Origin of the sequence: Pedobacter aquatilis (genome assembly GCF_030409415.1) — a bacterium.
In the GTDB taxonomy this organism is placed as follows: Bacteria; Bacteroidota; Bacteroidia; order Sphingobacteriales; family Sphingobacteriaceae; genus Pedobacter; species Pedobacter aquatilis.
The window spans coordinates 1-57,671 of record NZ_JAUFPW010000033.1 but is presented as its reverse complement, the minus strand read 5'-3'; the positions used below and the strand labels follow the sequence as shown (position 1 = coordinate 57,671).

43 protein-coding genes (1 of these 43 running past the window's edge) are annotated in these 57,671 nt (G+C 36.7%); 23 read left to right on the top strand and 20 right to left on the bottom strand.

Annotated features, from left to right (window positions below; all coding sequences use genetic code 11):
* The 3 genes from QWY86_RS15220 to QWY86_RS15210 form a co-directional block, all read right to left on the bottom strand.
* Positions 1–3,243: the 5' portion of a DUF6443 domain-containing protein gene (locus QWY86_RS15220; protein WP_290243216.1), read on the bottom strand. It extends 36 nt beyond the left edge of the window; only the first 3,243 of its 3,279 coding nucleotides appear in the window; the start codon lies at positions 3,241–3,243; its stop codon lies off the left edge, out of view.
* Positions 3,244–3,274: 31 nt separating this feature from the next.
* Entirely contained in the window at positions 3,275–8,845 is a 5,571-nt protein-coding gene (locus QWY86_RS15215) for a DUF5977 domain-containing protein (RefSeq protein ID WP_290243215.1), read from the bottom strand.
* 1,023 nt (positions 8,846–9,868) lie between these two features.
* Complete coding sequence (locus QWY86_RS15210; RefSeq protein WP_290243213.1) at positions 9,869–10,141, bottom strand: hypothetical protein; 273 nt, start codon at positions 10,139–10,141, stop codon at positions 9,869–9,871.
* 682 nt (positions 10,142–10,823) lie between these two features.
* Between QWY86_RS15210 and QWY86_RS15205 the strand changes: the two genes are divergently transcribed.
* From QWY86_RS15205 to QWY86_RS15195, 3 genes are all read left to right on the top strand, one after another.
* Positions 10,824–11,207 carry a hypothetical protein gene (locus tag QWY86_RS15205; protein ID WP_290243211.1) on the top strand — a complete coding sequence of 128 codons (384 nt, stop codon included), beginning with the start codon at positions 10,824–10,826 and terminating at the stop codon, positions 11,205–11,207.
* A gap of 1,145 nt (positions 11,208–12,352) precedes the next feature.
* On the top strand, positions 12,353–12,889 hold the full coding sequence (locus tag QWY86_RS15200; protein WP_290243209.1) for a hypothetical protein: 537 nt from the start codon (positions 12,353–12,355) through the stop codon (positions 12,887–12,889).
* 416 nt (positions 12,890–13,305) lie between these two features.
* Entirely contained in the window at positions 13,306–13,692 is a 387-nt protein-coding gene (locus tag QWY86_RS15195; RefSeq protein WP_290243207.1) for a hypothetical protein, read from the top strand.
* Between the two features lie 53 nt (positions 13,693–13,745).
* On the opposite strand, the gene QWY86_RS15190 is transcribed toward QWY86_RS15195, so the two are convergent.
* Entirely contained in the window at positions 13,746–16,316 is a 2,571-nt protein-coding gene (locus tag QWY86_RS15190) for a zinc-dependent metalloprotease (protein WP_290243206.1), read from the bottom strand.
* 224 nt (positions 16,317–16,540) lie between these two features.
* The gene (gene holA, locus QWY86_RS15185; RefSeq protein WP_290243205.1) at positions 16,541–17,563 is read right to left on the bottom strand and encodes a DNA polymerase III subunit delta; all 1,023 of its coding nucleotides are present in this window, start codon (positions 17,561–17,563) and stop codon (positions 16,541–16,543) included.
* Between the two features lie 132 nt (positions 17,564–17,695).
* Between holA and QWY86_RS15180 the strand changes: the two genes are divergently transcribed.
* Positions 17,696–18,154 (top strand): type I restriction enzyme HsdR N-terminal domain-containing protein, encoded by a 459-nt coding sequence (locus QWY86_RS15180; protein ID WP_290243204.1) that lies wholly within the window; start codon positions 17,696–17,698, stop codon positions 18,152–18,154.
* 998 nt (positions 18,155–19,152) lie between these two features.
* Here QWY86_RS15180 and QWY86_RS15175 read toward each other — a convergent pair.
* The 4 genes from QWY86_RS15175 to QWY86_RS15160 all read right to left on the bottom strand — a co-directional run bounded on the left by QWY86_RS15175 (position 19,153) and on the right by QWY86_RS15160 (position 26,804).
* Positions 19,153–20,352, bottom strand: coding sequence for a Gfo/Idh/MocA family protein (locus QWY86_RS15175; protein WP_290243202.1), 1,200 nt, complete (start codon positions 20,350–20,352; stop codon positions 19,153–19,155).
* Positions 20,353–20,863: 511 nt separating this feature from the next.
* Positions 20,864–22,231, bottom strand: a complete 1,368-nt coding sequence (locus QWY86_RS15170) for a 3-keto-disaccharide hydrolase (protein ID WP_290243201.1) — start codon at positions 22,229–22,231, stop codon at positions 20,864–20,866.
* Between the two features lie 82 nt (positions 22,232–22,313).
* The gene (locus tag QWY86_RS15165) at positions 22,314–23,669 is read right to left on the bottom strand and encodes a Gfo/Idh/MocA family protein (protein ID WP_290243200.1); all 1,356 of its coding nucleotides are present in this window, start codon (positions 23,667–23,669) and stop codon (positions 22,314–22,316) included.
* A gap of 414 nt (positions 23,670–24,083) precedes the next feature.
* The gene (locus QWY86_RS15160) at positions 24,084–26,804 is read right to left on the bottom strand and encodes a valine--tRNA ligase (protein ID WP_290243199.1); all 2,721 of its coding nucleotides are present in this window, start codon (positions 26,802–26,804) and stop codon (positions 24,084–24,086) included.
* A 364-nt stretch (positions 26,805–27,168) separates the two neighbouring features.
* Between QWY86_RS15160 and QWY86_RS15155 the strand changes: the two genes are divergently transcribed.
* Genes QWY86_RS15155 through QWY86_RS15140 form a run of 4 tightly spaced genes read left to right on the top strand, consistent with a single transcriptional unit; the run spans position 27,169 to position 30,067 of the window.
* Positions 27,169–28,503 (top strand): dihydroorotase, encoded by a 1,335-nt coding sequence (locus QWY86_RS15155; RefSeq protein WP_290243196.1) that lies wholly within the window; start codon positions 27,169–27,171, stop codon positions 28,501–28,503.
* Between the two features lie 33 nt (positions 28,504–28,536).
* On the top strand, positions 28,537–28,734 hold the full coding sequence (locus tag QWY86_RS15150) for a DUF2683 family protein (RefSeq protein ID WP_290243194.1): 198 nt from the start codon (positions 28,537–28,539) through the stop codon (positions 28,732–28,734).
* On the top strand, positions 28,725–28,997 hold the full coding sequence (locus QWY86_RS15145; protein WP_290243191.1) for a Txe/YoeB family addiction module toxin: 273 nt from the start codon (positions 28,725–28,727) through the stop codon (positions 28,995–28,997). The genes QWY86_RS15150 and QWY86_RS15145 overlap by 10 nt, the downstream gene beginning before the upstream one ends.
* Positions 28,997–30,067: a DUF3810 domain-containing protein gene (locus tag QWY86_RS15140; protein WP_290243190.1), complete on the top strand. Its 1,071-nt coding sequence runs from the start codon at positions 28,997–28,999 to the stop codon at positions 30,065–30,067. The genes QWY86_RS15145 and QWY86_RS15140 overlap by 1 nt, the downstream gene beginning before the upstream one ends.
* A gap of 49 nt (positions 30,068–30,116) precedes the next feature.
* Here QWY86_RS15140 and QWY86_RS15135 read toward each other — a convergent pair whose 3' ends face one another.
* Complete coding sequence (locus QWY86_RS15135) at positions 30,117–30,698, bottom strand: MiaE family protein (protein WP_290243188.1); 582 nt, start codon at positions 30,696–30,698, stop codon at positions 30,117–30,119.
* A 68-nt stretch (positions 30,699–30,766) separates the two neighbouring features.
* On the opposite strand from QWY86_RS15135, the gene QWY86_RS15130 reads away from it, so the two are divergent.
* A complete protein-coding gene (locus QWY86_RS15130; RefSeq protein WP_290243186.1) occupies positions 30,767–32,017 on the top strand; it encodes a glycosyltransferase in 1,251 nt (416 codons plus the stop codon).
* Between the two features lie 3 nt (positions 32,018–32,020).
* Here QWY86_RS15130 and QWY86_RS15125 read toward each other — a convergent pair whose 3' ends face one another.
* The 4 genes from QWY86_RS15125 to QWY86_RS15110 all read right to left on the bottom strand — a co-directional run bounded on the left by QWY86_RS15125 (position 32,021) and on the right by QWY86_RS15110 (position 35,326).
* Positions 32,021–33,382 (bottom strand): acyl-CoA dehydrogenase family protein, encoded by a 1,362-nt coding sequence (locus QWY86_RS15125; RefSeq protein ID WP_290243185.1) that lies wholly within the window; start codon positions 33,380–33,382, stop codon positions 32,021–32,023.
* A 97-nt stretch (positions 33,383–33,479) separates the two neighbouring features.
* A complete protein-coding gene (gene bshB1 / locus QWY86_RS15120; RefSeq protein ID WP_290243184.1) occupies positions 33,480–34,196 on the bottom strand; it encodes a bacillithiol biosynthesis deacetylase BshB1 in 717 nt (238 codons plus the stop codon).
* 2 nt (positions 34,197–34,198) lie between these two features.
* Positions 34,199–34,705: a glutathione peroxidase gene (locus tag QWY86_RS15115; protein WP_290243182.1), complete on the bottom strand. Its 507-nt coding sequence runs from the start codon at positions 34,703–34,705 to the stop codon at positions 34,199–34,201.
* A gap of 6 nt (positions 34,706–34,711) precedes the next feature.
* Positions 34,712–35,326 carry a DUF4294 domain-containing protein gene (locus QWY86_RS15110; RefSeq protein ID WP_290243180.1) on the bottom strand — a complete coding sequence of 205 codons (615 nt, stop codon included), beginning with the start codon at positions 35,324–35,326 and terminating at the stop codon, positions 34,712–34,714.
* A gap of 110 nt (positions 35,327–35,436) precedes the next feature.
* On the opposite strand from QWY86_RS15110, the gene QWY86_RS15105 reads away from it, so the two are divergent.
* From QWY86_RS15105 to QWY86_RS15090, 4 genes are all read left to right on the top strand, one after another.
* Positions 35,437–37,644 carry a RelA/SpoT family protein gene (locus tag QWY86_RS15105; RefSeq protein WP_290243179.1) on the top strand — a complete coding sequence of 736 codons (2,208 nt, stop codon included), beginning with the start codon at positions 35,437–35,439 and terminating at the stop codon, positions 37,642–37,644.
* Positions 37,645–37,767: 123 nt separating this feature from the next.
* Complete coding sequence (locus QWY86_RS15100) at positions 37,768–38,265, top strand: Fur family transcriptional regulator (RefSeq protein WP_290243178.1); 498 nt, start codon at positions 37,768–37,770, stop codon at positions 38,263–38,265.
* A 39-nt stretch (positions 38,266–38,304) separates the two neighbouring features.
* The gene (locus QWY86_RS15095; RefSeq protein WP_290243176.1) at positions 38,305–39,579 is read left to right on the top strand and encodes an adenylosuccinate synthase; all 1,275 of its coding nucleotides are present in this window, start codon (positions 38,305–38,307) and stop codon (positions 39,577–39,579) included.
* Positions 39,580–39,869: 290 nt separating this feature from the next.
* Positions 39,870–41,126, top strand: coding sequence for an anthranilate synthase component I family protein (locus tag QWY86_RS15090; RefSeq protein ID WP_290243175.1), 1,257 nt, complete (start codon positions 39,870–39,872; stop codon positions 41,124–41,126).
* A 177-nt stretch (positions 41,127–41,303) separates the two neighbouring features.
* On the opposite strand, the gene QWY86_RS15085 is transcribed toward QWY86_RS15090, so the two are convergent.
* The 4 genes from QWY86_RS15085 to QWY86_RS15070 all read right to left on the bottom strand — a co-directional run bounded on the left by QWY86_RS15085 (position 41,304) and on the right by QWY86_RS15070 (position 44,221).
* A complete protein-coding gene (locus QWY86_RS15085; RefSeq protein WP_290243174.1) occupies positions 41,304–42,110 on the bottom strand; it encodes a M48 family metallopeptidase in 807 nt (268 codons plus the stop codon).
* A gap of 83 nt (positions 42,111–42,193) precedes the next feature.
* Positions 42,194–42,841, bottom strand: coding sequence for a glycerol-3-phosphate 1-O-acyltransferase PlsY (gene plsY / locus QWY86_RS15080; protein ID WP_290243173.1), 648 nt, complete (start codon positions 42,839–42,841; stop codon positions 42,194–42,196).
* A 51-nt stretch (positions 42,842–42,892) separates the two neighbouring features.
* Positions 42,893–43,735, bottom strand: a complete 843-nt coding sequence (nadC, locus tag QWY86_RS15075) for a carboxylating nicotinate-nucleotide diphosphorylase (RefSeq protein ID WP_290243172.1) — start codon at positions 43,733–43,735, stop codon at positions 42,893–42,895.
* 87 nt (positions 43,736–43,822) lie between these two features.
* Positions 43,823–44,221: a DUF4783 domain-containing protein gene (locus QWY86_RS15070; RefSeq protein ID WP_290243171.1), complete on the bottom strand. Its 399-nt coding sequence runs from the start codon at positions 44,219–44,221 to the stop codon at positions 43,823–43,825.
* Positions 44,222–44,454: 233 nt separating this feature from the next.
* Here QWY86_RS15070 and gpmI point away from each other — a divergent pair, with 233 nt between their 5' ends.
* Complete coding sequence (gene gpmI, locus QWY86_RS15065) at positions 44,455–45,975, top strand: 2,3-bisphosphoglycerate-independent phosphoglycerate mutase (RefSeq protein WP_290243170.1); 1,521 nt, start codon at positions 44,455–44,457, stop codon at positions 45,973–45,975.
* Positions 45,975–46,502, top strand: coding sequence for a hypothetical protein (locus QWY86_RS15060; protein WP_290243169.1), 528 nt, complete (start codon positions 45,975–45,977; stop codon positions 46,500–46,502). Before gpmI ends, QWY86_RS15060 begins: the two co-directional genes overlap by 1 nt.
* Before the next feature lie 55 nt (positions 46,503–46,557).
* Here the strand turns inward: QWY86_RS15060 and QWY86_RS15055 are convergent, their stop codons facing one another.
* Complete coding sequence (locus QWY86_RS15055; RefSeq protein WP_290243168.1) at positions 46,558–47,181, bottom strand: tetratricopeptide repeat protein; 624 nt, start codon at positions 47,179–47,181, stop codon at positions 46,558–46,560.
* Positions 47,182–47,512: 331 nt separating this feature from the next.
* Between QWY86_RS15055 and lon the strand changes: the two genes are divergently transcribed.
* Positions 47,513–49,984 (top strand): endopeptidase La, encoded by a 2,472-nt coding sequence (lon, locus tag QWY86_RS15050; RefSeq protein WP_290243167.1) that lies wholly within the window; start codon positions 47,513–47,515, stop codon positions 49,982–49,984.
* A 92-nt stretch (positions 49,985–50,076) separates the two neighbouring features.
* On the top strand, positions 50,077–51,030 hold the full coding sequence (locus tag QWY86_RS15045) for a lipid A deacylase LpxR family protein (protein ID WP_290243166.1): 954 nt from the start codon (positions 50,077–50,079) through the stop codon (positions 51,028–51,030).
* On the opposite strand, the gene arfB is transcribed toward QWY86_RS15045, so the two are convergent.
* Positions 51,027–51,437 (bottom strand): alternative ribosome rescue aminoacyl-tRNA hydrolase ArfB, encoded by a 411-nt coding sequence (arfB, locus tag QWY86_RS15040; RefSeq protein WP_290243165.1) that lies wholly within the window; start codon positions 51,435–51,437, stop codon positions 51,027–51,029. The genes QWY86_RS15045 and arfB overlap by 4 nt on opposite strands.
* A 152-nt stretch (positions 51,438–51,589) precedes the next feature.
* On the opposite strand from arfB, the gene QWY86_RS15035 reads away from it, so the two are divergent.
* The 6 genes from QWY86_RS15035 to QWY86_RS15010 all read left to right on the top strand — a co-directional run bounded on the left by QWY86_RS15035 (position 51,590) and on the right by QWY86_RS15010 (position 57,527).
* Positions 51,590–52,375 carry a hypothetical protein gene (locus QWY86_RS15035; protein WP_290243164.1) on the top strand — a complete coding sequence of 262 codons (786 nt, stop codon included), beginning with the start codon at positions 51,590–51,592 and terminating at the stop codon, positions 52,373–52,375.
* 87 nt (positions 52,376–52,462) lie between these two features.
* Complete coding sequence (cmk, locus tag QWY86_RS15030) at positions 52,463–53,149, top strand: (d)CMP kinase (RefSeq protein WP_290243163.1); 687 nt, start codon at positions 52,463–52,465, stop codon at positions 53,147–53,149.
* Positions 53,150–53,210: 61 nt separating this feature from the next.
* Complete coding sequence (locus QWY86_RS15025) at positions 53,211–54,041, top strand: 3-keto-disaccharide hydrolase (protein WP_290243162.1); 831 nt, start codon at positions 53,211–53,213, stop codon at positions 54,039–54,041.
* Positions 54,042–54,095: 54 nt separating this feature from the next.
* Complete coding sequence (locus QWY86_RS15020) at positions 54,096–55,577, top strand: TPM domain-containing protein (RefSeq protein WP_290243161.1); 1,482 nt, start codon at positions 54,096–54,098, stop codon at positions 55,575–55,577.
* A 144-nt stretch (positions 55,578–55,721) separates the two neighbouring features.
* Positions 55,722–56,708: an SH3 domain-containing protein gene (locus QWY86_RS15015; protein WP_290243160.1), complete on the top strand. Its 987-nt coding sequence runs from the start codon at positions 55,722–55,724 to the stop codon at positions 56,706–56,708.
* 75 nt (positions 56,709–56,783) lie between these two features.
* Complete coding sequence (locus QWY86_RS15010) at positions 56,784–57,527, top strand: hypothetical protein (RefSeq protein ID WP_290243159.1); 744 nt, start codon at positions 56,784–56,786, stop codon at positions 57,525–57,527.
* Positions 57,528–57,671: the final 144 nt, after the last annotated feature.

Sequence of the window (57,671 nt, the reverse complement as noted above, 5' to 3'; positions counted from 1 at the left end):
GAATTTCGGATATTCATCTCGTTCAACTCCTAAAAAATCCTGAAGTACGGGTCTAAAGTTTTTACGATAAGAATCCATTCCTGCAATTCCCCTTCCAATTTCCCATCCAACGCCCCATCCAGCGCCATAAATACCTGTGGTTAGACCAATTACACCACTTCCTTCTTCAAGTACAAGTCCGGTGTGACTCATCGGACGACCGTTGTATTGAAGTTTTCCTTCCGAGAAATCTACGTAGGCACTTCTCATACCATACGCTCCTAAGACATACCCCCCAATCTTGAACTTTGTCGCTAACCCCTTAGATATACTCTTTGATTGCGATATAGCGTTCGAAGTATTGTACTGATTTCCGTAGTACTTCTGAGAAAAATTTCTCATTTTATCAAGGGCGTACCAAGACTTCTTATTAAATAGAGCCCCCTCTATCCCTGCTCCTACCAATCCTACCATTGACATCCCTAATGCTCCTTGATCCTTTCCAGCTGGTGCAGTGAATGTAAATTCAATACTTAAAACATCATTAGCCTTAAAGTTTTTCCATTGCTCTGGTGTAATTTTAGTTGCGTTCAATGTATCTAATCCAAAGGGGTCGGAGTATTTCATTGGGTTATTCAAGACGTAATGATATGGAGTTGTTTCAAAATGATATTCATGCAATCTATCTATTACATTCCACCTTGCAATCACCGGGTCATAAAACCTTGCCCCGTAATCCAGCTGACCATCCTCTCCCGCCGAAGCCAGTTCATCCTGCATCTCCTTGCCATTGTAGAGGTACTTATTGTTCAGGCTTACCGGTGAACCCGAGGACTTCCGCTTCCCGAAAGCATAGTAGTCATCCGACTGCAACCTCCTCTTCACCCCGCCATAAATATCGAAAGTATAACGCACATTTCCAAGGTGATCGCTTAAGTTATATTGATAAGTAAACACCCCGCCATTATTCTGGGCCACGCCTTCATCGGTATGGATAAGCACAACATCAGTTCCGTTCCCCTCAATCCCCTCCACATAGGTATGCTGCTGGCCACCATTGACACCCTTTGCCCTTTTGACGCCATTCCCATCATAAACATAGCCGATATAATTCACCCCGTCATTGGCCGCTATCGGCAGGTTGTTCACATTATAAGTCAGGTTCATCCCATTGCGACCGTCGACAACCGTGTTACCGTTTTTATCATATTGGTATTGCCCGGTCAGTCCGCTCACCGAAAGCAGCCTGTTGCCGTCATAGCTGTATTGCTTCAGACCCAGGTTATCCCGGTTCAGCGAAGTGATGTTCCCCATCTCATCATACTCCAGCTCCTCGCCCATGCTGATGCCCGTGCTTACCGCACTCTTCAGCCGGTCCAGCCTGTCATAACGGTAGGTAAATACATTCGGCCGGGTCAGCCCCAGCCCCCAGTGCTGGGCAGAGATATTGCCGTTGTACTGCGCAAAAGTGCCGTCCTCATATTTTAGGTCCATGCTGAATTCATCCGACAGTGAACTTTTCAGCCAGCCCCTTTCATTATACCCAAAGGCCGTTTGCTGGGCAAATGTGCCGTTTACCCCGTGCAGACTTTTGGCTTTTAGCTGACCAAGCTCATTATAATCATGTTTGCTCAGCGCCACCTCATCCTGGGCATTTATCTTTGAGAAGCTCTGCATTTTCCTTCCCTGGTGGTCATAGCTGTAGCGGCTGCCAACATTAGTCGTCTGGCCATAGGCCGTATAACTCCGCTGGCTGGAAGTAAGTTCACCTGCAAAGTTATATGCATGGTTGGTCACGTCCAGACCAAGGCCGTTAATTGCTGACCGCGTCTGGATAACCCTGCCGAAATCATCATAATAGTTCGCAGAAAGGATCTTATCCGATGAGTATTCAAGAGATACTTTTGAGCCTGTCAGTAAGCCTTTGGTATGCAATGTGCCCGGCTGGGTCTGTGAAGGCCCGCCAAAGCTGTTGCCATTGAACCCATAGTCATCATAATAGTTTATCACCCGGTAGTTCCTGGTCAAAGGGAAACCGAAGATGACCGCCTGAGGCATTGCCAAATCGGTATAGCCTGTCTCACTGTTGTTGTTATCGCGTGTCTCCCACATTACCGTTTCCGCTTCAAGCACAGCAGCACCAAGAAGGAAGCCCCTGTCTATATTGGCAACACTGGTATCCGCAAAAGTGCCCGGCCACTCCGAGTCCCCGGATAATATCAGTCTTCCCATAGCATCATATTTATTAAAGCTGAACTGTTGCGGCGTGTGGGCACGCTGGTTGCCGTCCTGGGTTATGACCAACTGGTCAAGGTTATTGTAAAGCAGCCAGTCCCAGCTCTTGCCCGGCACCTTTTTCTGTTGAAGGCGGTTGCGGCTATCATAGTGGTAGGCATAGATATAGGAAACAAACACATGCTGAGTTTCATCAAAACTGTCCAGCGGGTATTTACCATGTGCATTCACCGCCGGCGGAAGCACATAACGAAGGTTGCCCAGATCATCATAGACATAATAAGTCGAATGGCTGATACTCTCATCTTTCCATACTCTTTTCAATACTACCCTGCCCTGAAGGTCTTTGAACTCTTCTTGGGTCCCGGTTCTGCCACCTGTCCAGTTTTCATCCTTCTGCACCGTTTTATAAAGCCTGCCAGCAGGGTAAAAGGTGGAACCGGCTCCATTGACAGTTGGTGTCCAGCATTTAACATCGTTTTCCCCGTTTGTCCCATACTCAATCTTGGAGGTGTGCCCAAGGTTACTGTCCGGAATCGGTTGCCATGCCTGCCCCGGAGCGCCGTGCTCTGCCACGCGGTTCAGCGGCGAGGGTTCAATGACCGATAAGCTAAAGGGATAATCCGTTTTCTTTACATGCCCGTCCCAGCCCGAAGGGCTATAAAAAGCCGACTGGTTCGAAAATGCAGCACCCTTGAACCCTGCGTCCCCGGACTGCTGCTCTGCATAGGGACTGTACTTTTTAACCTCACGGCCAAAGGCATCGTATTCATATAACTGAATCATATCTTTTCTGCCAGGACTACCCTGCCAGTTCACATCCTGGAGCGGACGGCCAAGACCGTCAAGGTAACGCACCACACGGTTCACCGAATCTACAGGCAGGCCATTGAGGCTTTGACCCGTTTTATGACCCGCAGCACGTACCGTACTTTCCATAACGAAATTCTTTGAACTGGTCGGTTGCTGACCAAGGGTCAGAAACGGTAATAATAAAACAAACGATATATGTAATAAGCGATTCTTCATCTTTATATGCATTTAAACACCCTACTTCTGATTAGTTAACTGAAAAATAAACCGGCAACCATGGGCTTTCCACACCCGAACTGCTAATGGTCCTGCCCATGGCCAGATACTGGCCCGACTGCATGGTTGTTGTCTGGAACAGGTTCCTTCTCCTTGGGGCAAACGAGGTGGAGCTGCCATCGGGATTGGTCACTATCAGCTCATAATTTACAGTGTCCCCCCCAGTATATTGGAAGTAGATGTTGATATTTTCTCCTACGCTGTAGGTATGCTGGACAACATCCAGCGTAAACTCGACCGCACATGTACCGTGCGCATTGGCATAAAGCTGTCCGTTCGCATCGATATCATTTATCGCCAGTTGGTCAGCTGCTGCCTGGGAAGAAGTAGAACTGTAAGTCCCTGCCGCTACAGTATAAGTCACCGGGGTTGAGGGACCACCGCTACCACAGTCGTTCTTGGCAATCGCACGGCTCTGCGCGCTGTTGTAAAATGTACAGGTTGCATGCATGTTGGCATAAGACTGCCCGCCGGAAAGCAAAGCATTGCCAGCCTGAAGGTCCGCATGTTCCTGGCTGATGGTTGAGGTATAACTGCCCGCAGCGATAGTATACGTAATACTTCCTGAAAGCGCTCCCGAAGGACAATTGTTACGTGTAAAATCCGCACTTTGAGCTGCATTTGAATAGGTACAGGTCCCGTTTGCCTGCGCGTAATCCTGGCCACCGGCATAGACCGCCGCGAGGGCTTTGGCGTTCGCATCGGCAATACTAATGTTGGAAGTATAAGTACCTGCGTTTATCACATAGCTTACCGTACTCCCAACACCCCCCGGACCGCAGTCACGCGTAAAGTTTGCCCGCTGCTCATTATTGTAATAGGTACAGGTACCGTTAGCCCTCGCGTTCGCCGGTCCCTGAACATGAAGCGCATCACCTGCCTGGTTGTCTGCATCCGCCTGGCTGATGGTTGAGCTGTAAGTGCCCGCTGCAATAGAATAAGGCACAAAACTTCCCACACCGCCTTCATCACAGTCGGTCTTCTGGTATTCCCCTCCTATGGCCACATTGTAAAAAGTACAGCCTGCGTTTGCATTCGCATAAGCCGGGCCTCCCGCAAAAAGGGCATTGGCAGCCTGGGTGTTCGCATCCTCCTGGCTTACCGTTGAGGTATAACTACCGGCCGGGATACTGTAATTGACCGAGCCCGGCGTACCCCCGGGTGCACAGTTCGTCCTTGAAAAGTTTCCACTCTGCGCTACGCTGTAATAGATATAACTACAGCCAGCATTCAGGTTCGCATAACCCGGTCCTTCGGCATTCAATGCGGCAAGGGCCTTGCTGTCCGCGTCCGTCTGGCTGATAGCAGAAGTGAAACTGCCAGCCACAACCGTATAGGTTACCGTACCGCCTGTCCCGTTCACCCCGCAGTTGCTTCTGGTGAAGTTGCCACTCTGGGCATTACTTTGGTAAAGGTAGCTACACCCTGCATTGACATTTGCATAACCCTGGCCACCCGCATTAAGCGCCGAAAGTGCCTGATTGTCTGCATCTGCCTGGCTGACTGATGAGGTATAGCTTCCAGCTGGGATGCTATAGGTTACACTCCCACCTGTCCCGTTTGCCCCGCAGTTATTACGGGTGAAGGTTCCACTTTGAAGATTACTATAATACATATAGCTGCACCCTGCATTTGCATTCGCATAGCCCTGTCCGCCAGAATTAAGCGCTGATAATGCCTGATTGTCCGCATCTACCTGGCTCATGCCAGAAGTATAGCTTCCCGCGGCAATCGTATAAGTAACTGTACCACCTGTTCCGTTCACGCCGCAGTCGTTCTTTGTAAAACTTCCACCCTGAGCAGCGCTGTAATAAATATAACTGCAGCTTGCATTGGCATTCGCATAGCCTTGCCCACCGGAATTAAGCGCCGCCAATGCCTGATTATCCGCATCGGCCTGGCTCACATTGGAGGTGTAGCTTCCCGCTGCAATCGTGTAAGCAACTGTAGCACCTGTTCCGTTAACGCCGCAGTCGTTCTTTGTAAAACTGCCACTCTGAGCAGCACTGTAATAAATATAACTGCATCCTGCATTTGCATTCGCGTAAGCCTGTCCACCCGAATTAAGCGCCGATAAAGCCTGGTTGTCCGCATCTGCCTGGCTCACGCCGGAAGTATAGCTTCCCGCTGCAATCGTGTAAGTAACCGTAGCACCTGTCCCGTTCACCCCGCAGTCGTTCTTTGTAAAAATGCCACTCTGAGCAGCACTGTAATAAATATAGCTGCAACCCGCGTTGACATTCGCGTAAGCCTGTCCACCGGAATTAAGCGCCGACAATGCTTGGTTGTCCGCATCTGCCTGGCTCAAGCCGGAAGTGTAGCTTCCCGCTGCAATCGTGTAAGTCACCGTAGCGCCTGTCCCGTTCACGCCGCAGTCGTTCTTTGTAAAACTGCCACTCTGCGCAGCACTGTGATAAACATAGCTGCAACCCGCATTGGCATTCGCATAAGCCTGTCCACCGGAATTAAGCGCCGACAAAGCCTGGTTGTCCGCATCTGACTGGCTCACGATGGAAGTGTAGCTTCCCGCTGCAATCGTGTAAGTAACCGTAGCACCTGTCCCGTTCATCCCGCAGTCGTTCTTTGTAAAACTGCCACTCTGCGCAGCACTGTAATACGTTACCGGCTGAGGTCCACTTTCCGTACCGCAGTCGACTTGTTGGCCTGCAAAATTGTAACAGTAGCTCTTAACAATATCGCCATTCCTATCCTTAATGTATTTCAAGCGCTGAAAGCTGTCATACTCATAATATGTTGTCATACCCCTCGCATCCGTCTGGCTCGTCATACCAATCATAGGGGTATAAGTATGACTCGTAATGAAGGCATCGGGAAGAGCTGATTTGAGTAAACCAGCAAGGTTATCTACTACAGATTTCTCAGGCGCAGACTCCCTGATTGCCGCAATCTGTACTGCCCCACCTAAAATGCTTTCAATGCTGCTATATTCTGCATTTGAAACCTCAATAATCGGGTATGCTCCTTTGTAAGCATAAACATAAACGATTTTGGAACCCCCAGTTTTCGACAAACTTTGAATCTGACCAAAGTTATTATAATGCTGAAATGAGGTTCGGGATTCATACCCTTTGGATGGAGAATAGCTTTCCAAAGATGCTGGTTCTGTAACACCTGATCCAAAATCCTGGAACAAAGTTCTGTTACCAGCAATCCATGTATTTGTATTTATATTAAATATTTTGCGTTCTACAGGTGATCCAATCCTGTTGGAGGAAACTAACGATACTAATGTGGGGTTAGAAGTGAAGTCAAAAGGATAAAACAGTTCAGTCCGGTAACTTTTTCCGTCAGAATTTGTGACTGATTCACTCTGCTCTAGGTGTTTTTCATTATAAGTTATCACTTTTTGGGAGGTGATGCCATCTTGGGTTTCTGTAGTTGAGCTCAGTTCAAAATTGCCCGTCGGAATTTCATAATTAACAAATTCATACACAGGAAAAAAATCTTGTTTAGCGGCTTTATCCTGGTAATAAAGAGAGCTACCCATATCCTGTGGAAAATCAAGGTATTTGAATAGCTTTAAACCTAAAAGAGCTGGTCCCGGTTTGAGTGCATATTGGTAATTTGTACCTTTCACCAATTCATATGATCCAGGTGAATCTGGATTATATTTATAGACTGACATTGAACTGAGTCTTGGAGAATTGTTCAATGCTAATGATGGTAAATAATAGTTTCTTGCATAGGTGCTTTGCTGAATATTATTATAGTAACCCGTAAATGGTGGAATCCCTGTCATGTTAAAGCTTTTAGGATGAGAAAGGCTTGGATTCCCGTAATAACTACCCTCGTAAGAAAAAACAGTTTTACCCTGTTGCTGATCGCCATTGGTATATTCGGTAACGAGGTTGTAAAATATTGGCTGGTTTAACAAAAAATGCAAATCCGGAGTGATTTCAGAAGAAAAAGTTCTCGAGCGATAAGACTTGTATATATCGTTACCAAAGCCCCCGGTCTCAAGCTTGTAGAGGGGGAAAGTACGGGATTCCGTTGACATATAAAGGTAATTGGTCATCGGGTAAACTGCGAGCTGACCAAATGATGGATACTCATAGACTTTAGAATCAGTAACTGATCCTGAAATGCTGTTCCTGATTTCATGAATACGTAGACCTGGTCCATCAATAACACTATTGTTTGGTCCTTGAATCCTGTTGCCTTCGTAGAAAAATTCAGTTGAACCTCCAGTCGGATAGGTTATCTTCTTCAGGGTTCCCATTTTCGCATACACTGGATTTGGATTCCGGTTTGCTCCGTTACCCACATTCAAAGTTCCCCCATTATAGTCTGTGTTATAATCAGGCATCAGGTTGGTCTGAAGGCTACCATTTCTGAATCCCCACATATCCCTACTTTGAACATAAAAATTCTCAGATGGGTTGTATTCGAACGCATAACGCTGAACTTCTGTACCATTGGCATCTGTGATTTTGATGGCGTCAAGTTTATAATTGTATCCTTTGTTTGGGTAAGAAGGGTTTGAATTTATAGAGTGAACGTAATTGGAATTATCTAGGAAGGAATATATAAATTCAAAACTCTTGAGTAATTGATTAGAATGATTATAAAGCCTGATAAACCGGATCTGGTCATTAGCGTTTAAAAATTCGAAAACAAGTTTTCCATTTTTAAAGTCAATTTGCGAAACCCTTGTCAGTTTTAGATCCGTTACAAGATTATCGGTTTGAGTAATCGTATTTGGTACCGAACCGGCAGGTACACTATTATCAAATAATGTCTTAGATTCAATTTGCTGGGACACCTCTTTACCGAATCTTAGATAAGACAAATTTATCTCATCGCCATAAGCAGAACTCATCTTGGTCAAATACGCCGCGGTTGTTATCTGGCTACCAAAGGATGCTCCGTTTTTACTAAAAGCCTCCGTTTCGACAAAGTCATAGAAATAATTATCACCGTTATCATCGGTAATCTGGTTAGGAAAACTATTCGTTCGTTGAACCTTAACAGTAGAAAATGGAAAAAAATGTACATCAAGACCATCCGATGAGTACACAAATTTTCCTGACTTACTACCACTTTGAAAAGTATAAACGTCAAATTCTGTATCATAACTTCCCACCGTATTGCTATTATCATAATAAGTAGCGGCCAGGAAATCAAAGTTACTTTGGTTATTCAAATTTTGTGCTAAAGGTATTGTTTCCGGGAAGGGCTTGCTACCTTCAGGTTTGCCATAAACTGTTCTCGCGATTACCCCGCCACAGTTAAGTGACCATCCTATTCCTACAGGTCCTGTTAGGTCAGAAATTTTTCTTCCCTGCGAATTATAGCTGATAGAAATCGGCAACGAAAGAGAACCGCTTTGAATGGTATAAATGGGTATGGAAATATTAGGCTGTCCATTGGCCATACCCAGATTATATTGAGGAAGATTGATCAAAGCCTGAGTTTCAGGGGAAGGTGGAATCACTTTGGGCAAAGCAGTCTGAGCATATGAGCTTTGAATTGAAATGGCCGCCCAAGCCACTAAACATATCCAGTAATTCTTTACTTTCATGATTGCATATTTAAAGAGGTTAACCTTATCAGAAATGGGATAAGAAGTCTTAAATATGATGCTAGTTGATATAATGAAAAAATCTTTTTGACCAACGATACTTCTCGAGCCATAATCGATCGTTTTCGCATGACGAAAATATTGGAGCACATTAAAAACGCGCAGTTATTGGCAGTTAGGAAAGGAAGAATGCTGTTGTAAAAAGGCATAAATCGTTCTGCCCATGTGGAACATTAGCCAATACATGGCAATCAGAATCACGCCTACCGCGAGCCCCAAAAAGATGACAATTAAAGGCTCAAGCAAGCCACTTAAACGCATTGGGCTTATACCGGCTCTATATCCTTACTTACACCTAAAAACCCCGTATAGGAAGTCTTGAGCTCCCTGGCGCCAAAAAAATGGGCTTTTCATAACAGCCAGGCAAGTTTACTCCCAATCAACAAAACACAAAAAGCCTAAAAAATCATGATTAGAATTTACGACGTTTGACAATCCCCTTAGAGATTGGGAAGAGATTAAAGCAAAACGAAATCTTTAAGTTTTTATCATCAAACCTAAGTAAAGGAGCCTTGAATGCATGGAAATATGCTGTCCTTTGGAATGTCAAAAATAAATTGTATAATAAGGCACTTCAGCCCCAAAAAAGTGGACAGCATCATTATTTAATGTGATATCTATGCACTATAAGGAAATCATCAACACTCTGCAGGAACTTACAAAACTTGGAGCACCGGCCGGAGCCGTTATCATCCTGCTGCGACTAATGAAATACATCAACGCCTACATCCACCGGAAAAGACCGGTCGAGAGCAGTAAGAGATTTGACAAAAACGGCAACCTGGTTGAAGTTACAGAGAAGTTTCGTGAGTGAGTTGTGCCAAGACAAGGGTCATCGTCATATAATCACTTGTGCGCAATCAGGCACCAATGCTTGCAACGGAGTTCAATGACTAACTCATCAGCAAAACAGAAAATCTCAAGTTCCAAATTGATGGAGCAAAAGCCCAGGTTAAATGAAATCTATCCATAGATACTCAGCAGAATTAGCCAACTCACAAATCCAACCCCGGCCACTACTCCACCGCTGACCAAAAGCGCTATTGCAAGGTGCCGTTTTCCTATCGCGAGTATGATGAATCCCGAAACCACATTCAGCCCAACTTGCAGGGCCATGCATATTCCGCCACCAATGGCTATGCTGAAGCCCCTGTCGGAAGCAGCCGAGCCGGTAATAATCAGCGTACAATAAATAGCAAGGAGCAGCAGGTTGATGAAAATCGCTTTTACTAGCATGAATGATCAGAGATTTATCACTTAACAACATCAATAAACAAAATAGGTTTTTAATCATCAGCAAAAAATCCACTTTAAACTTAATGCTATAATACTGAAAAACAAAGATTTATATCAAAAGACACAGAAATTAATGACTCCCCATCTGGTTATCATCCTACCTCTGGCAATTGTACTAACTGTTGCGGGTTTCTTTTTGAAGAAACGCAGTGGATAGTCTGATTAAGTGCTGAAGCTGATCATTTTCTTTCACAGCATCCTCTGCTTGGGAAAAAGGATCCTAAACTTGTCCAGTACAACAACCGAAAAAAAGATCAGATATGGTGCTGTAAATTTAATGTGGATTGATATCAATGGGATTGTTCAAAATACGTAAATAGGCATTCCGCACTGTCTAAGTCGAAAGGATTGCAAGTTCGCCATCTAACAGGAATTCAGGATATTTATCGAAACCAATCTCCAGCAGACTTTGGACATTAAATCGGCAGCGTATCAGTTATTTTAGAAATCTGCAGGTTGGATAACTGGAAGACATCCTTTATTTTGGACATTAACGGCTATCAATGCACTTGCTAAGAATCCGGGCACTACCGGCAACCCGCCCCTTGAACCGAAGTGATAACCTCACCCTTGGAGATTGTCATTCGGCACTTTTGGAAATGGACATATTTGTCCAAAAACAATGGGTACAGTGCAGAAAGAAAAAATCAAAAAGAGGGTTGAATCCAGCTCAAAACCCATCGGGCTTGGAAACATCTTCGAAATTTTCTCACAACTGGAAAACATCGCCCATCTCCTCTCCGATTTCCTTCCACAAATGGAAAGGCTTATCGAGCTCATGGAGCTAAATAATCAAGTCTCAAGCTTACAACTACCAGATGACGGCGGCAATTTACAGGATAAACTGACTGAACTGTTATCGATAGCCAAGGAAACCCAGGAAACTTCAGTTTTTGTGAAAAGGATTTTCACTCAGGAAAAACCAAAAAAAACGAAGCAAAAAGCAGACAAATCTGAAGCTATAAACGAGTATCTGGTCAAGTACAATAAGTCGATGAGATTATAATGCACCAGCCCGTCCTTATCATTTTTTCAACAGGCTATTAAGAAAAAAAAACTGAATTACAGAATGTTAACCGGAATAATAACAAACTAATATTGGGTGGTTTAAGACTAATCTTTATTTGAAATCCCGATAGATATCGAGGTGATTTTCTCAACTAGATCCCTTTAATTGACTGATAATCAATATACTATAATGGTTTGTCAACGGTTTTGTCAACAGTGATTTTGACAATAGTTTGAAGCAAAAGGGTTGACAAATTCTAGCTAAAAGTAGCTTTTTTATTAATAGGTTAGTCCCTTACGAGCCAATATTTTTTTCCAAAAAAAATAGCTTTTTTTATTTAAAATTTACCTCAAAATCGTTGACAAAACCGTTGACAAACCTTGCTGGAATCGCACTTTTTTCGTACATTTGAGCTAATTAACAGTGCCCTGAGGAATGTTTTGAATTCACTTGTAAAGGCTGGTAAAAAACGACTTGACTAGCCAATATTTGTGTATTATTAATATTTATAGGGGGTTTTCGGCAGCTCTGTTGACAATGCCGTTGACGAAATCGACATAAGGCAAACCCGCCAAAAAAACATGGTTCAGTTAAGATTTTACTAACCAATATTGTATTTTTTTCATGTTTAAAAGTGATTTAATGGTTTTTTTTAGCTCAGCAGTTAATAAATTGCTTTCAGATATACCTGATTATTAACATCTTTACAGGGCAACTATTTTAAAACTTAGAGATTTAAAACCTTATCTATAAAATTACTGCCTATTCTAAAACCATTTCGTAATAGAATATAAAGGAACAGAGTTTTATTTGCCAATCCCAGCAAAAATAACACATTCCAATAACCTTTTATATTTTTTTATTATCGTTAATTTTATCATAACAATGGCAAAACCCATTGAATGTATTAAAATACCTGTTAAGAACTGGAATCAATTTGTATTCGATTATGCTATGTAGAATTCTCACAAAATTCAATTCGACTCCCTAAAAAGCTATACCAAAGCCCTTAGATAAGGGAAACATAGCATCTGCTGGCTTAAGTGCTCAATATTTTTTTAAATCCAAAACAAATTTGCCTGTTTTAGTATTCATGGTATAATACTTCTTAAATAAATAATACATTTCATCATCTAATATCAATGAATCAGTATCCTGCGACTTCTGGAAAAGCGCTAATCATTACAATTTTGGGTGCACTAATCCTAATTAGTTTGTTATGGGTTCATAAAGAGGTTGAAACTAATAAGCTTATTAGAGAAAACAATTACAAAAATAAGCTACTCAAGAACCAAATTTCTAAGCAGATAGATTCAACATTGAGGCAACAACTTATTGTGATGTCCAAACCTTTGGTATGGGCGGTTCGCTCGAAAATGATTGATAGAGATATGAACAATATTGATGAATACTTGAAGCAATTAGTACATGAACAAAATTTTGAAGAAATTTCCGTTGTTGACCTGAGCGGCCGCATCATTGCTTCAACTGATGATCGAGAAAAAGGTTTTCCCTACTCAACATTTTACAATAATGCATTCCTCAACGTAAAGGGTCCACATATAAATTCACAAAGAGGAGGTCATATCATATTAACCGCACCAATATTTGGAGTAAAGAATAAGCTGGGTACTTTGTCGTTTAGATATTCTATACCAAAAATCAGTATCCTCAATTAAAAAATTAGCTGGCTGGAACTCTACTTAGCATCACAAGACTAAAAGCGCTAAATGAAAAGCTTACAGAAACGCAGAAAATTCGATTGAAACCCTTGTATTAACAACTACAAAAATTCTATAATATAGCCAATCTAAACTTAAATTGTTTATTATTTTGTATTTTCAGATATCATCCTGATTAACTGGCTGAACCGTTTATTTTTAATATTTAATTGAGCGAATACAGCATAAAACTGTATGTTTCTGGGCTTTTGAAGTACTAAAAAAGAGTGAAAACAAAATTCACGTTTTTCTGTTAATATTTGGAAATGTGTACCTACCTATGCATTAATTTCCCAATCTATATTAACGTAATCTCTATAAAATTCATCAGCAAAAACTGGTATTTGATTGGGATTAAAATTGTAATTTTATATATGAATAAGTCCCTTAAAGTTTTTCTTGTGTGCATGCTTGCGGCATCCACACAATCTTTTTCGCAATCTATACATCCAGATTCTATAAAAAAAATGGCCGCTGCCGATGCTGAAAAATTCAAAATTAGTGACGAAAATCTAAGGAAATTCAGGAGTGAAAGAAGTAAACACACATCAGATATTTTTAAGCCTACAACAAACACAACGAGTAGTGTTTCGCTGCTTAACGATTCTATTTATGTAAAAGCCTACAGACAGGCTGCTCATCAAAACACAAAAGACAATAACAAAGTTGTTAAAAAACGCTCTACAATTGGAACGGTTGGTTATGTAGCCGGCGGACTCGCAATCGTAGCCTTGGCATTTGTCGGGTTAAACGAAATGTAATTGCATAAAAAAGGAGTTTCAAAATTGAAACTCCTTTTTTATTTTATTAAATGTTACTTTTTGCTGTCTAAAGCATTTTCTATTCTATCAGATAAATCTTGCAAATGATATTTACTTAAACCTGTAGCAGCAGTTGCACCAGTTTTAATTGTTGCATCAAGCTCTCTTAATTGTCCTTTTACAACTGAAGCTACATCACTTTGTGAAGCAGATATACCGCCTTGTGTTGTACCACCTCTACCAACTAAAATTGCATTGGTTGCAGTTGTAGCAGGCGTTGCAGGTTTAATTATCGAAATTAATTTATCTACGTATAACTTCTGCAAGTTTCTTCTGTACACATCAATTGCCTGATTAGATTTTAATTCTGTAAAGATTGAAGCATTTAAATCTGTAAATAAATCGGTGATTTTATATGCAGATGCGCCATCTAAAGCTTCAGCAGAAATCAATTTAGTTAATGTACTTGTACCTAATAATCTGTTAATTGTTGTGTTTTGTAATCTGCCAACAACCTCTAAACCATCTTGAGAGATGTTATCCAAAATACCCTTATTTAACAACCAGGTTGGTGTTTTAAATAATTGGGTATCTAGAAATGTCATTGCCTCTTTTTGCGTTGCAGCAGGTGTACGCTCATAAACAGAACCTTCTTGCTCTACTGTTTTTGGATTTTCGTAAATACCGCCAATATTTTTAGCAACATGCCCCATGTAACGACCAAACTGAGTAGTTAACTGACCGTACATATTCGAAAGATTATCATAACCATCTGCTGGCTCTTTTGTCCACTCAGGTAAGTTTGTCAAAATTACTTTAAGGTTTTTAATGCCATAAGTACTTGCTTTCATAGCGTTATCAGATAAATCTTCATTTTGCGAATGCGGATCATCTGGATTTGTTTCCGTACCGAACCACAATCTGCGATTTTTAGCCGATTCGATAACCATTTTATTCAAAATTGGCACTTCTTGTTGTGCATTTCTAGTTTCTGGGAAGTATTTGTATCCCCATTCGATTGCCCATTTATCGTAATCGCCAATGCGAGGATATAATCCTTTCGCTGAAATTTTATCTTCCGGTTGTGCTACGTAATTGAAACGGGCATAATCCATAATTGAAGGTGTATGTCCGTTAGCTTCTACCCATTTTTTATCTCTCAATAACTCAGTAGGAACAGTTGAACTTGAACCATAATTGTGGCGCAAACCTAAAGTGTGACCAACTTCGTGAGAAGAAACAAAACGAATTAAATCGCCCATTAACTCATCGCTGAAAGTCATTTTACGAGCTCTTGTATCTACCGCAGCCGTTTGAATCATATACCAATCGTGAACCAGTTTTTGAACATTATGGAACCAGTTGATATGGCTTTCCATTATTTCTCCACTACGTGGATCAGAAATACTTGGTCCGCTGGCATTTGCAATTTCTGATGGTTTGTAAACAATTGCAGAATTACGGGCATCATCAATACTCCATGTAGAATCTTGTTTAAATGTTGGGGCTTCCTTGCCCATAACTGCATTTTTGAAACCAGCTTTCTCAAAAGCCTTTGCCCAATCATTTACTCCCGCAATTAAATATGGCACCCATTTTTTAGGAGTTGCAGGATCGATATAAAAAATAATTGGTTTAATTGGCTCAACAAGTTCACCGCGTTTATATTTGGCTAAATCCTGTGGTTTTGGTTCTAACCTCCATCTTTTAATCAATTCAATTTCCTTAACACCCTGTGGATTTAAATCGAAATCAGTATAACCAACCGCAAAATAACCAACACGAGGATCGAAGTAACGAGCTTTCATTGGTACTTTAGGCAAAATCACTAAAGAAGTATTTAATTCGATAGTTGATGAACCAGCGGAAGCACCACCACCCATTGCAGGAGCCGCAGCACCGCCAAATGGATTTGGAGCTGCAGTTAAGCTATAGGTTTTAACTGTCCTGATTTCAACATTGGTTGGAAAACTTCTTAAGCTTTGAATGTAGCTTCTATCTGCTTGTTGCGTACCTAATCTAAATCTAGTTTTTGATATCGGAGAACTAAAATAGAAAATATCGTTATCACTATTTAAATAATCAGTAATATCAATTACGCTTCCGTTTTTCGCGGGAGTGTAAGCTGCAATATTAAATGAGGCTGCAATTGCCTGAATATTTGAATTCTTCAAAGATTGATACATCGAGGTTGTACTATCCGGACCATAAGTTCTGTAACTTACCTTACGCATGAAAATGCGATTATTCGGCCCCTTCTCAAAACGAATTACAGCACTTCCAATCTGGTCGCCAGCATATCCTTGTACTGCTCTAACTTCTGCACCAGATTTTGATATTCTGCTTACCACTAAGATATCTCTACCTAAAGTTGTATCAGCAATTTCAAAATAGAATTTATCTTCAATTTTGTGGGTAGTAATCATGCCTTTTCTGGTAGATGCCTTAGATGTGATTACTTGATCGTATGGTTTTGGTTGTGCCCTAACACCAGAACCTAAAGCTGCTCCAGGGGCTCTTCTTGTTGTATCACCAGGTGCAGCACCGGCACCTTGCCTTACTTGTGCCGAAGCGAAAGTAACAGCAGAAACAGCAAATAAAATGCTGAGTAAATTTTTCTTCATAACAAATTAGTTGATTTGATCGTAAATATAGCTTAGAACCAAGATTCAACACGATTTCGCCAATAACTTTTAAGTTACAATGGAATTATTTGTGATTACAGAAGTGTTTAATTGTTGGAATTGCTAAACTGGCCAATTGCATGGCCAAAAATTAACCAACGCTGAAAATCTAAACAATTAAATCCTGAACTATTCATCGCATACTCGACAAATAACCTTGAGTGCTAATGAACAATTTTAAATACCAATTCTTTTAAAAGTTCTCCATCGCTTACATTTCCAGAGCTATCTAAACCTTTACTCTTTAAATCGTATTCTCTTAATAAACTGATTACCTGAAAGACTTTTCCGGTGTTATAATTTCTTGCTGCGATTTCGTAATCTTTGATAAAATATGGCGAAACGCCTAAAGCTGAAGCTGCATCAGCTTTATTAGGTACGTAATGATATTTTAAAAGTTTGGTAAAATAGCCGCCCAAATTGGCCAAAACCATAACTGTAGGATTTGCTTTCGGATTGCTGGCAAAGTAGTTTATAATTTTATTGCACTTTAATACATCACGAATAGCTAAGGCTTTTTGCAATTCAAAAACGTTGTATTCTTTACTTATGCCGATATTTTTTTGAACTAAATCTGTATTGATGGTAACATCTTTTGGCACATTTAGCATTAACTTTTCTATCTCGTTAGCGATTTTAGAAAGATCAGTTCCTAAATATTCAGCCATTAAGGCTGATGCTTGCTGGTCGATTTTATAACCTTTTTCTTTGATAAAATCTTCAATCCATGGAACAAGTTTATAATCGCGAACTGGATCTGATTGAAAAATTAAGCCGCTTTTATTGATGGCTTTGTAAATTTTCTTGCGTTTATCGAAATTGGCATACTTAAATGCTAAAACTAAGATTGTACTTGGTAAAGGTTTTTCGAAATAATTTAGTACGAATTCGGCTTCTTTGCTACTAGCATCTTCTTTTCCCCATTTTAGGTCTTGTGCTTCTTTAACAATTACCACCTGAAATTCAGACATCATTGGGTATCGCTTTGCAGCTCCCAATACAGTTGCCATATCAGTATCCTTACCATATAAAACCGTCTGGTTGAAACCCTTTTCGGCATCATTCAGTAATTTATTTTCGATGTATTCGGTTACCTGATCGATGTAGTAAGCTTCTTCGCCGTGTAATAAATAAACAGGCTTAAACTTTCTCGCTTTTATGTCCTTAATAATTTCGGCAGCAGTCATTGGTTGTAAAATTACAATTTAGCTTTTAGGATTTAGGTAAATGTTTATAAACAATATTAACTTTGGGGTATATTGGTTAATTGCTTAATTGTTCAATTGGTTAATTGTTAAATTGCATAACGAAAACCTAAGATGTTTAACCCCACTCCGCTTAATTTACCGCCTTATCCTTTTAAAATCACCAAGAAAGATAATGTTGTTTTTATTTTCGATGAATTGAGGAAAAAGCATTTGGTTTTAACGCCAGAAGAATGGGTTCGTCAGCATTTTATTCAGGACTTGATTTTATCGAAGAAATTTCCGAAAACGCTAATTCAAATTGAAGGTGGTTTGATGTTAAATCAATTACAAAAGCGTAGTGATATTTTAGTTTATAATGCAGCTGGAGAAAAATTAATGCTGATTGAATGTAAAGCGCCAAATGTAAAAATTACAGAGGCTGTGTTTGAGCAGGCATCAAGGTATAATTCCATCCATCAGGCAAAATGGATTGTGTTAACAAATGGCTTGCAACATGTTTTTGCTAAAATGGATTTGGCTAAAGCTAGTTTTGTTTTTACACCAGAAATGCCTGATTATTTGGATTTGTAATTAGTATCTTTTTTATTTTTTGTTTGTCTTAGCCCGACAGACTCTTTCTTTTTTCTTGATAAAAAAGAAACAAAAAATCAAGGCTTGCATCTTTTGTTGTATAAAGCTAGAAAAATCTTAATTGCGATAATTTAAGGTCCCGAAGAAAAATCGGGACTGAAAATTATCTTAGAAATTTCTTTTAATGATTAGTTGTGCTGAGATTTTTCTGCTTTCTACTTCCAAAATATGCTAGGCCCTAAAGCATGGCTTACACCTACTCCAATATAATTGTAAGTTCCTTAAATTACCTTAATAATAGTGAAATATAAGCTTTAACATTTCCGCCTACGCGGGAATGATGATTAGGCAAAATGACCAAACCGTCATTTCGAGCGTAGCCGAGAAATCTTTGAACCTTGGAATCTAAGTTAAAAGATTTCTCCAATTCGTTGCACTCCAGTCAAAATGACGGTAAGATTAAATTACAATTTAAGGACTACAAGATATTATAAGTTTAGTTTTCAAAATCATATTCTCATTACTATAATCCTGTAATAGATAAATTACATTTAGCTTTGGTTAAGCCTTATCACAAAATCTACGTTCTAATTAAATCCGGCCTAATAAATTTTTCGGGAAGAACTGTTCCAGCCTAAGCAGTAACTTTAATAGACAAATTTTCAGCCGGTGTTTTTTGTTTCTTTTTGACATCAAAAAGAAAGAGCCCGTCTGGCCAAGACAAAAATGACATATATTTACTTAAAGTGATAAATAAGCCTTAAGATTCCCGCCTATGCAGGAATAATGATTAGGCAAAATGACTAAACCGTCATTTCGAGCGTAGCCGAGAAATCTTTGAACTTTGGAATCTAAGTTAAAAGATTTCTCCAATTCGTTGCACTCCAGTCGAAATGACGGCAAGATTAAATTACAATTTAAGGAGTGCAAGATATTAGAAGATTTCTCCACTTCGCTGCACTCCAGTCGAAATGACGGAATGGATAATATGAAAAATATTATAAATTATATTCTTGTTTCCAAAGCCTCTTGCTACCTGAATATATTGCTTCATTACAAAGCGCTACACAAATTGCGGCTTGTGTACCGGTTTTAACATTGGATGCGGGAACTTTACCTGAAATAACCGATTCGTAAAATTCATCTAATGCATAAGTTGTTCCATCTTTTGTAGGCGCATCTAAAATTGGAATCCCACCATCTTTGTTCACCACAATTTTTGTAGCTCCTGTTACACCATCCACAATACCTAATTCCTTTTTTGTTTGTTGCTCTGGATAGAAAATCCCTGTATCGGGCAATAGATTTACCGAACCTTTTGTTCCTTTTATTTTGAACAAGTATCCATCGTGTGCATTACCGCAAGTTGCTCCGAAATTACCAATCATACCAGCTTTTTCATATCTAAACATCGCCTGGATGTTATCGTAAGTTTCTCTTCCATCTTTAAAAATATCAATGCCACCAGTTCCTGTTATTACGTCGGGTTGCGTTTCAAATGCCCAATTAATAAAATCGATTTGGTGAGAAAGTAATTCTGCTGCCAAACCGCCAGAGTATTCCTTATACATCCGCCAGTTAATTTGACGCTCTAGTTTTGGGTCGTTAACTTTTCTACGCCAGTTTCCGTTTCTATCCCAACGGCAATCTACAGATGAAACATTGCCTAAATAGCCGCTCTTAATCATATCTTTTACTTTAAAATATAATGGAGAATAGCGGTATTGATAACCAACCTGATAAACTTGCTTTGGGTATTTTAATACCAGATTTCGCAACTCTAATGCCTGAGGAATATTATACGTCATGGTTTTTTCTACGTAAACATGTTTACCCGCCAAAACCGAATCTTTTGCAATCTGGAAATGTTCGCTTAATGGCGTTGCGATAAAAACAGCTTCAATATTTTTGTTATCTAAAATCTGTTTGTAGTTTTTAACTGCCTTGGCAGATTCAGGCACATATTTCTTGGTTTCATCCAATCGAAAATCCAATACATCGCAGTAAGCAACGATGTTAAATTTTGAGGGCATAGATTTAATAACCGACAGCACGCCTTTTCCCCTATCGCCGCAACCTATCATGGCAATATTGATGATTTTTTCTCGATTTAAACTTAGGTTTGCAACGGCAGCATCAGCAACTAATAAACCTGAACTAAATAATGCTGATTTTTTTATAAACGAACGACGGTGCATGATAGAAATTTTAGGCTGTATGTTTTATTGTAAAAATAAGTTTTTATGATGGAATGATTTGTAATTCTTTTGAGAGGACAATATCTGTAAATCTATCATCATGTCCTGGCCGGACGGGCTATTTTCTTTTGACAACAAAAGAAACAAAATTGCCGGCTGAAAATTTTTGTTTTAAAATTTCTACTTTGGCTTTTTCAGTGCTTACCCAAAAATTTGTTAGGCCGGATTTGAGTTTAACGAAGATGTAGTACTTTGACTTAGCTAAACGCAGACTCTTGCTTAAAATAATTATTAGTTGTTTGTTGCTACTTTTTTGATGCACCAGCATTAATTATAAACCCGATAGCAGCGGAAATACTTTTGGCTTACCAAACTTAAGAAGTCTCAAAAGAATCTAGGAGAAAAAACTTTGTGAGTTGAGCCAAAAGATTGCAGCTAATAGCGGGATTGCTGCCTGCCATGAAAAGCTGATGTTCGTTTTCAAAAAACCAACATCAGCTTAAGGTTTATGCTACTTTAACGTTTTAATTTTAATGGTTCTGAAATCTACTTTATTGCCGTGGTCTTGAATTAAAATGTGGCCCTTTGCCGCCTGACCAAAGTTTTCCCAGTTTTTATATTTACTAATGGCAACGAGTTTCTTAAACTCATCTGAACCGCGAACGTATTCTAAAACCTTAACGCCATTTAAGTAATGCTCTACCCTATTATCTGGATAAACTACTAAACGGGCATTGTTCCAGCTGCCAATTGGACGTAGATAGCGTGGCTCTTTTTTAGCCGTCATTAAATCGTAAAGCGAAGCCAACGTACGGTTTCCATCTCTGCCAAGCTTAGCATCGGGATGCAAAACATCATCTAAAACTTGGTACTCCAGGCCAATTGCCGAACCTGCACTTTTCTCGTTCAAGGTAACAAAATATTTAACACCGCTATTTGCGCCAGGGGTTAGTTTAAACTCAAACGACATATCAAAAGCCGAAAACTCTTCTTTCGAAACGATATCGCCACCATTTGTAGACTCAGCACCGCCTGATGGCTCAACACTGATTACACCATCGGCAATTTTCCAGCCTTTTTCTGGAAATGTTGTTTTGTGTGCTCCAACCCAACCATTACTGGTTTTTCCATCAAATAGTAATTTATAACCCTCAGATTTTTCGTATGTTGATAAAGTATTTGGGGTTAAGTTAACCGTATAAATTCCTTTTGGAAATGCTTTTGGCTTTAAGTTTTCAGTTTGTATATTGATGTTTTTGAAGTAAACCTTTTTACCATCGTTTTCTAAAATATTACCAATTCCATGTACTTGCAAGCCTATAAAACCAGATTTATCTAAAGTATCGATAACATAAGCTACTGGTTTTCCGTTGACCCAGGTTTTAAGTTCATTACCAATATTTTCGATGCGGTAATGGTTGTATTCGTTCTTTTTGTATAACGATTTTGCCGTTGGATTTAATTCCAAAGGATAAAGCCATAATCTGCGGGCTTCATCGTAAATACCACCAGTCCAAGCTCTTGGCGCAGGGTCGATTTCCATTTGGCGACCGAAAACTAAGCCTCTGCCATTATTGCCTTCAGGTTTTAGATGGCTACGTGTTTGGATGCCTGAATTTGTACTTTCACCCTCTAACTTTACATCTATTTCCAGAATATAATCTCCATATTCTTTTTCGGTTATTAGAAAAGAGTTCGGCGTTCCCTTTGTCATTGTACCAACGATTGCACCATCCTCTACCTTATAAGGCGCTGCACCGGCAACGGCTTTCCAACCGTTTAAAGTTTTACCATCGAAAAGTGGTTTCGATTTTTGCGCAAAGGCGGATAAACTTATTAATGAAAGTGTTAGAATACTGTATTTTTTTATGTTGAACATTTGTGTATGATTTTACCACCTTAGACACCTAAGCATTATTAATAACCTTAGATTTTCTTAGGTGCCTAAGGTGGTTTATAATTTAATATTTAAAAACTTTTCCGTTAGCCATTACTTCTTGTTTAGCCTCATCAAAAACTGATTTTGCCCCAGTACGAACCGCAGCATTAGTCATGATATTAGCAATTGAATGCGAATAACCAGCCTCTACCGGAGCATTTGGTGTTTTACGGCTGCGAACGCATTCCATCCAGTTTCTCATGTGACCAGAAGTTAAAGGGTCGCCGCCCATATTTGCACCAGTTGCAGCTTTGATAGCAGTTTTACTTAAATCCATTTCTGGTAAAAGATTAGCTTTTAAACCCATCGCGGCAGCTTCTCTCTCTCTTAGACCACCTTTTGGAGATATTTTATTGGTGATTAAATTTAATTCGCCACCGTTAGAATAGTAAACTTCGCCTGTATCTCCAACGCTATTTTGCATTCTTGAGGTAAAAGTTACCTGAAATCCATCCTGAGAATTTGGCTGACCATAATCAAAAACCGCTACCATCGAATCCCAATTTCTGCGACCATCTTTCCAGGTGTATATTCCGCCGTTAGCGACCACGCTTCTTGGGTGTTTTAAGTTAGTAAACCAATGTACGGTATCAATTTGGTGCGACATCCATTGACCTGGCATACCAGAAGAATATGGCCAAAACAATCTATATTCTAAATATTTTCTTGGGTCGAATGCTTCATTAGGACGATTTAATAAAAATCTTTTCCAATCGATATCTTCTTCCTTAAGTTTTGCAACTAAATCTGGTCTGCGCCAACGGCCAGGTTGATTTACGTTCCAAACTAAATCTACTGCTGTAATGGGACCAAATTTTCCTTCCTGGATAAACTTTGCTGCGTTGGCATAATTTTCGCCACTTCTACGCTGAGAACCAATTTGCACAATTCTATCTGTTGCTTTTACGGCTTTTAAGGCGGCCTTTGCATCATCCATCGTCTCAGCAAAAGGTTTTTCTACGTAAGCATCGCAATTGGCTTTAACGGCTTCAATGGTATGCAAAGCATGCTGAAAATCGGCTGTACTTATGATTACGGCATCTAAATCTTTTGTTGCGTAAAGTTCATCGTTATTTCTGCAAGCCTTTATATCGTGGCCGAATTTCTCCTTTAAATGCGCAATGCCTAAATCTCGGCGGTAATTCCATAAATCAGATAATCCAACAACATCAAAATTTAGTTCTTTGTTATGGTTTAAGAAACAAGGTAAAAGCGTGTCTTTAAATCGGTCTGAAAAACCAACTACGCCAACTCGAACACGGTCGTTAGCACCAATGATTCTGCCATAACTTTTGGCGCTCATGGCCATTGTGCCTGCGTAAGTTGCCGCAGCAAAAACGGCCGATTGTTTAATAAATTTTCTTCTGGAATTTTCCATTTTGGGATTTAGGTTAGAATTTAAAATGCAAAGCGGTGTGGTAAACCGATTTAATAAGAACTAAAATATGATTTTTGCATCATTAGATTAAAAACCGTAAGTAATTTTTTTGAAACCGTGTGATGTTAAAAGTGCTAACCAAGTCTGCTAAATTAACTTTAAAAGCAATTAAAGCGTATTTATAGGAAGATGGCGATATCAAAGCAAATTATGGAAAACGTTTGAAATTATGAATTTATATATTTGTACTGAAGCAATAAATCGGCCGTCATTCCCGCGTAGGCGGGAATTGTAATGCGTAAAAAAAAAAGCCTTTCAGAAATTATCCTGAAAGGTTTAAAATGTAAAAAGCAAGAAAGTTTGCATTGGCATCCCTTTTTGAGCACTCCATTTGCGGAGGCTGGGTGGAACTTCTTACTTCAACATCGCTAAATTCTCTTCAATTATCTTGATTTTAGCTTCGGCATCTGCTTTTTTATTGCGCTCATTCGCGATAATTTCTGGCTTTGCATTTTGCACAAAACGCTCGTTACTCAACTTAGCATCAACAGATTTTAAGAAACCTTGAAGGTAAACCAAATCAGCATTTAAACGTATCCGCTCTGCATCAACATCAATATTTTCAGTTAAAGGAATAAAAAATTCATCTTTACCAGCTATAAATGCCGTTGCACCAGGAATTTTATCATTAACAATTTCAGCTCCTGAAACATTGGCTAGCTTGAAAACAATGTTTAACCATTTCTCATAATCGATGTCAGAATTAACTTTCAAACTCAAAGGCAAAGCCTCTTTTGGCGAAATTTGTTTCTGATTACGAACATTTCTAATTTCAGCTACAACGGTTTTAATTACCTCAGCATCTTTTAGTAATTGCTCATCAATTGCGCCACCTTTCGGATATTCGGCAACTATACAGCAATCCAATTCACCGCGTTCTGCAAATAAATCATCATGCCATAATTCTTCTGTTAAAAAAGGCATATTCGGATGCAATAATTTAATAATATTTTCAAAGAAAGCAATGGTTGCTTTGTAGCTTTCCGCATCAATAGGTTGTTGGTAAGCGGGTTTAACCATTTCCAAATACCATGCACAGAAATCGTCCCAAACCAGTTTGTAGGTGGTCATTAAAGCTTCTGATAAACGGTACTGCTTAAAATTATCTTCAATTTCTACCAAAGCTTCATTAAAACGGTTTTCAAACCAGGAAATCGCTTGCTTATTTGGATTTTCTAAATTTTCATCAACTTCCCAGCCTTTTACCAAACGGAAAGCATTCCAAATTTTCGAAGCGAAATTACGGCCTTGTTCACAGTAACTTTCATCGAACATTAAATCGTTTCCTGCCGGAGATGACATGAGCATACCCACACGAACCGCATCGGCGCCATATTTTTCAATCAGCCCAATCGGGTCAGGTGAATTACCTAGCGATTTAGACATTTTACGACCTAATTTATCGCGAACAATACCAGTTAAATAAACATTTGTAAATGGTTTTTTGCCCATAAACTCATGCCCGGCCATAATCATACGTGCTACCCAGAAAAACATAATCTCTGGTGCAGTTACCAAATCATTTGTTGGGTAATAGTAGTTTATGTCTTTATTATCAGGATTTTTAAAACCATCGAAAACAGAAATCGGCCACAACCATGATGAAAACCATGTATCCATTACATCTTCATCTTGCTTAACAAATGGCTCCAATTGATGTTTAAAACCAGCTTTCTCGCTTTCGTTAGCACTTTCATCTAAATGTTTTTTCTTCCAGAATTCTTCTAAAGCTTCATCTTTGGTTTTGGCAACAACCCAGTTTCCTTTGTCATCGTACCAAGCCGGAATTTGCTGTCCCCACCAAAGCTGACGGGAAATATTCCAATCGCGAACATTTTCCATCCAATGGCGGTAAGTATTCTCAAACTTATTCGGAATCAGATTTACCTCACCATTTAAAACATCATCCAATGCAGGTTGTGCCAGTTCTTTCATTTTCACAAACCATTGCATCGAAAGTTTAGGTTCAATCGCGGCATCGGTACGCTCTGAGAAACCAACCTGCGATTTATAATCTTCAACCTTTTCTAAATGACCAGCTTCATCCAATAATTTAGCGATTTTTTTACGGGCAACAAATCTGTCCTCACCCACCAAAATAACCGCCAACTCATTTAAAGTTCCATCATCATTTAAAATATCGGTCACTGGTAAATTGTGCTTAACGCCCAACTCATAATCGTTCAAATCATGCGCTGGGGTAACTTTTAAACAACCCGTACCAAATTCTATATCAACATAGTCATCCTCAATAACCGGAATTTCGTGATTAACCAACGGCACAAAAACTTTCTTGCCTCTCAAATGCGCAAATCGCTCATCATTCGGGTTAACACAAATCGCCGCATCAGCCATAATGGTTTCCGGACGAGTAGTTGCTACCACAAGATAGTCAGGAGTCTGATGTCCGGCGTCCGAAGATTTTACGTCTATATCATCCGACTTTCCGACTTCCGGACTAACAATACTATACTTAATGTAATATAGCTTCTGGTTAACTTCCTTACGGATAACTTCTTCATCAGATACGGCAGTTTTCCCGGCAGGGTCCCAATTTACCATACGGATGCCACGATAAATCCATCCTTTTTTGTACAAATGGATAAACGAATCGATAACCGCTTCCGATAAATCTTCTTCCATCGTAAAACGTGTACGGTCCCAATCGCAACTTGCGCCTAATTTCTTAAGCTGCTCTAAAATGATACCGCCATATTTTTCTTTCCATTCCCAGGCATATTTCAAAAATTCTTCACGCGAAAGGTCTTTTTTATTAATGCCTTGCTCCTTTAACATTGCCACAACCTTTGCTTCAGTTGCGATAGATGCATGGTCAGTTCCAGGAACCCAGCAAGCATTTTTACCTTGCATACGGGCTTTACGAATCAAAACATCCTGAATCGTATTGTTCAACATATGCCCCATGTGCAGCACTCCGGTAACGTTTGGCGGCGGAATCACAATTGTATATGGCTCACGCTCATCAGGTTCTGAGTGAAAAAACTTTTTCGATAGCCAGTAGCTATACCATTTATCTTCTGTTTCTGCAGGGTTGTACTTGGTGGAAATGCTCATGAATTTTATTAAAAGCCCAAAAATAGCTAATTAAGCCCAAAGCTGAAAGACTAAAGTAGAAAGCTGAAAGACTAAAGCCCTAAGCCATGCGCATCTATTTTTTAGAAAAGCAATTTCAGCATTCCATTTTAGCGTTAGTCCTGCTTTTCGTTACAATCTTTTGCCATCCTCGTCATTGCGAGGAACGAAGCAATCTTAAGCAAAAGTATTTCCACTTCAATCAGGTTTAATTAATTCAGTCCTATATTCAAAACTCAATTTCCAACATTCCAATTTTTCAACTTTCCAACCCTACAACATTCTATATTCAACTTTCAAACATTTCAACTTTCCAACTATCTTCTAAAACATTACCTTTGAAACCATGAACTCTTACCTGATAAAAGCTGCCACAATTGTAAACGAAGGACAAAAAATTGTTGCCGATGTATTAATTAAAGATGGATTTATTTCCAAAATCGGTCAAAACCTTTCAGCACCTGGAGTGCAGGAAATTAATGCCGAAGGTCAATATCTTTTACCAGGAATGATAGACGACCAGGTTCATTTCCGCGAACCAGGTTTAACACACAAAGCAGACATTTTTACCGAAAGTATGGCAGCCGTAGCAGGTGGAATTACTTCTTTTATGGAAATGCCGAATACCGTTCCGAATACTTTAACGCAAGAATTACTTGCCGATAAATATGCAATTGCAGCCGAGACTTCGTTAGCAAACTACTCATTTTACATGGGTGCCAGCAATGATAACATCGAAGAAGTTTTAAAAACCGACCCTAAAAATGTTTGCGGCATTAAAGTTTTCATGGGTTCATCAACCGGAAATATGTTGGTTGATAATGAAAAAACACTAGAAAATATTTTCAGCAAAGCACCAATTTTAGTGGCAACCCATTGCGAAGATGAAGAAACCATCCGCCATAATCTTGCTGAATTCAAAGCCAAGTATGGAGATGATTTAACAATAGACATGCACCCGTTAATCAGGAGTGCAGAAGCTTGTTACAAATCATCATCGCTAGCAGTTGAATTGGCTAAAAGTTATCAAACACGTTTACATATTTTACATATTTCTACAGCAAAAGAAATTGCATTATTTGATAATTCAATTCCATTAAAAGATAAAAAAATCACTGCCGAAGCTTGCGTTCATCACCTTTGGTTTAATGATAAAGATTATGCAGCAAAAGGTAATTTCATAAAATGGAACCCCGCTGTAAAAACCGAAGATGACCAAAGTGGCATTCTCGCTGGTGTTTTAAATGATAATATTGATGTTATCGCAACCGACCATGCGCCACATACTCTTGAAGAAAAAAACCAACTTTACGCTCAAGCTCCATCAGGCGGACCATTAGTTCAACACGCTTTACCAGCTTTGTTGGAAATGCATTTACAAGGGAAAATTTCGCTAGAGAAAATTGTTGAAAAAACAGCACATAACCTGGCAATTTGCTTCGATATCGAAAAACGAGGTTTTATTCGGGAAGGTTATTGGGCAGATTTAGTTTTGGTTGATTTAAAAGATTCCTGGAAAGTTACCAAGCTCAATAATTTCTACAAATGCGGCTGGAGCCCTTTTGATGGCGATACCTTTCGGGCAAGCGTAACACATACTTTTGTTTCAGGTAATTTGGCCTATCAAAAAGGCAGGTTCACAACTGACCAAATCGGCAAGCGACTAACTTTTGAACGATAGATTTGTTATATTTGGTTATTAAGCACCATTAAAATGGAAACACTAATTGCACATCCAAAAAATGAAGAACAGGCTACTGCGTTAAAAGCGGTAATGAAAGTTTTAAAGATTGATTTTGAAACTGAAAAACGACCCTATAATCCAGAATTTGTAAAAGACATAATACAAGCCCGAGAAGACGTTAAAAATGGTAAAGGTGTAAAAATTGCAGTTGAAGATTTATGGAAGTAATTTTTGCTCCGAAGGCTATTGAACACTTAAAATATTGGAAAAAGTCTGGGAATAAAGCTATTCAAAAAAAGATTCAACAATTAATTGTAGCTATTCAAGAAAATCCATTTGAAGGAATAGGAAAACCTGAGCCTCTAAAATATGAATTATCAGGTTCTTGGTCTCGGAGAATAAACGAAGAACATCGTATCGTTTACGAAATTCATGACGACGGAATCATTGTCATTTTAGAAATTCAATCATTGAAAGGACATTATTACTAGTGCTTAAGCATTCGATTTATAAATCATTAATATTTTTAATCAGCTCATCAATTGTTATTTTCCTCTTCGGATTATTCCCTTCTATAGTTCAAAAATATTACTCGGCTGGCTTTTACCCATACATCTCCTCAGCTTTAAGATTTATTTCATCAACATTTCCATTTGCCATAGGTGATATTATTTATACATTACTTATCGGATATGTTTTTTATAAAATCACTAGATTTTACAAGCGAAGAAAAACTTTAAAAAAAGAACACAGAATTACAGTCCCCATTCAAATTTTAAATTTCTTTCTAATCCTATATGTCATTTTCAAAATAGTTTGGGGATTAAATTATAGTCGGCCAAGTATTAATGAAGAATTAAACATTGGAAACGATAAATATTCGGTAAAAGAATTGGTTTTGTTGGGCAATTATTTTGTTAAAAAGACTAATGATTTAAAACTTAAGCAAACTAAAGACCCGGTTTATACAATAAAAGAATTAGAGACTAATTCTGCCGAAGCCTACAAAATAATGGAAAGAGAAAAATCATTATTTAGATATTCAAACCCATGTTTAAAGGCTGTTTTGAATCCTTGGATAGTAAGTAAAGCGGGCATTGAAGGTTACTATGCACCATTATCTGGGGAAGCGAATATGAATATGAATCTCCCTGATTTTGTTAAACCTTACGTTTCTTGCCACGAAATTGCGCATCAATTAGGCATTGCTTATGAAGATGAAGCAAATTTATTAGGCTATTTAACGGCGAGTAATAGCCCTGATTTGAATTACCAATATTCGGCTAATTACGAAATGTTGAGGTACATCCTGTTTGAAATCAGGATAAAATCGCCGGAGGATTATAAGTTACTCCACGAAAAATTATCAGATAGGGTTTTAGCAGATTTTAAAACCGAGAAGGAATTTTGGCGAAAATACAATGGCGAAATGTTTGGCTATATGGATGCTGCCTTCGATAGTTTCCTAAAGCTTAACAATCAGAAAAAAGGCATTAACAGCTATCAGGACATTGTTATTTGGTTGTGGAATATACATAAGTCGGAGATTGGAAAACCGTAGTCCAGATATTAACTTAAAAACTTCTGACTTCTGGACACCAGACTTCGGGCTATCCGTGAATTGCCTCTTTCGTACCGAAACTTTGAATCAATTCGCCTTCAAATTCTAACCATTCTTTCCAGCGTTTATCTACATCAACATCAGTACTATATTTACGGGCAAAATTTAAGAAAGTTGTATAATGCGTAGCTTCCGAAATCATTAATTCGTGGTAAAATTTAGCTAATTCTTCATCCTTAATATTTTGAGAAAGCACACGAAAACGTTCACAACTTCTGGCTTCAATCATCGCTGCAAATAAAAGCCTATCAATAAATGCTTGATTTCTGCTTCCATCCTTCTTGCTAAATTTAACCAAACGCCCAACGTAATCATCTTTTCTTTCGCGGGTTAATGTGTAACCACGTTGTTTAATAATTTCAATTACCATTTGAAAATGTTGCATTTCTTCAATTGCAATTGCCGTTAATTCATCTACTAAATCCTGATGTTCGGAATTCTGAGTGATTAAAGTAATTGCATTAGAAGCCGCTTTTTGTTCGCACCAGGCATGGTCGGATAGGATTTCTTCTAAATTAGATTCAGCGATATTTGCCCAACGTGGGTCTGTTAATAGTTTTAATCCTAACATGTGGTGATTTGTAATTGAGGTGCAAAAATAAGAATTTCTTGCACAGCCCACGATTTAAACCGCGGGTTATGTTTATTTTGCAGAAATATTATGATATGAGCAGAAAGAAATTATTGATAATTGGATTTGTTTGGCCTGAACCTACTTCTTCGGCTGCCGGTACACGGATGATTCAATTGGTAGATTTATTTCTAAAAAATGGCTACGAAATTACTTTCGCTTCAGCTGCATCAAAAAGTGATTTTAGTCATGATTTTATTGATAAAAATGTTATTGAGCAAGAAATAAAACTAAATGACGAAAGTTTCAATTCATTTCTAAAAGATTTAATGCCAGACGTTATTTTATTCGATAGATTTATGGTTGAAGAACAATATGGATGGCGGGTGCAACAAGAATGCCCTGATGCTTTACGAATTTTAGATACAGAAGATTTACATTTTTTTAGGAGTGCCAGACAGCAAAGCAATAAAAAAGATAAAGAATTAGATTTATTTAATGATGTTGCAAAGCGAGAAATTGCTTCGATTTTACGTTGCGATATTTCTTTAATCATTTCCGAGATTGAGATAGATATTCTTCAAAACCAATTTAAAATAGATGCCTCACTGCTTTACTATTTACCTTTTTTAGAAGAAAAGATAACAAATCAAAAGATTCAAAATTGGATTCCTTTTGGGGAAAGAGCTGATTTTGTATTTATAGGAAATTTTCTGCACGAACCAAATTGGAATACCGTTCAGGTTTTAAAAACCAAAGTTTGGCCATTGCTTAGAAAGAAAATCCCTAATGTAAACATGCATATTTATGGTGCTTATGCTTCTCAAAAAGTATTACAGCTAGAAAACAAATACGAAAGATTTTTTATAAAAGGCAGAGTTGAAAATGCTCAAAAAACAATTGCCCAACACAGAATTTTGCTTGCTCCAATTCAATTTGGCGCTGGTGTAAAAGGTAAATTTATTGATGCCATGCAGGTTGGAACACCATCTGTAACTACAACAATTGGCGCCGAAGCGATGAAGGGAACATTAAACTGGTGTGGAATTATTGAAGATGATTTGGAAGTTTTTATTGAAGAAGCTGCGAAATTGTATCAAGATGAAAAAGCTTGGTTTAGAGCCCAAAAAAATGGAGTACAAATTATTAATGAACGATATGCTAATGAAGAAATCTCACTCCATTTTATTTGGCAAATAGAAAATTTAGATTTAGCTCAACATCGCCAAAACAACTTCATCGGGCAAATTTTAAACCATCATGCCAATCAATCTACAAAATATATGTCGCTGTGGATTGAAGAGAAGAATAAGAAATGAAAATTAAACAAAAGCCGAAAACCCCGTTATCGCCCTACCAACAATTAAAGTATTTATCTCTTTGGTACCTTCGTAAGAATAAATAGCTTCAGCATCGGCTACGAAACGAGCCACATTATATTCCAACAAAATTCCGTTTCCTCCCATTACCTCTCGGGCTTTACTTACTACATCGCGTGTGCGCAATGAACAAAAAACTTTCGCTAATGATGCATGTTCGTCTTTAAGTAATCCTTGATCTTGCAATTGAGATAACCGGAAACATAAAGTTTGCATTGCGGTTAAATTTGAAAGCATTTCTACCAAATGGTTTTGAATTAGTTGAAATGATGCAATCGGCTTTCCAAACTGTTTTCTGGTTCTGGTATAATCCAACGCATTTTCATAAGCGCCGCGAGCACAGCCAACAGCTTGCCAGGCAACGCCCGCTCTTGTCATCTGTAGAACTTTTGCTGTATCCTTAAATGAATTAGCATTTTGAAGCCGGTCGATTTCTTCTACTTCGCAATTTGTTAGTGTGATAATCCCATTTTGTACAATTCTTAAAGCCATCTTGTCTTGCATTTTTTCAACGGCAAAACCCGGGTTATCTTTTTTTACAATGAAACCTTTAACTTCGTTACTGTCTTCATCGCGAGCCCAGATAATTAAAATATCGGCAAAGGTGGCATTGCCAATCCATTTTTTTTGTCCGTTTAAAACCCATTTGCCATTTATAAATTTACAAGTTGTAGTTAAACCACCGGCCGCAGCCGAACCAACTTCGGGTTCGGTTAAACCGAAAGCACCAATTATTTTAAATTTTTGCATTAACGGTAGCCATTGTTGCTTTTGTTCTTCTGAGCCGCATAAGTAAATAGAACCCATTGCCAAGCCACTCTGCACACCAAAAAAAGTAGAAAGAGAGGTATCAATCCTGGCCATTTCCATAGCCAAAATTCCTTCCATCAAATTTGATTTTCCGGGGCAGCCATAACCTTTATAAGTTAAACCGCAAATATTTAGTTCGGCTAATTTTGGTATAATTTCGTATGGGAATTCGGCTTTGTTCCAATAATGATTTACGATTGGCTTAACCTCTTTTTCCAGAAAAGCTCTAACTTTTAGTTGCAAAGCCCGGTCTTCATCTTTCAAAGCTTCATCGCCCAATTGATAAAAATCGCCATCTATTGGTGGGAGTTCTTTCTTTTTACCTGAGCCGCCCATCATTTTCATCATGCCCGAGATTTGTTTATCATCGAGGCTTGATATTGTTTCGACCATTTTAGGCAAATCTACTTTTTTAGAAAGCGCATCTAATTTGGCAAAATCTACATGTTTAAAAAGATTGTACGCATTTTTGATTGAAGAGAATATGTTCGCCATTATTATTCGTTTTGAGAGTAACAAATAAATGGCTATTTTGTTGGAAATCGTTGTTTACCACCTAAGAAACCTTGGAAAATCTTAGATGGTATAAATTTTATTTTAAATCGAATAAACTATCAACACCTAATAATTTCCTTGAGGTAAAACCTTCGCCGAAAGTAGCACCGATGCTTTTACCAAACTCTCTTGAACGACCAATTACAGTTTCGAAAAACTCTGGCGATGAAATGTATGTTTGCATTCCATCAACATCAGGATTATAAAACTGAGTTTTGAAAGCTTTGATTGACTCAATTTTTTTATCCATATGTGCTGAAATATCAACAATAATATCAGGCCTTAAATATCTATCTTGAATGTATTGCAGCAATAATCTGGGGCGATGGGCTAATTGTTTTCGTCCATCAAGTTCAGTTTCAATTTTAGGTAAACCTGATAAAAATACAGCATCATAAACCAAATCTCCAGCCCTTCCATGGTCGGGATGACGGTCTTCTAAGGCATTACTTAAAATAATTTCAGGTTGATATTTTCTTATTGCCTTAATTACTTCCAAACGGTGAAATTCATCATTCTGAAAGAAACCATCACGCAATCTTAAATTTTCTCGGGCATGTAAACCCAATATTTTTGCAGAATCCGCTGCTTCTTCATCACGCGTTTCAGCTGTGCCTCTTGTACCAAGCTCGCCTCTGGTTAAATCTACAATTCCAACTTTTTTACCTAGGGCTATGTGTTTTAATATCGTTCCCGAACAGCAAAGTTCCGCATCATCAGGATGAACGGCTATAACTAAAATATCTAACTTCATTATTATTTTACATCCAGCAGGCGCTGAATTTTTTTCTTAACTTTTGAACTTAAAGGCTTTGTAAATGGAAAGAAATAATCTTCCACTTCGCCTTTTTTATTGATAAGGTATTTATGAAAATTCCACCTTGGCGTTGAGGTAAGCTTTGTATTTTGTTTTTTATCACTCAAAAACTGATACAAAGGATGGGCATGTGCGCCACGAACCATTATTTTATCAAAAACAGGGAATTTAACCCCATGGTTTATCTCGCAGAAACTGCTTATGTCATTTCCATTTAAAGGTTCTTGCTTTCCAAAATCGTTTGTAGGAAAACCTAAAATTTCAAAATCTGGATTACCTATTTCATCTTTTAATTTTTGTAACTCGCCAAGTTGCGGTGTAAAACCACATTCTGAAGCTGTATTAACAATTAATAAAACTTTATTTCGGAAAGCTGAAAGCGGCTGCTCGTCGCCTGTTATCTTTTTCACTTTAAATGAATAGATATTAGGTATATTTTCTTTCATTATATTTTATTGATAGAATCCAGAAGCTCTGATTATCGATTCAATATCCCGATCTTCGTTGATGTTGTACTCGCTCTTTAAATTATGGCCAACAACCCTGGCAATAACTTGATAGGAGAACGCTGCAAAACCACCTTTTGTTTGCTTTACAATATCGTACGTTGTACGCCCCACTTCCCTATCAATAAGTTTTGTTAAAATTTTACCTTGAGTAATTGTTAAATCTTTAATCTCCCGGTTAAACATGTCCTTAATTTCCTTATCACATTGCTTAACCAAGTCTTTCTGGCGTTTTTTTTCGGTCGTTGTTACTAAATCACGCTCTAATTGTTCGTATCGACGTTTAGCAAAAAGTGCATAAGGCATCACTTTTAGAACATTGTAGCGCAGCCTATTATAAGCAGCTTGTTCGGCCGGAGATTTAAAAATATGAGGAGCGATTATGGTAACGTCGTAAAGTTGCATCCACGGAATCATAACGCCATTATCATTAGTGGAAGCTACCCTTATGGTATCTAACTTACCTAATTTAGGAAAAATTGGTTCTACATTTTCTTGTGCTTTTAAAGAAGCGCCAAAAATGATGACAATAAATAGAATGATAAGCCCTTTAAAATTCATAAATTTATACCTCAACAAAGTTAGGGGTTATTTCATATATTAGGAGTTTTATAAAACTAATATAAGTTTTATTGAATAATAAGACGCAATATTTTACGCAAAAAATACAAATGAAAACAGAGTTAGTGATTGATTTAGAGGCAGAGAAGAAAGAAATATTAAAAAGATATAGAGCATTACTCCGTGCAAGCAAGTCAACATTGCAAAAAGGAGATAAAAAAGAAATCAGGAAAGCTTTTGATATGGCTTTAGAAAGCCATAAAGATATGCGCCGAAAATCTGGAGAACCATATATTTATCATCCAATTGCTGTGGCACAAATTGCCGCCGAAGAAATTGGCTTGGGTACAACATCTATAGTTTGCGCTTTACTGCATGATGTTGTTGAAGATACAGATATAACGCTTGAAGATATTGAACGGGAATTTGGCAAGAAAACCGCAAAAATTATTGATGGCTTAACTAAAATTTCTGGTGTTTTTGACACTAACAGTTCTCTACAAGCAGAGAATTTCCGCAAAATGTTATTAACCCTTGCTGATGATGTTAGGGTAATCTTAATTAAATTGGCAGACAGGTTGCATAATATGCGTACGATGGACTTCATGCCTCGCCATAAGCAATTGAAAATTGCCTCAGAAACTATTTACTTATATGCACCTTTAGCGCACCGTTTAGGTTTGTATGCAATAAAATCTGAGCTTGAAGACCTCTCGATGAAATATCTGGAGCCTGAAACGTATAAATTCATCGCAAAAAAATTAAACGAGAAAAAAACAGAGCGAAATTTATTTATTAAAAAATTTGTTGAACCTATTGATGAAATCGTACATGAACAAGGTTTAGTCGCGGCTGTTTATGGTCGCCCGAAATCTATTCATTCGATTTGGAATAAAATGAAAAAGAAAAATATTCCTTTTGAAGAGGTTTATGATCTTTTTGCCATCCGAATTATATTAGATAGCCCGTACGAAAACGAAAAAGCAGATTGTTGGAAAGCCTACTCGATTGTTACTGATTTATACCGCCCAAATCCAGATCGTTTAAGAGATTGGGTTTCATCTCCCAAAGGAAATGGTTATGAATCGTTGCACACCACGGTAATGGGACCTCGCGGACAATGGGTTGAAGTACAAATACGTACACAACGTATGAATGAAATTGCCGAGAAAGGTTTTGCAGCACATTGGAAATATAAAGAATCGAGCAATGATAATGGTTTGGATCAGTGGATTCAGAAAGTCCGCGAAATGCTTAACAATCCGGAAGCCAATGCTCTGGATTTCCTGGACGATTTTAAAATGAACTTATTCTCTGATGAGATTTTCATTTTCACACCAAAAGGCGCTTTAATTCAATTGCCATTGGGTGCAACTGCTTTAGATTTTGCTTTCGAAATTCATACCGATGTTGGTGCAACCTGTATCGGAGCCAAAGTAAATCATAAACTGGTGCCAATATCTTACAAGCTTCAGAATGGAGATCAAGTTGAAATTATTACTTCAAGTAAGCAATCACCTAAAGAAGACTGGTTAAATGTTGTTGTAACGGCCAAAGCAAAGTCGAAGATAAAATCATCTTTAAAAGAAGAAAAAAGAAAAATTGCCGAAACTGGTAAAGAGATTTTAGAGCGTAAGTTAAAATCGCTTAAAATTACTTACAACACAGACAATCTAAATAAAATCAGTTACTATTTTAAACTTTCATCTACACAAGAATTATTTATCCAGGTTGCATTGGGTAAAATAGAACTTAAGGATATTAAGGAATATCTGGTGAGTGAAAAAGAAATAGAAACCCGTGGCCCAGAACGCCCGGAAAACTTGAGTATTGATGCCATTAAAGGGAAAATAAAAGGCCCAGAATCTGATATTTTACTTATTGGTGAAGACATGCAGAAGATAGATTACACGCTTGCTGCATGTTGTAATCCAATTCCTGGCGATGATGTTTTCGGCTTTATTACCGTAAGTGAGGGTATAAAAATCCACCGTACAAATTGCCCAAATGCAGCACAATTAATGTCGAATTATGGCTATAGAATAGTCAAGGCAAAATGGAACAAACAAAAGGAATTAACTTTCTTAACTGGTTTACGCATTATGGGTATTGATGATGTTGGCTTAATCAATAACATCACAAAAGTAATTTCAAATGACTTTAAAGTAAATATGCGTTCTATAACGGTTGATACAAATGAAGGTATTTTTGATGGCTCGATAATGATATTCGTGAATGACACTGAACATCTTGAAAAATTAATTAAAAATTTAATGGAAGTACGAGGCGTAACTGGTGTAACAAGGTTTGATGCTTAAATAGTAGGAAGTCAAATTTCTAAGGTCAGAAGTTTTTACCCCCCCTACTTATTACAACATTTCAACAATCAAAAGCTACAACAATCCAACAATTTAACTACCTTTGAACGGAGTTTAAAAACTATGTCAGAACAGAAAACAAATGAACTTGTTCGCAAGATTTTTGAAGCTTATTTAGAGAACAAAAATCTTCGTAAAACACCTGAGCGTTTCGCAATATTGGAAGAAATCTATTCAAGAAACGATCATTTTGATGTAGAAACGCTCTACATCCACATGAAAAACCAAAAATATCGTGTAAGTCGTGCAACTGTATATAATACGTTAGAGTTATTGGTTTCGTGTGATTTGGTTACCAAGCATCAGTTTGGTAAAAACATGGCGCAATTCGAAAAATCTTATGGCTACCGTCAACACGATCATGTAATTTGTATCGAATGTGGTAAGGTTGTAGAATTTTGCGATCCTCGAATTCATCAAATTCAAACCATGGTTGGCGATCTTTTAAAATTTGATGTTAAACATCATTCTTTAAATCTCTATGGCTTCTGCTCTGATTGCAGTATGGCCAGAAAAGTAAGTGAAAATGCGGCTAACACTGCAAGTATCCAAGCAAATTAAATCAATCCAAAAAAATAAAACCAGCTTAATTTTTTAATAATGACGCAAGTAGATGTACTTCTCGGCCTGCAATGGGGCGACGAAGGAAAGGGAAAAATCGTTGACGTTCTAAGTCCGAAATATGATCTTATTGCCCGTTTTCAGGGCGGCCCAAATGCCGGACATACTTTGGAGTTCGATGGTAAAAAATTTGTTTTAAACACCATTCCATCAGGTATTTTTAACGAGAAAACCATGAATCTTATCGGTAACGGTGTAGTTATCGATCCAATTATTTTAAAAAGAGAGCTAGATAATTTGAAAAAAGCTGGTCACGATCCAGTTGCCGAAGGCAAATTAGTGATTGCTCGTAAAGCGCATTTAATTTTACCTACTCACCAATTATTAGATGCAGCAAACGAAGCTCGCATGGGTAAAAATAAAATTGGCTCTACACTAAAAGGAATTGGTCCAACTTATATGGATAAAACCGGCCGTAATGGTTTACGCGTTGGCGATACCACACTTCCGGATTTTAAAGAGCGCTATGCAAAACTTGTAGAAAAACATACAGAAATTCTTTCTCATTATGATTTTGAATATGAATTAGCTGAAAAAGAAGCAGCTTTTTTCGAAGCAATCGAATTCTTAAAATCAATTCCTCACGTAGATAGCGAACATTTTGTAAACGGATATTTAAAAGAAGGCAAGGCAGTTTTAGCAGAAGGCGCTCAAGGAACTTTGCTCGATGTTGATTTCGGTTCATACCCTTTCGTAACCTCTAGTAATACAACTACAGCAGGTGCTTGTACCGGTTTAGGTATTGCTCCAAATAAAGTTGGTGCAGTTTATGGCATCTTCAAAGCTTATTGCACACGTGTTGGCGGTGGTCCTTTCCCTACAGAATTAGATAACGAAGTTGGCGAAAACTTACGTGCTTTAGGCCACGAATTTGGTGCTACAACCGGTCGTGCTCGCCGTTGTGGGTGGATTGACCTTCCTGCTTTAAAATATGCCATCATGTTAAACGGTGTTACCGAATTAATTATGATGAAAGCAGATGTTTTAGATACTTTCGACACAATTTATGCTTGTACACACTACGAATATAATGGCGAAACAATTGATTATATGCCTTACGACATTATTTCAATTGAGCCAAAACCAGTATTAAAAGCGATTGATGGTTGGGCAACTGACGTAACTAAAATTACTTCTGTTGATGAAATTCCAGCTAAATTGAATGATTATATCGCATTTTTAGAAAAAGAATTAGAAGTGCCAATTAAGTTCTTATCAGTTGGCCCAGATAGAGCACAAACTTTGGAATTATAATTTCTATTGTTCAACAGTTTAAAAAGATCGTCATTTCGAGCGAAGCCGAGGAATCTTTGTAATTGATTCAAATATCTATTCACCGCATTCTAAATGAAAATTTAAAAAAACATTTCAAAGCAATCTTATTATTAGGGTTGCTTTTTTTTATTTGGAAAGCACAGACTGTAAAACTATTTAGGTCCGATCCCGCCAATGTTCCAAGTTACGGTGAATGTTAGTAGGAAAATTAAAGTTTCTGCATCCGTAAGCTTTCCACTTATGTCGGGTTTAGTTACCTTTGCCGCTGCTTGAAAACCGAACGAAACATATCAGATTTTAAACAAAAAGCATTGGATTGGGCAAACCAGTTTGATGTTTGTTGCCTTTTAGATTCTAATCAATACGAAGATGCTTATTCTGCATACGAATTTATCATTGCCGCTGATGTTGAAAGCGAATTAAAAGCGAATTCTGGAAATGCTTTTGCGCAACTCAAAACATTTTACGAAAGCAAAAAAACCTGGCTTTTCGGTTTTTTTAGCTACGATTTAAAAAATGAAACTGAAGATCTAAAATCTTCAAACCCTGACAAACTAGAATTCCCTGATTTATATTTCTTTGAACCAAAATATCTAATCGGTTTCAAAAAAGGTAAGGCTGAAATTTTATTAGGAAATGAATCCATTCTCGAAGAAATAAATAGTTTCGATGTTAAGGAAGCAGTTTCTCCGACTAATTTATCAATCAATCAAAAACTTTCAAAAGCTCAATATATAAATCAGGTAAATGGTTTAAAAGAACACATTATTCGTGGCGACATTTATGAGGTTAATTTTTGCCAGGAGTTTTTTGCAGAAAATGCTGTAATAAATCCTGTAGAAACTTTTGAATTACTAAATAAAATCTCTCCTACTCCATTTGCTGGCTACTTTAAAGTTTATCAGCATTATATATTATCTGCTACACCAGAACGTTTTTTGTGTAAAAGAGGTTCAAAATTGGTATCACAACCAATAAAAGGTACAGCAAGAAGAAGTAAAGATTTAGTGGAAGATGAGCAAATCAAAATCCACCTAAAAAATGATGTAAAAGAACAGGCAGAAAATGTAATGATTGTTGATTTGGTTCGCCACGATTTAACTAAATCAGCGGTGAAAGGCTCTGTAAAAGTCGAAGAATTATTTGGTATCTATACTTTCCCTCAAGTCCATCAAATGATTTCGACAATCAGCTGCGAATTAAATCCAGAAATTCACTTTATTAATGCAATTAAAAATGCTTTCCCAATGGGTTCGATGACGGGAGCGCCAAAAGTTAAAGCCATGCAGTTAATTGAAGCGTATGAATCTTCAAAGCGAGGTGTTTATTCTGGTTCATTTGGTTTCATCAGTCCCAACGGAGATTTTGATTTCAATGTGATAATCCGCAGTATCCTTTATAATCAAAATAATAACTATCTATCCTTTCAGGTTGGTGGCGCAATAACTTTTCAATCAAATGCAGAGAAAGAACATGATGAATGTTTGTTAAAAGCCAGTGCAATTTTGAAGGTTCTTGAAAATTAGTTCGTTGGTATTTAGTCTTTAGTCTTTAGTCTTTAGTCTTTAGTCTTTAGTCTTTAGAGGAAACAACCTGTTGGCAATGTTGTTTATACTCAAATCTGGCTTAAAATTTTCCCATAAACAAAAAAAGGTTGAAAGCTTTACACTCTCAACCTTTAACTTTATACGCTTAACCTTTAACTATTTCTTATAATACTGTTGCGCTTCAGGTAAATATTTTTGAATCTGAGCGATACGTGTTGCATCACTTGGGTGAGTGCTTAAAAACTCTGCTGGTTTTTGTGCACCTGCAGAAGCTGCCGACATTCTATTCCAGAAAGCAGTTGCATTTTGAGGATTATAACCTGCCATCGCCATAAAAATTAAGCCCAATCTGTCTGCTTCCAATTCTTGGTTTCTGCTAAATTTTAGCATAGCAACTTGTCCACCAACGCCGTAACCTGCATTGAAAATAGATTGAACTTTTGGGTTTTTTGATAAAGCAGCACCGGCCAATGAGCCTACGCCCTGTGCAACCATTTCGTTAGACATGCGTTCTGCCGAGTGACCAGCAATTGCATGGGCAATTTCGTGTCCCATTACGGTTGCTAAACCAGCATCATCTTGTGTTACAGGCAAAATCCCTGTGTAAACAACAATTTTTCCGCCAGGCATACACCACGCATTTTTTTCATTGTTTTGAACAACATTAACTTCCCACTGGTAATCTGCAATTAAATTACCATAGTTATTATTATTCATATATGATTTTACTGCAGTAATTAATTTAGCGCCAATTGTTTTAACCTTTAAAGCCTGTGCATTAGATGCAGGTAGAACTGTTGTCTTATTCTCAGTTAAAAATGTACTATAAGCCTGAAAAGCCATTGGTAAAACCTGGTCGTTACTTACTAAGTCAAATCGGCTTCGGCCAGTTAATGGAACTGTAGTACACGAGTTAAACAATAAAACCCCAGCAATGCTTGCTGTTAAGAATAACTTTTTCATAATGCGATTTAAAAAGATTGGTAAATTATTGTAAGAGAAACAGGTTGCTTACAAATAAGTTTTGGTGAATGTGTTTTTGTTAATTAATTAGTTTTTTTCTTAAACAAATACACTTTTGATTCTTTGCCCTTAAGCAATCTTTCGAGATTTTTTTGGTGTGTAACCAGTATTAAGACGCAAACCGCCATTCCATAAAGCACTTCAGATTTTATTGAAACCTGAAATAGAAAAACTACACTTAAAGGAAAAGTGAAACCTGCACAAATAGAACTTAACGATACATATTTAGTTAATAGCAGTACAACCACGAAAACCAGAACACAAAGCATAGATGCATGGAAGTTAACTGCTAAAATCATTCCAAAAAGTGTTGCAACACCTTTACCACCCCTAAAACCTGCAAATATCGGAAATAAGTGGCCCATTACCGCAGTTACCCCTAAAGCAAGCTGATAATTAACAAATACTACAGAATGTTGTGGCCCGGTTACAGATATACCGATTAAATAGGCAAGGTTCGTAGCTGTATAGCCTTTCGCGATATCAATAATCATAACGGCAATACCCGCTTTTTTTCCTAATACACGAAAAGTATTAGTAGCTCCGGCGTTGCCACTCCCATATTCTCTAACATCAACCCCATAAAAAGCTTGCCCTAACCATACCGCCGTTGGAATAGAACCAAAAAGGTATGCAAAAAGCAGCGCAGTGAGAGAATAAACCGTGACCATAGCCTACAATGATACAAAAAATAAGCTTTTCTTTATATATGAAATTATAGATTAATATGCTTTCAAGCTCATATCTAAGCTTTTAACAGAATGTGTTAATGCTCCCATAGATATGAAATCGACTCCACAAGCAGCATATTCTTCAACATTTTCTTCCGTGATGCCACCAGATGCTTCGGTTATAAATCTTTCATCAATTAAATTTACCGCTTTTGTTAAATTTTCGAAACTAAAATTATCAAGCATAATCCTATCCGCTCCACCAGCCTCAATTACCTGATTTAATTCCTCAATATTCCTCACCTCAATTTCTATTTGTAGATTTTTATGCTGCTCTTTCAAGTAATTTCTTGCAGAATTTATTGCATTTGCTATTCCGCCAGCATAATCAACATGATTGTCTTTAATCAAGATCATATCATATAAACCAATTCTGTGATTAACACCACCTCCAATTCTTACCGCCCATTTTTCTAAATAGCGTAAACCTGGTGTTGTTTTTCTGGTATCTAAAAGTTTAGTTTTTGTTTTACCTAATTTAGAAACTATTCTGTTGGTTTTAGTTGCAATACCACTCATTCGTTGCATGCAATTTAACACCAAACGTTCGGCGATAAGAATTGAGTGCGTACTTCCTGAAACGGTTAAAGCAATATCACCAACTTTAACTTTAGTTCCATCTGTTAGTAAAACATCAACTTTTAGATTCTTGTCTACTTCCTCAAATATTAATAAAGCAAGTTCAATTCCAGCTAAAATGCCATCCTCTTTTATTATTAATTTGGCTTTGCCCTGCGTATCCTTTGGAATTGTTGATATTGAAGTATGATCGCCATCGCCAACATCTTCGGCTAATGCATTTTTTATAAACTGAGATAGAAGTTCTTTGTCCAAAATGATGGTTTTTAAACTCCAAAAGTAGTAATTATTTACGATTAGGCAATCAATCTTAAATACACTGAAACAGAAAATATGACGAAATTAGTCCTTTGCAGGTTCAATCCTTAGTTCTGTAATAAGAAATGCACTATTAAACTTTTTCATGGTTACCGAAACCCTGAAAGTTTCCTTTGAAGTGTTAAGAACTATTACACCAAACCTATAATTCTGGCTATTGTTTATCCTATGAAAAATACTTGTTTTTGTGGGTTGATGTTTACTAAAAAAATCCTTTAAAATCTGTTCGCCCTGTGCTTTAGAGTATACATCTTCTTCATCTATTATGATCAATTCTATTGTTGGAGCGAAATTTTTAGCAATTTCCTTTGAGTTCCCTGATCTAAAATGCGACGATAAATCATCAATAATATCAGCTTGGTAGCCAATAGAACGATAAATTGGCGAAATAGCAACTAACAATAAAATTAAGCTTCGGATCATTTCTGTATTTTATAATCACCGTACAGCTAAAATTATGCCATTAGCTTATCAAAAAAAGGATTTCTTAATTTGTATAAGCTGCAATAAACCTATATTTGCTATATAAAGAATTGTTAAAACATCGAGATGATAGAAATGTTTTAAAATTGCTTTAATATTATTGCCGCTACTAGCCTAAACCATTTACAATTATTTAATTAATGGGTATAGATGGGCTTAAAAATTTAAAAAGAATGAAAAATAAAAAACTTGCACTTATTATTTTAGATGGATGGGGCTACGGAAAGCACGATAACTCTGATGCTGCTTATGCCGCCAATACACCATTTTTTGATTCATTAATTCAAAAATATCCAAACTCAAAATTAGAAGCATCTGGAGAAGCTGTTGGCTTACCTGTCGGACAAATGGGTAATTCGGAAGTTGGCCACATGAATTTAGGTGCCGGAAGAGTAGTTTATCAAGAGCTTGGAAGAATTAACAAGGCAATTGCGGATAGGGAATTGCACAGCAACCCGGTTTTGCTTAAAGCTTTCGAATATGCAAAAGCAAATAATAAAGCAGTACATTTTATTGGTTTAGTTTCAAACGGTGGCGTTCATGCACATATTGAACATCTAAAAGCACTTTGCGATGCTGCAAACGAAGCACAAGTTGCAAACAGTTATGTTCACGCTTTTTTAGATGGTAGAGATACCGACCCTAATTCTGGTTTAGATTTTATTACCGATTTAGAAAATCATATTCAAAATTCATCAACAAAGCTTGCATCACTCGTTGGTCGTTATTATGCAATGGATAGAGATAACCGTTGGGAACGTGTTAAGAAAGCTTACGATGTAATGGTTAATGGAGTTGGTGAGAAATCACAAGACTCTTTAGCAAGCATTAGAAAATCTTATGAAGAAGGCATAACCGATGAATTCCTTAGACCAGTTGTGCTTACTTCTGATAATGATGAACCCATTGCTACTATTAAAAATGATGATGTTGTAATCTGTTTTAACTTTAGAACAGATAGAGGAAGAGAAATTACGACTGCATTAACTCAAAAAGATTTCCCAGAACAACAAATGCATAAATTACCATTGTATTATGTTACTATGACAACTTATGATGAAAGTTTTGAGAAGGTAAATGTTGTTTTTACTAAAGATGACTTAACCAAAACCATTGGTGAGGTTTTAGCTGAGCAAGGGAAAAATCAAATTAGAATTGCTGAAACGGAGAAATACCCTCACGTAACTTTCTTCTTTTCTGGTGGAAGAGAGACAGAGTTTGAAAACGAAAAACGTATCTTAATTCCATCACCCAAGGTTGCAACCTACGATTTGCAACCAGAGATGAGCGCAGCAGGAATTACAGAAGCCATAACAAAAGAAATCGAATCAGGCTGGGCAGATTTTATTTGTTTAAACTTTGCAAATCCGGATATGGTTGGCCATACTGGCGTTTATGAAGCGGTTATTAAAGCTGTAGAAATTGCTGATAAATGTGCCGAAACCGTGGTTAATAAAGGCTTGGAAAACGGCTACTCATTCATTTTGCTTGCCGACCATGGCAACTCTGAATTTATGGTTAACAATGATGGCTCTCCGAACACAGCACACACTACTAATTTAGTTCCATGTATTTTAATTGATGATGATTATAAACAAATTGCTGATGGTAAACTTGGCGATATTGCGCCAACAATTTTAAAAATACTTGGTGTAAACATTCCTGAAGAAATGACAGGTAGCGTTTTGATATAATGATTAAGAAACTATTCTTTTTTGTATTTGCCTTTGGTTTAATTTCTTGCAATCAGGAAAAAGAATCAAAAGCAAATACAGATTTACTTTATTTTGATATTAAAGGCTACTTTCAAAAAGAAGCTTTAAGGTTAAATAAATCTAAACCTAAAATATTAAAAGTAGTAACAATTAATGGCTTATCTGAAAACAAAAACTTAAATATTAAGGATTGGGAAAAGGAATTTTCAATTTTTGCTAACGCAGATATTAATAAAGCATCCTGGAAAGGAAGTTTTAAAACCCAAAAAGCTGTTGACAAAATAATTTATACATCATCAAATAAGAAAATACCTGTTAAAAAGGTTCAAATAGATTTTTTGAATAAATCAGTAGCAAAAATCAAAATCATTATCTCAAACAAAAACATACTATACACTTCTGGAGATACTCTGTTATACTATCCTGATAGTTTGTATTTAGTTAAAAAATATCAAAAGATAAAACTTTTAAAAGAGAAAAAATATCAGGTCAAAGAATTATTCTAAACCAAAAAAGGCGAACAATTTTATGAGTTCGCCTTTTTTAGTTATACTAGATAAATTACTTTAAGCTCGCAATTTGAGCTTTATCGTAAGTTATCCAATCTATAATATCTTTTCGTAAAGGTTGCAATGTTAAAACTTTTTGAAAATCGGCAATTGAGTTATTAAATAAGGCAACGCAACTTTGTTTCTCTGTGCTTTTTTTTGCCTTAAAAGATTTAAAAATCGCATAATCTTTGTAGGCCAAACCTCTGTTTTGAAGCATTTGCGTATCTTCTTCCCCACTCAATTCGCTTGCTTTAGTAAAATCCTTAATTGCAGCCAGGTAAAAGTTTTCCCTCATGCTATTTAAAGATTGTTTTGGATCATTTGCAACATTTAAGCGTGCTTTACCTCTGTAATAATATGCAGAAACCTCAGTAGGTTTTAGAACAATTAAATTGCTATAAGTAGTTATCGAATTTTCATAATCGCCACTTTGGTAATAAGAATAACCAAGCATTTTTAGTACATTTACATTATTTGGTTCTTTAATGCTTGATTTTTCTAACTGTAACACAGCTGTTTTGTAATCACCCTTAAGCATTGCGTCCATAACTTTCTTATCAATACTATTTTGTGCATAACTGCTTGTTGATGAGATAATGATTAAACCTAAAATGGTATGTTTTATAATGTTCATGTACTAATAATAAGTTAACAAATCTAAAATTTCGATAGAAATAAAAGAGTAATATGCACGCAATATAATTCAATTCTAAGAAAATAAAGTGCTTTAATTTTTTTTGCATCCACTAAAACACTCAAACAATAGCATTAACGTACAAATTTGGATTATATGATATTTGGTGAATAATTTATATTCTCTGCCTTTTTATCATAACATTATACCAATTTTATGCTAACATTAATTTAAAACAACTTTGGCACAAGAGTTGAATTTAATAGTGTATATTAAATACACACAAATTACCAACGACTATACTGCCAGTTTGTCGTTATAAAGAATAATAATGAGCAAACACGATATATTTGACTTTAATACAGCAATGCCGATTATTAATGAAGATACCGAATTTTTCCCGCTTATGTCTCAGCAGGATGAAGAGGACATGAATAATGAAGATACGCCAGAAGTTTTAGCAATATTACCTTTACGTAATACCGTTTTATTTCCTGGAGTAGTTATCCCTATCACAGTTGGGCGAGATAAATCAATAAAATTAATTAAAGAAGCTTACAAAGGCAATAAGATTATCGGTGTAGTTTCTCAAAAAGATGTTTCCATAGAAGACCCTACTTTTGAGCAGCTTAACACTGTTGGTACCGTTGCCCACATTATTAAGTTGCTTCAAATGCCAGATGGAAATACAACTGTAATTATACAGGGAAAACAACGCTTTAGTTTAATTGAAGAAGTTCAAAATGAACCCTACATTACGGCTACTATAAAGAAATTTGAGGAGCAGAAACATAAAGCAGATAAAGAATTTAAGACATTAATCGCTTCGATTAGAGAAATGTCTGCTCAGATAATTCAACTTTCTCCTAACATTCCAACAGAAGCTAGTATTGCGCTTAAAAATATAGAGAGCAATTCATTTTTGATAAACTTTATTTCATCAAACATGAATGCCGAAATGGCTGATAAGCAAAAAATCCTTGAAATGGACAACCTGCTTAATAGGGCACAAAAAGTAATGGAATTGTTAATGGTCGAACTGCAAATGCTTGAATTAAGAAATCAGATTCAATCGAAAGTTCGAACTGATTTAGATAAGCAGCAACGAGATTATTTTTTAAATCAACAACTGAAAACCATTCAGGAAGAGTTAGGTGGTAGTTCTGCTGATATAGAATTTGATGCCTTACAAGAAAGAGCCAAAAAGAAAAAATGGTCTAAACAGGTTGATGCACATTTTGACAAAGAGCTTGACAAACTTGGCAGAATGAACCCTGCTGCTCCAGATTATTCAGTTCAGTTAAACTACCTGGAATTATTACTTGATTTACCATGGAGTGAATTAACTAAAGATAATTTCGATTTAAAAAGAGCACAACGTATTTTAGATAAGGACCATTTCGGACTTGAAAAAGTTAAACAACGTATTATCGAATATCTTGCGGTTTTAAAACTGAAAAGAGATATGAAAGCGCCAATTCTTTGTTTAGTTGGTCCTCCGGGAGTTGGAAAAACCTCTTTAGGTAAATCAATTGCAAAGGCTTTAGGTCGTAATTATGTACGTATGGCGCTTGGTGGCATCAGAGATGAAGCTGAAGTTCGTGGCCATAGAAAAACATATATTGGTGCAATGCCGGGCAGAATAATTTCATCAATTAAAAAAGCTGGTGCAGATAATCCTGTTTTTGTTTTAGATGAAATTGATAAAGTTGGTACTGACCATAGAGGCGATCCTTCATCAGCTTTGCTTGAGGTTTTAGACCCCGAACAAAACAATGCATTTTACGATCATTATGTAGAAGTAGATTACGATTTATCGAATGTTTTATTCATTGCAACAGCAAATTCCTTAAGTACAATTCAGCCAGCATTGCTAGATCGTATGGAAATCATAGAAGTGAATGGCTATACAATTGAAGAAAAAATAGAGATTGCCAAGAAGTTCTTATTACCTAAGCAAAAAGAAAATCATGGTTTAAAAATTAAAGATATTGTTCTTAAACCAAACTTAATTGAGAAGGTAATCGAAGATTATACGAGAGAAAGCGGTGTGCGTGGTTTAGAGAAAAAAATTGGTTCATTAGTACGTGGCGTAGCCACAAAACTTGCAATGGAAGAAGAATACAATGTTACTTTATCTGAAGAGGATGTTGAACGTATTTTAGGTGCGCCTATTTATGATAAAGACTTGTACGAAGGTAACGAAGTTGCTGGTGTTGTAACAGGCTTAGCTTGGACAAGTGTTGGTGGCGATATTTTATTTATTGAATCAAGTTTGAGTCCAGGCAAGGGTAAACTTACTTTAACTGGTAATTTAGGCGATGTAATGAAGGAATCGGCTGTAATTGCTTTGGCATATTTAAGAGCACATGCAGCTGAGTTCGGCATCGATTATACATTATTTGATAATTGGGATGTTCACGTTCACGTTCCGGCAGGCGCAACTCCGAAAGATGGTCCTTCGGCTGGTGTGACTATGTTAACAGCTCTGACTTCGGCATTTACACAGCGTAAAGTAAAGCAACATTTAGCCATGACCGGGGAAATTACATTGCGTGGAAAAGTTTTACCTGTTGGTGGAATTAAAGAAAAAATCCTGGCTGCTAAAAGAGCAAACATTAAAGAAATCATTCTTTGTAAAAGCAACAGAAAGGATATTTTAGAAATTAAAGAAAGTTACATCAAGGATCTAAAATTCCATTATGTTACTGAAATGAGTGAAGTTATTGAACTTGCGTTGTTGAAAAACAAAGTGAAAAAACCACTTGATTTGAGTATTAAAACTGCTGCAATCGTCAATTAATTTTCAATAATCGATTTTTATTGAACTGCACAGATAATTAATTCAAATACATTAAATACATTTATAGTCCCGATAATTATCGGGACTTTTTTATGAAATCATTTTTACTTTCCTTAATTGCAATATTTTTTTTCTGCGAAGTCAATGCGCAAAGTTTTAAAAACGAATTTGGTTTTAAAACCGAAAACGACGCTTACTTAGCCACTTTAAATGATAGGTATTATACCAATGGCTTATTCATTTATTTCAGACGAGCTTTAAATCCGAATAATTTATCAGAAAATGTAGAGAAAAAGACCTTCGAAATTTCAGTTGGGCAAAAAATATATACTCCGTATTGGGGAATGGTTGCTAAGAAAGAAGATCAAGACCGACCTTTTGCGGGGTACTTGTATGCTGGCGCAGCGTATTCCATTTTCTACAAAAAAGAAAGTTTACTTAAAACTTCTATCGAAATAGGAACCGTAGGCCCAAATTCTTTGGCACAAGATGCACAAGAGTTTCTTCATAAAACAGTTGGTTTCTATAAACCGGCAGGCTGGGAATATCAAATTAAAAATGAAATTGCTGTTAATTTATCCGCTAACTACAGTAAGCTAATTATACGTTCGAATGATAATGCAGTAGATTTAAGCGGAAACGGTTACGCAAATTTAGGTACAACTTTTAGCGGTGTTGGAGCCTCAGCAGTATTTAGGGCAGGAAAACTAAATCAATTGTTCAATTCGGCTTATCATAATGCAGTAATCGGAGAGGCAAAAACCAAGAAGCTAAATAATTCAGAATTTTTCTTCTACTTAAAACCACAATTAAATGTTGTTGCTTATGATGCAACCATACAGGGAAGCTTATTTAACAATAATAGCCCTTTAACTTTTGGAGTTAAACCAATCGTTTTCGAGCAGCAATTTGGGGTAAATTATAGTTCGCAAAGATTTACTATTGATTTTAATATAATTTTCAAAACCAAAGAAGTTAAAAGTGAAGCCAAACCTCAAAACTATGGTGGACTAAGTTTATATTATCGTTTCGGAAAATTAAATTAATCTAAAGAAGGCTTCCTTCTTGTTTCTTTTTTGGAAGAATTTTCGGCTTTATTTCTCAATCTTTTTTCGATTATTGCTTTCGGTATTTTAACTGCTTTACGCTCTTTCTGCACCAATAGTGATTTTTTAATCAAATCAATTAGCTTAACTATTGTTTTTTCCTTGTTTAATAGCTGACTTCTATCTTCCTGGGTAACAATATGAAGCAAACCTTCATTATCAATGCGATTTGAAAGTTTTTTAAGCAACAATTCTTTTTCTTGTTGAGATAAAAAACTTGCAGTACTGATGTTAAAAATGAGTTCTACTTTGCTAGAAACTTTATTTACATTTTGTCCGCCCTTGCCGCTGCTTCTTGATGTTTTAAACGATATGTTTTTTAAAATTTGTTCTTTGTCAGGAATCATCAGATAGAAATTACAATAATACGGTAAATATATATGAAAAATTAAAAGCTAAAAATATCAAACTGGTCATTCATTATTATAGCATTTTGTTTATTCGATGATAAATTATAACTTCAAAAAATCATTCCAGACATATTCGAGCTTCAAACATCATGAAACCCAAAACCTTTATTGAGAAATTAGGCTATTTCTTAAGAACCCTCTTATTCATAATTATTTGTACCGTATTCCTATTTTTATTACTGTGGACATTTTGTTATTCGCTCCATGTATTTTACTTGTTTTTGGTAACGTTAATTTTTGCAATTGTATCCTTTTTCAGAAAGAAAAATAGAAAATTTATAACAATTACTTTATTATCCGGTATTGCGCTTTTTGTATTATCTACTCCATATAATTTAAAACAGTACAATAAAAATGCGGCAGCTTTTCAAGATCAGATAAATCAAGGATATCATTTACAGTTTAAAGAAAAATGTGCCATTTATGGTACGCTTTTAATTATTACCATTGGCGATATTATTCCTTTTCCAGAAGCGAGTATTCAAAATTTTTATTTATTATTTCCTAAACAAAGTAAAACGAGAATTTTTTATTCTGATGACTTCCTTCAGGCACCAGACATCAAAAAAATGATGCATTTAAAAGGAAAAAATAGCGTTGCCTGGGATAAATGGGGCGAACGTTTTAATGGAAACTTCAGATTCGCGGCTGCTTTTGATCCTTGTACATTAGAAATTACTGATGAAGGCGACCACAAGAAAGCAGTTTTGATTACCAATTTTAACTACCGTAAAAATTACACCACGCAAAATGCAAATCACATTTTAGGTGGTATGTTTGCCTTTCGTATTGATGAAGGCTTATTTTGGTACTTACAACACGAGGGTTGGCTCCATCCATACAACGCTGTGTGGATTGCCAAATTTGATAAATAGGAAAATGCGAACTTTAAGGTTCGCATTTTTTGTTTTAGAGAATTAAATACTGAGCATTATGTTTCTATTTTTTACCTTTGTACTACAATGATAAAAAACCTTGTTGTAGCTATTGATGGCTATTCATCTTGCGGAAAAAGCACGCTTGCAAAGGCACTCGCTAAAAAATTAGGATTTATTTACATCGATAGCGGTGCTATGTATCGGGCAGTAACTTTGTATTTTTTAAGAAATGAAATTGATATAAATGATGATGCTAAAGTTATTGATGCTTTGCAACATATCGAGTTAAATTTTCATTCTCGTGATTATCAATCTCATATTACGCTAAATGGTGAAGAAGCTTCCGATGAAATTCGTTTAATGCCAGTTTCAGAAAATGTGAGCGAGGTATCAGCACATAAAATTGTTCGCCATGAAATGGTTAAACAACAACAACGCATGGGTAAATCGAAAAACATTGTTATGGATGGTCGAGATATCGGAACTACTGTTTTTCCTAATGCGCCAATTAAATTTTTTATGACCGCCGATCCAAAAATCAGAGCCGAGAGAAGGTTTAAGGAATTAGAAAGCAAAGGAAATAACACGACAAGCTTAGAGGAAGTATTTGAAAATCTGGCACATAGAGATTACGCAGACACGACTAGAAAAGAAAGTCCTTTGGTAAGGGCTGAAGATGCTGTTATTTTAGATAATACTGACTTAACTCAAGAAGAACAACTTGCTTTCGCGTTAGAAAGAGTTGAGCCATTTTTAGCAGAAACTACTTAATTTATCCTGTAAGCTTATTGATTTAATTTCATATTTTTAGCGAAACCAATAATCATTTCAAATGAAATTAAAACTTCTCTATTCAATTATTTTGCTTTCGTGTTTTACTTGTTTTAAATCTCAAGCTCAAAAAGGCTGGATTAATCTTTTCAACGGTAAAGATTTAAAAGATTGGACGGTTAAAATTGCGAAACATGATCTAAATGATAATTATGGTAATACATTTAGAGTGGAAGATGGCTTAATGAAAGTTAGGTATGATGGCTATACAGATTTTGACCAACAATATGGTCACATATATTACAAAAAGCCATTTTCGTCATATCTAATAAAAATAACATACCGCTTTGTTGGCGAACAAGCAAAAGGTGGAGAAGGATGGGCTACAAGAAATAGCGGTGTAATGCTTCATTGTCAGGCACCAGAAACCATTTTGAAAAATCAGGATTTCCCAATTTCTATTGAAGGACAAATTCTTGGTGGCGATGGAGAGCATGATAGACACACTAGTAATGTTTGTACGCCAGGAACACAAATCGATTTTCAAGGCAAATTATTAACACAGCATTGCCTTGATTCTAAATCAAAAACTTATCATGGCGACCAATGGGTTACAGCAGAATTTTTAGTATTAGGCGATTCTGTGATTAAACACATCTTAAATAAAGAAGTGGTTTTAGAATATACGAAACCTCAAATCGGAGGCGGTAGTGTTTCAAATTACGATGCTAAAGTTAAAATTGATGGCAAACCACTTAAATCAGGTTATATTTCATTGCAAAGCGAAAGTCACCCTATCGAATTTAAAACTGTTAAATTATTCGATTTGCAACCATACGTAAAAAGCAAAGCTAAGCTTGATAAAATCTTGGATAGGATATTAAACGAGTAGTTAATAGCACATCATATAGTAATCATTCCAGAGTTCATGACAAGAATTATTTCGATGAGAAAAATATTATTGCTAATTCTGGTTTTTACCTGTTTTCAGGGTTTTTCACAAAAAAAATATAAAGTTGATGAAATTCCTGATCCAAAGAAAATGGGTCAGGATTTTTTTGTAAGCGACCCAGACAGAATTTTATTCGATGTTGATTCGATAAACAGATTAATTACAAGATTAGAGCAGCAAACCAAAACGGAAATCGCTGTTGTTATTGTAAAAGATTTTGATGAAAATTTGGATGAATTCGATTTTGGAGTACAGCTATTTAGAAAATGGGGAATTGGGAAGAAAGATGTAAACAATGGTTTGCTTTTGTTTGCTTCAATAGATAGAAGAAAGTATCGTTTTATAACAGGCTATGGATTGGAAGGTTTGCTTCCTGATGTTAAGTTAAAGCACATTGCGGAACAAAATTTGTTACCTGCATTTAGAGCACAACAATATGATGAAGGTATAATCAACTCATTAAATGCCATTGCCGATTTTTTAAACAATCCAAATAACGAGGCGGAAATTCAATCGCTAATTGCTCAAACTAATAAAAGCAAAACGGAGTGGATAGATCCTACTATTTATTCAATTGTAATTGTAATATTGTTTACAATTGGATTTATTTACTTCAAGAAAAAAGCACATGTTTACCAAATTAAAAAAGGAGACAAAAATTTTAACAGTTATGATAAATCATTAGCTGGCGGATGTATAGCACTATTCTTCATTCTATTTGTATCAATTTTTGTTTGGGCATTTGTATTTAATTTTAAGAGTTGGGGCTTTTCATTAAATAGCATTCCAATAATTCTTTATGTTATACTTTCGTCAATTCTTTTTTTTAGATATATCGCAGCCTTATCAACATTAAGAAAAGTACATGTTGATGATGAAAATTTCTTCGCCGCGGCAAAAGACTTAAACAAAAAAACATTGCCACTTTTATTAATCTCGCCATTACTACTACCAGCGATTTTAAGAAATGCAAATAGAAGAAATAATTTAAAAACACGATTCACACCATTAAAAGATAGCAAAAACAAAGAAATGATTCGCATTAACAGAGATGTTAATGTTGAAGGAAAACCATATTTAAGCTCAGCACAAAGAAAAGAAGAAACGCTTTTGGTTTATGATTACGACATTTGGGAAAGTGCAGATAAAAAAGAACATCAAATTAAGGCTTGGCCGGCAGAAAATTTTGATGATTACAGCGAGTGCCCAAATTGTAAATTTAAAACACTAGCGGAACCTAAAGTAATAACGGTAAAACGTGCTACCTATAGCAGAACCGGCGAAGGTAAAAAGATACAAAGGTGCGCAAATTGTGACCACGAAATTTTCATCAAAACCGTAGTACTTGCTATGCTGGTAGAATCTACATCTTCTAACAGTAGTAGTTCGAGCTCAAGTGGTTCATCTTCATCATCAAGTAGCGGAAGCTGGGGTGGCGGAAGCAGTGGTGGCGGTGGTTCTGGTGGCAGTTGGTAGTATTAACCAATGAAATAGCCATAATAACCTTTTATTGTAAGTTTAATTTGATGTTTATTACCTTTGGCACATTTAATGTGCAATATGCATTTTCAATAGCATCACACTAAAAAAGATGTGCTCAAACAAATTAATAAATACAAAATGTCTAAAACCCTTTTTTCTTTCTTTGCTTTCGTTCTTTTATCTGTACAACTTTTTGCACAAGAGACTTACCGTGTAACTGCCGATGAGCTAAGGGTTAGAGCGGCTAGCGATCAAAAAAGTAAAGTTATTGGGTCGATACCTCAAAATGAAACCGTATCAGTTGTAGATGCCTCCAATGATAAATTTTTCAAGGTGAAATTTAAAAAAGGCGAAGGCTGGGTAAGTAAAGATTTTTTAGAAAAAGTTGCTACACAAACTGCAAATCCTCAAGTCAACGCTCAACAACCTATTGAGCCTGTACAAAATACAAAGGCTACAGTTTCAGGAGTTGAAGATATGTATCGGGTTACTACAGATAACCTTCGTGTAAGAGAAAAGGCTGACCCAAAAAGCAAAGTAATTGGCTATTTACCAGAAAATGAAAACGTTGCGGTTATAGATTCTACAAATACAAGTTACTTTAAAATAAAGGTAACAAATGGCGAAGGCTATGTTAGTAAAGAATTTTTGGTTAGAATATCGCCTGTAAAAAAAGCAGATGCGCCGGTAGTGGCACCATCTATACCGGAAACGAATCAGGATAATTCAAAAATTATTTTTTTAGTTGTAGTTGCTGTTTTATTAATAACAATTCTGTTTTTCATTTTTAAATATGCAAAAGGAAATAAGGTTTTTATTTTGATAGTTAGTTTAATTGTTTTGGTAACTGGCTATTTCTGCTACGTTACTTTTTTAAAAGAAAAAACAATTTCTGGTCAATTTGTTACAACAGAAGATGTACAATACCAATCTTTTGATTTTAAAAGCAAAGATTTGGTTACGGTGAATGATATCTATACAGGTTCTTCCTTTAGCTCTAAATATGTAATTGAGGGCGATATGATTAAATTATACGACCAGCAAAACTCTATTTTGTTATTAATTAGAGATGATAATACTTTAATTGGCGAGGGTTTTACAAGAGGAACTTTTACTAAGAAGTAAACGAATTTATTTCTGAACTGTCTTTTCATCTAAAATAATTTTATGGAAAACATAGTTTAAAGTAATCTCTTTATCATGAAGAAATTACTTTTACTTGTTTTAATAAATTTAATAACAATTAAGTTATTGGCTTGCGTTTGTGAACCAACAAACATTACCCATAAATTTTTAAGCGCTGATTTTGTTGCCATTGCCGATATAAAAGAAACCTTTAATAATGAAAAAGGAAAAGATTTTTATAGGGTTAACCTAAATGTAAATCAACTATACAAAGGTGATAAAGCTATAAATTCAATTAATGTTGGTGGATATAATGGTGTTGATAGTGTTTGGAGTTCTTGTGATATCAAATTAATCTCGGGAAGCAAGTGGCTGATTTTTGGTTATAAAAACCAGGATGGAGATCTAGTCACAGGAATGTGCTCAGTCTTTAGGGCAGAAAAATTCTACTTAGATCAGCTTAAAGCATTGCCAATACTGGAAACACTACAAAATCAAAAAGAGTTACTAAAGTTTAATTACTCTAGATTTGAAACCGGTATTGAATACAATGTACCAAAAACTTATATAACCGATAAAATTAGTGATTACATGCTTGTTGCAATAAAACTTGATTCGACTGCAAAAATTTTAAACATTAACTCTCTAACTAACGATACTAATCTTGCCAGGCAACGTGTTGAAAAGAAGATAACCGAATTTAATTTTAAAAACTATTTAGATAAGCATAAAATCAGTTATGCTAAAGGTTACTATTATGTGCTCGAAATTTATCCTTACACCAGCACAGTCGAACCGATTTTAAAGTTAAAATATTAGCAACAAGGTGATATTCTTAAATACTAAACCCGGTAGTAGCCTACCGTGTACCCACATCTTTATTTTTATTTTTGATTCATGTTTGGAACAGATTACAGTAAACTTTTTAACGATCTTAGGTTATCTAGACGAGGAGAAAGCCTA

Excerpts from the sequence above, each read along its gene's own strand:
- QWY86_RS15180 (WP_290243204.1), top strand. The coding sequence starts at position 17,696 with ATGTTTAACCCCACTCCGCTTAATTTACCGCCTTATCCTTTTAAAATC.
- QWY86_RS15175 (WP_290243202.1), bottom strand. The coding sequence starts at position 20,352 with ATGCACCGTCGTTCGTTTATAAAAAAATCAGCATTATTTAGTTCAGGT.
- QWY86_RS15020 (WP_290243161.1), top strand. The coding sequence starts at position 54,096 with ATGAGAAAAATATTATTGCTAATTCTGGTTTTTACCTGTTTTCAGGGT.
- QWY86_RS15105 (WP_290243179.1), top strand. The coding sequence starts at position 35,437 with ATGAAAACAGAGTTAGTGATTGATTTAGAGGCAGAGAAGAAAGAAATA.
- QWY86_RS15155 (WP_290243196.1), top strand. The coding sequence starts at position 27,169 with ATGAACTCTTACCTGATAAAAGCTGCCACAATTGTAAACGAAGGACAA.
- QWY86_RS15210 (WP_290243213.1), bottom strand. The coding sequence starts at position 10,141 with ATGCTAGTAAAAGCGATTTTCATCAACCTGCTGCTCCTTGCTATTTAT.
- QWY86_RS15060 (WP_290243169.1), top strand. The coding sequence starts at position 45,975 with ATGATTAAGAAACTATTCTTTTTTGTATTTGCCTTTGGTTTAATTTCT.
- QWY86_RS15135 (WP_290243188.1), bottom strand. The coding sequence starts at position 30,698 with ATGTTAGGATTAAAACTATTAACAGACCCACGTTGGGCAAATATCGCT.
- QWY86_RS15165 (WP_290243200.1), bottom strand. The coding sequence starts at position 23,669 with ATGGAAAATTCCAGAAGAAAATTTATTAAACAATCGGCCGTTTTTGCT.
- QWY86_RS15095 (WP_290243176.1), top strand. The coding sequence starts at position 38,305 with ATGACGCAAGTAGATGTACTTCTCGGCCTGCAATGGGGCGACGAAGGA.
- cmk (WP_290243163.1), top strand. The coding sequence starts at position 52,463 with ATGATAAAAAACCTTGTTGTAGCTATTGATGGCTATTCATCTTGCGGA.
- QWY86_RS15200 (WP_290243209.1), top strand. The coding sequence starts at position 12,353 with ATGAATCAGTATCCTGCGACTTCTGGAAAAGCGCTAATCATTACAATT.
- QWY86_RS15085 (WP_290243174.1), bottom strand. The coding sequence starts at position 42,110 with ATGAAAAAGTTATTCTTAACAGCAAGCATTGCTGGGGTTTTATTGTTT.
- gpmI (WP_290243170.1), top strand. The coding sequence starts at position 44,455 with ATGAAAAATAAAAAACTTGCACTTATTATTTTAGATGGATGGGGCTAC.
- QWY86_RS15015 (WP_290243160.1), top strand. The coding sequence starts at position 55,722 with ATGTCTAAAACCCTTTTTTCTTTCTTTGCTTTCGTTCTTTTATCTGTA.
- QWY86_RS15100 (WP_290243178.1), top strand. The coding sequence starts at position 37,768 with ATGTCAGAACAGAAAACAAATGAACTTGTTCGCAAGATTTTTGAAGCT.
- bshB1 (WP_290243184.1), bottom strand. The coding sequence starts at position 34,196 with ATGAAGTTAGATATTTTAGTTATAGCCGTTCATCCTGATGATGCGGAA.
- QWY86_RS15190 (WP_290243206.1), bottom strand. The coding sequence starts at position 16,316 with ATGAAGAAAAATTTACTCAGCATTTTATTTGCTGTTTCTGCTGTTACT.
- QWY86_RS15125 (WP_290243185.1), bottom strand. The coding sequence starts at position 33,382 with ATGGCGAACATATTCTCTTCAATCAAAAATGCGTACAATCTTTTTAAA.
- QWY86_RS15160 (WP_290243199.1), bottom strand. The coding sequence starts at position 26,804 with ATGAGCATTTCCACCAAGTACAACCCTGCAGAAACAGAAGATAAATGG.
- QWY86_RS15070 (WP_290243171.1), bottom strand. The coding sequence starts at position 44,221 with ATGATCCGAAGCTTAATTTTATTGTTAGTTGCTATTTCGCCAATTTAT.
- QWY86_RS15045 (WP_290243166.1), top strand. The coding sequence starts at position 50,077 with ATGAAATCATTTTTACTTTCCTTAATTGCAATATTTTTTTTCTGCGAA.
- QWY86_RS15150 (WP_290243194.1), top strand. The coding sequence starts at position 28,537 with ATGGAAACACTAATTGCACATCCAAAAAATGAAGAACAGGCTACTGCG.
- QWY86_RS15055 (WP_290243168.1), bottom strand. The coding sequence starts at position 47,181 with ATGAACATTATAAAACATACCATTTTAGGTTTAATCATTATCTCATCA.
- plsY (WP_290243173.1), bottom strand. The coding sequence starts at position 42,841 with ATGGTCACGGTTTATTCTCTCACTGCGCTGCTTTTTGCATACCTTTTT.
- QWY86_RS15195 (WP_290243207.1), top strand. The coding sequence starts at position 13,306 with ATGAATAAGTCCCTTAAAGTTTTTCTTGTGTGCATGCTTGCGGCATCC.
- arfB (WP_290243165.1), bottom strand. The coding sequence starts at position 51,437 with ATGATTCCTGACAAAGAACAAATTTTAAAAAACATATCGTTTAAAACA.
- QWY86_RS15130 (WP_290243186.1), top strand. The coding sequence starts at position 30,767 with ATGTTTATTTTGCAGAAATATTATGATATGAGCAGAAAGAAATTATTG.
- QWY86_RS15025 (WP_290243162.1), top strand. The coding sequence starts at position 53,211 with ATGAAATTAAAACTTCTCTATTCAATTATTTTGCTTTCGTGTTTTACT.
- QWY86_RS15115 (WP_290243182.1), bottom strand. The coding sequence starts at position 34,705 with ATGAAAGAAAATATACCTAATATCTATTCATTTAAAGTGAAAAAGATA.
- QWY86_RS15170 (WP_290243201.1), bottom strand. The coding sequence starts at position 22,231 with ATGTTCAACATAAAAAAATACAGTATTCTAACACTTTCATTAATAAGT.
- QWY86_RS15205 (WP_290243211.1), top strand. The coding sequence starts at position 10,824 with ATGGGTACAGTGCAGAAAGAAAAAATCAAAAAGAGGGTTGAATCCAGC.
- QWY86_RS15035 (WP_290243164.1), top strand. The coding sequence starts at position 51,590 with ATGAAACCCAAAACCTTTATTGAGAAATTAGGCTATTTCTTAAGAACC.
- lon (WP_290243167.1), top strand. The coding sequence starts at position 47,513 with ATGAGCAAACACGATATATTTGACTTTAATACAGCAATGCCGATTATT.
- holA (WP_290243205.1), bottom strand. The coding sequence starts at position 17,563 with ATGACTGCTGCCGAAATTATTAAGGACATAAAAGCGAGAAAGTTTAAG.
- QWY86_RS15110 (WP_290243180.1), bottom strand. The coding sequence starts at position 35,326 with ATGAATTTTAAAGGGCTTATCATTCTATTTATTGTCATCATTTTTGGC.
- QWY86_RS15215 (WP_290243215.1), bottom strand. The coding sequence starts at position 8,845 with ATGAAAGTAAAGAATTACTGGATATGTTTAGTGGCTTGGGCGGCCATT.
- QWY86_RS15145 (WP_290243191.1), top strand. The coding sequence starts at position 28,725 with ATGGAAGTAATTTTTGCTCCGAAGGCTATTGAACACTTAAAATATTGG.
- QWY86_RS15010 (WP_290243159.1), top strand. The coding sequence starts at position 56,784 with ATGAAGAAATTACTTTTACTTGTTTTAATAAATTTAATAACAATTAAG.